The organism is Christiangramia crocea, assembly GCF_022410465.1.
Taxonomy (GTDB): Bacteria; Bacteroidota; Bacteroidia; order Flavobacteriales; family Flavobacteriaceae; genus Christiangramia; species Christiangramia crocea.
On record NZ_JAJSON010000020.1, the window covers coordinates 1 to 57,671 of the forward strand.

Sequence of the window (57,671 nt, forward strand, 5' to 3'; positions counted from 1 at the left end):
TCCCAAACCAATATTGCAACCCTCAATGAACAACGCTTTAACTCCAAAGCGGGTGCAAATATACATCCCTATTTTAATTACACAATAACTTTTTCAGGTTTTAGTTACTTTTATGTGAAATCTATCATTTCGATCAAAAACCAAAGAATTAAGCATATTTAATCAATGGGAATTCATTAAAAGTTTAAACCAAAACTTAATTAGGAGAGAATTCAGCAATAACGCCCTTCCTATTCTAAAGAAAAAGATCCCAAACAAGCCCAAACCGGACAAGAAAATCGGTGTATGGATAGCCCGGAGAAGAAAAATTATTATTTCCATCCAGCAAGGCATTTATATGTTGGAGCTTAAAGAATACCCTGGCTTTATCTACTTTTCCGTTAAAGAAAAAATCGACAACCGGATAGCCACCCAAATCCTGAGTGTTCTGCACATAGAATTCAGCCAGCACGGGATCATACCTATCCATCTGGTACTGACTAAAATATTTCAGCGTAAAACCGGTTTGTAAATAAAGAGCTTTATCAAACCAGTGATCCTTATAATAGACAGAATTACGGGTAACAAATTCCGGAAGATTCAAAACACCCACTCCCTGCAAAACATTTTGATACATCACTGTATTATAAGAACCAAAATAACCAAAGTCGAATTCCTTTTCTGCCTTCAATTTTAAATACCTTACCTGCTCCCCTGCCTGGAATGGTCTAACCATCCCATCTTCACCAGAAGAAAAATAGGTGTAATTCTCTATTTGTGATAGACTTCCAAAAAGGGCTCCAAATCTTCGAGATCTAAAATCAGCAAATAGCCTTTGAGACACTTCATTCTCAAAATCATTCTGCCAGTTATAATTCACATAGTCACTCTGATAAAGGAGAAAATTAAGGTTTGGACTCACACTATTCTGATTGACCCCAAAACGGATCCAGTTCTGTGAATCAAATTCATAAGACGCTGTCGCAGCCAGATAATTTCCAGGTAGTTCTTCTGAAAGATTCAGTTTAGCATCTGCTTCAACACTAAAACCTCCGATCTGTTTTTTATACGCACCGCCCACATGAAGTAAATTTCCATTTAAGCGGTTGCCAATTGTATCGCCAGGCTTTATATATACTGAATTATATCCGTAGTCATAATTGGTATGACCGGCTTTAAAGCTAAGCTCACCCAATAACCGATTGGAATAATTCACCGAAGCCTCATTAAAAAGCTTCTCCAGTCTTGTCTCATCCTTAAGCTGGGAGGATTCGAATGACTCGCCAAAAATATTATTCACAGCAGATTGCTGGCGGAATACAAATTTCTCGTAGCTGAAATCCAATGTATGCTCCAGACTTATCTTATGAATGGAATCGACCACATTAGTAAGCTCATATTCATGATTTAAAAAGAATCTCTTTCCAAATAAAACACTTTCAGCATTTTCAAAATTAACCTCCAAAACTGACCTATCCTCAAATTCCGGCTCCTTATTAGTGTACTGCTCTATAGCCTGTGCTGTAAGACCTCCATTTTCTTCATTCAGCAGGTCCTGAGATACAAAATGAGCTTTGGCATGATACTTTTCATTATCTGAATCATAACTAAATCCAAGTCTTAGATTTCCGGTGCTGGTTAGAATATGCTGGTATTTCCCCAAAGCTCTCGTACCCTTATAAGCAATGAACATATTCAGGTTCTTTGAAGTATTTATGGTAAAGAATGCATCTAATTGCTGACCCTGTTCTGGAACCGTTTTAAAATAGAATTGTGTCCATGGGGTAGGCACATGATAATAATCAATATCCTCGACTTCCATAAAATTAAAATGCCGGGCGCGAGCTCCGAAAAGCGGAAATGTCTTTTTATAGTCTTTTTGAAAGCCTAAACTGTTATATGTCTGGCCGGTATTTGAAAATGGAAGTAATTCAAAATTATCCTTTCTAAGGTAATTGAATTTATAATCCTTAAGAATAGTCAGGGTAGTATCCAGATAAGTAGTATCATTCTCAATAGAAATAATCTTATATAAATCAATCTCCGGAAGGGTATCCTTTTCTTTGACGCTTTTTTTTCCTGGTCCAAGTGGTGGCTGCTGCGCGAATGCCTGAATTGAAAAAAATACAATAAAACAAAGCAGGAGTTTTTTCATAAATACTACTATTCAGGCAAAAGTAAAATATTTCACGCAAGATAGCGGAAGATACTCAAAACAAAAAAACCACCCGCCATTGGTGGGCAGTATAGTCAAGAAAACAAAATTCTTAATTAGTTATTATTCCCTAATAAACAACATAATAAATTTCTTTAGAACTCAATAAAGCTATTTTATTTTTAATAGAATTTGAGCCAACCAAGCCGAAAATTATAATTTCTTAATATTTTTGTCTCCATGCTATCCTTCTATAACCTAAATCTTTCAATAGCCGGAACCGATGAAGCCGGTAGAGGATGCCTTGCCGGACCCGTAACGGCTGCAGCCATCATCCTGCCCAAAACGTTCGAAAATACATTGATCAATGATTCAAAGGTATTAAACCTGGCCACCAGAAACAGCCTCAAAAAATGCCTGGAAGAGGAGGCTGTTTGCTATGCAGTGGCTCATGTTTTTATGGAAGAGATTGACAAGATAAACATCCTGAATGCCTCTATTCTTGCGATGCACAGAGCTCTTGAAAAATTGAGCAAAACTCCTAAACATATAATAGTGGATGGCAACAGGTTTAAACCATTCAGGGATATCCCTTATGATTGCATCATCAAGGGCGACGGAAAATACATAAGTATAGCTGCAGCCTCCATTCTGGCGAAAACCCATCGTGATGCATATATGGAAAAGATCCACAAAGAACATCCAGAGTATAACTGGAAGAACAATAAAGGCTACCCAACCAAGGAACATAGGAACGCAATCGAGAAATACGGAACTACTAAATATCACAGAAAAAGTTTTAAACTACTTCCCGATCAATTGACGATTGACTTCTAAGTTGTTATTTTTGTCAAAAAGCAACCCCCTTTTCTATGAAAAAACTGATGATACTGGTTCTGGCTGTGTTTGTTATTGCATGTTCAGATAACAGAAAAAAAGAATTCAGTTTAATAGATCATATTCCCGAAGACACCGAACTTTTTTTTACTTCTCAGGATATCAAATCATTTATTCCGGAAATCGAAAACAATGATTTTATAAAAAGCAGTGAATTCCCATTAAAAGACCGCATTTCTTACCAGTTTAATTTTTTCAAATACCTGAACCTGAATCATGCCACGGGAATAAGCTTTTCGAATCTCTCGTCTAAAACCTTCACCTATACAATAAGCACAAGAAAGGATTCGGCTCTTGTCCAACTGGATTCCGTACAAAATAAAGCCATGGAGACCATCAAGGAAGGTAACACCAGTTTTCAAAAACTAGAACTAAATAACACCATGTTCTTTCTGCTTGAAAAGGCTAACATAGCAGTAATAAGCAACTCCCGTCAAAAAATCCTGGATATTGCCAGGAATGAAAAGCTATTAAAAGACAGCAGTTTTGAAAGAGCTTATAATGCTTCAGACCCCAATAAAGCATCGGTTTTTATAAGACATGGGGCTATAGATAAAATTTCAGATTTCTTTGGAAAATTTCATTTCCCAGGTTTCGAAAGTTTCGCCGAATGGACTGTACTTGATCTTGAGCTTACAAATTCAGAAATTAAGGCCAATGGCCTGAGTCTGACGAATAATTCAGAAAAATTTCTTCAGGCCTTCTCAGGAATCAATCCGAGGAACATTGAAAGTGTCAGGGTATGTCCTGAAGACTTTTTAAGTATGTACGCCCTAAGCTATTCATCTTTTAAAAAATTACATTCAAACCTTCAAAAAATAGAGAAAGACAGCAGCAGAAACAATTATCCAGGAGTACTGGACGAAACCCGTGAAATTGCATACATCCGGCTAAAAGAAGGTAACGCTACCATATTAAATGCTGTGGAAATAGAAGCTGCGAAAGAAGAGCTTGCCGGAATGGGAAATCCACTCGAAACTTACCGTGGCTCCCCCATAGTAGAATTAAGTGACAGTCCGGATTTTCAACAGACCTTTTCCAGCCTTATGAATATGGAAAAAAATAAGTTCTATACCATCATAGATCATTTTATCATTTTTTCCAATGAGACCGATGTTCTCAAAAAAATACTTACCGATTTCCAGAATTCGGATACCATATCTGGAAGATCTTACTTTAACCAACTCATGGCATCACTGTCTTCCGAATCATCCATGATATTTATATCCAGATTACCGGAGTTTATAAATTTCACAAAAGAGGGAGATGAATCCCACAAAATGAAGTTTCAAGAAAATAGCCTGGCAGCCTTGCAGATCATTAATGAAGGTGACTTTGCGCATATTCACGGAGTATTCTCAAATTCCAGGAATACCTCTACCACCAGCAAAGGCGCCGAGCAAATTGCTTCTTTTAAATTGGATAATCCTGTTGTCACTGATCCCGTATTTTTTAAGAATCACCGTACAGACCAGATGGATATTGCGGTTCAGGATGATAATAACAGACTTTACCTAATCTCAAATAAAGGAAATATCTTCTGGAAAGAACAGCTGGATAGCCAGATCACCAGTCCAATCTATCAGGTAGACCTGTTCAGGAACGGAAATCAGCAATTAGCCTTCTCTACCGGCTATAATATGGAAGTTTTAGACAGGGATGGCAATAAGGTGAAGGGATTTCCTATCAAATTTAATAGTTCACTAACCCAGCCTCTCTCCGTTTTTGATTATGACAAAAACCGGAATTACCGTTTCGTACTTACTCAAAATGATAGGATCTACATGGTAGGACCAAAGGGGAAAGCAATTAGAGGATTTGATTTTGATGGCACCAGGACCGGTATTATAAAAGCTCCAAAACATATACGCTTAGGCACCAGGGATTACATATTAATTGCAGAAGAATCAGGCAAACTGAATATCCTGAGCAGGCAGGGAAATATAAGAGTTCCGGTAACAGAGAATATTGAGTTTTCCGAAAATGAATGGTATGGCCATAATGGGAAGTTTGTTTCTACGGCTCCCAAAAATGTGCTGATCGAAATATCGCAACAAGGTCAGGTCTCTAAAGAAAATCTTCAACTGGCAGAAAACAACCGGATAGTTGCCAATGATGATCACCTGGTATACCTGAATGAAAATCAGCTTTCAATTGACGGGAAAAAATTGGAACTGGATTTTGGTCTATATACAGATCCGCAGATCTTTGAAATTACAAATAAAACCCTGATCGCTCTTACAGATACTCAAACACAGAAGGTTTATGTATTTGATGAAAATGCAAAACTGCTGGATGGTTTCCCGGTCTACGGAAATTCAAGAGTCGATATCGCAAATGCTGACCTGGATTCCAGACTGGAACTTGTTGTGAAAGGGGAAGATGATGAGATTCTGTTATACAAACTTTAATCCAATATATTAACAAAAAAAAGGCTGAGAATGATCCCAGCCTTTTAAGTAATTTAAGTCCTCTTATTTAAGAACCATAACCAGGATTTGGTACTAGTAATGGGTTTGCATCTATCTCTCTTTGAGGGATTGGAAATGACAACCTAGGTGAATCTGCAGGAATTTCCCCTACCGATCTTCCGGTTCTGGTATAATCGAATATTAGAAAACCTTCGAACATTAGTTCAAGTTCTCTTTCTCTTAAGATATCATCTAAAGTAACTTCAGAAAGAAGCCCTGCATTTGCACGTTCCCTCACCACATTTACATCTTCTAATGGAGTAGCCCCAACATCGGTTCCTAATCTTTCGTTAGCTTCAGCCCTGATAAGATACATTTCTGCAAGTCTTATTAAAGGAATATTCCCGAACTGGTTTGTATACTTACTAGTAAGGGTACCTCCATTTTGAGCACTTGTATAAAAGAAAGATCCTCTATCATCAGAATCGCCAAACATATTTAGATATTCCTCATTTACAGTTACATCACCGCCTCGACCTCCATTAGACTGGTCTGCATAATGAACAACCAGCAAATTCTCTCCATCTTGTGAAGTAACCTGGAAAGCGAATACATCTTCGCTGGAATCTTCATCATTATTGAATGCTTCCGAATACATTCCGGTCAATGAATGCCCGCTATTTTCAATCACTCCATCTGCAGCATCCCTGGCAGCTTCATAATTTCCAAGATGGAGTTGCACTCTTGCCAGTAAAGCCTGAGCTGAATACTGATCAGCAAAGATGCCGTTAGAAGCAGGCAAAAATTGAATTGCCTTTTCAAGATCTGACACCACCTGTGTATATACCTGATCTGCAGGAGCTCTTTCTATTTCCAGATTCTGTGAGTAATCCGTAATTCCATCTAGTGTTAAAGGTACTCCAAGGCTATTATCTGGAGAGGAAAAGAAGCGGTTAAGATCAAAATAATTCAAAGCACGAAGAAAATACGCCTCTCCCATTACTATCTCTCTTTCCTCTTCGTCTACAAGATCTGCATAATCAAGTACAAGATTCGCCTGATTAATGGCTTCATAACCATTCAACCATAAATCTCTCACGAAACTGTTATCAACAAAAATACTTTTATTAAAAACCTGTCTAGGCTGCTGGAAAGTACCGCCCCATGTAGCCTGGTCTGTAAACCCATAAAGATCTGCCATCAATTGAAGGTAACCTCCATAAGAATCATCCTGAGCGGTCTCGTTATAGACACCTATAAGGATATTTTTCACATTCTCTCCGGTAGATATTGCAGTCCCTGCCGAAATTTCCTGTCTTGGCTCTAAATCCAGCTTATCGTCACAACCTGTAAACAGTAACGTTAAAGCCAGTAACCAAATTGAATTATATATTTTTCTCATAATTTTTTTTTAGAAGTTAATATTAACACCTAATGACATCGTTTTTACAGCTGGTGCTGAATAGAAGCTAACTCCTACTCCCTGACCTGCATCACTTGTAGATTCAGGATCGTAACCGTCATAATCGGTTATCGTTAGCAAGTTAATACCTGTAAAATAGACTCTGAATTTTTCCAGACCCATCTGGTCTGTAAAATCTTTCGGAATTGTATATCCTAAAGTCAGGTTTCTTAAACGAATGAAATCTGATTCCTGAAGATATCTTGTAGAAGTTGCAGTACCGTTTCCTCCAAACAGTCTGGCCTGGGGCACATCAGTAATATCTCCCGGCTCCTGCCATCTATCTAACTGGTCTCTGCTTTGATTATCAAAGTAGTCAGCATTCGCAGACTGGTATATTCCACCACCATTATAAATGCTGGCACCCCATTCTCCAATAAAAGTAAAGGAAAGATCTATTCCTGAATAATTAACAGTGTTTGTAAGACCTGCAATCCAGTCAGCATAAGGTTTACCGGCAATAACACGATTAGCCTCATTAGGATCTGTAGTTGTTTCACTACCTACTCCATCTACATAGTACAGGGCATCCCCATTATCAGGATCCACACCGGCATATTCTATAAGATAAAAAGCAGATAGAGGCTCCCCTTCTCTTAAAATAGTCTCTCCGATTATCACATCAGCTCCATCTGGTAATTCCTTAACTTCATTATTATTCTTTGAAATATTGAAATTAGTTTTCCAGCTAAGATTATTGGTTTCGATGTTGGTAGTATTAAGAACAAATTCAAATCCTTCATTTTCCAGAAGACCTATGTTTCTGGTAATACTGGATTGACCTGAAGTTCCTGGTAGAGGCTGATCAAATATCAACCCGTCTGACTCTTTGATATAATAATCAATCTCACCAGAAATCCTGTTATTCAGGAATCCATATTCCAAACCTATATCAGTTTGTTTAACGCTTTCCCAGGTTAAAAGTGGATTAGCGGCCTGCACAGGAGCAATACCGGGTCTCTGATTATAAGAAATACCACTAAATAATCCCAAAGCAGCATAATCTCCAATATTCGCATTTCCTGTTTCACCATAACTGGCTCGAAGTTTAAGGAATGAAATAGCATTGGAACTGGAAAGGAAATCTTCCTCACTAATGATCCATCCTGCAGAAACTGCTGGAAAGGTACCATATCTCACGTCCTCACCAAACCTTGAAGACCCGTCTCGTCTAACACTTGCCTTGAATAAATATTTATCGAATAATGAATACTGAAGCCTTCCAAAATAAGAGAGAAAGCTGTTAGCTGATTCTTCTCCTGATCCCCCTGTAATCTCAGCGGCACTATTAATGGTCTGAAAATCATCTGTAGGAAACTGAATCCCTGTAACATCCTGAAAACGTCTGTTTGACTGGTTATATTCCATACCCGCCACAACTTCCACATCATGGATATCATTAAACACTTTCGAGAAAGTGAAATAGTTACTACTTACATAAGACTCCGTTCCAACACTAGAAGCATACGCCTCTCCATTGGTAGACTGAAATGGTGCAAGACGCCCTACATAGTTATCTTCAGTTTGATAATAAAGATCATATCCAAAATCTGAATTGAACCTTAAAAAATCAAAAAACTGATATTCACCAAAACCTCTTCCTGTTAGCCTTCTGATAACCGTATTATAGAAAGCATGTTTATCCTGAAGCAAAAAGTTAGGGTATAAGGTATTCGGGTTAGGATCCCCGTCCTCAAGATAAGCGGGAGAAATTGCAGGTTGTGCTATAGCCTGTAGAGGTGTTACAAAAGCATTATCATTTGCGATCCTGTCAATTTCTGTTCGGGAAAAGCTCATGTTCATCCCAGCTCTGAATTTTTCATTGAAATTATGAGTAACATTCACTCTTCCATTAATTCTTTCAAGCTCATTCCCTCTTACGATACCTTCAGTATCGTTATAAGCACCGGAAAAGAAATAAGTGGTTTTCTCATTCCCCCCAGACATAGATAGACTTGCATCCTGAACATGACCATCCTGTAATGCAAGATCCTGCCAGTCTGTATCTACCTCTCTATTTCTCCAGTCTGTCCCATCAGAAATATAATCAAAAATCCCTTCAATGTATGGGATGCCTTCATCTTCTCCCAAACCATTAATGGCGGCTTCGGTGAAAAGTTCAATATATTCATCTGCATTTAACCACTCCCTGGTATTGGTAGGCTCACTAATACCATAAGAATAGTTCATGGAAAAGCTTGCCGGCTTATTGGCTCCTTTTTTAGTAGTAATGATTACAACCCCATTAGCTCCCCTAGAACCATATACAGCAGCTGCAGAAGCATCCTTAAGAATATCTATAGACTGTATCTCATTGGCGCTTAATGTAAGCAACGGGTTAGTGGGTGATCCGTTATTAGATTCGTTGTTATTTATAAGCGGCACACCATCTAATACATATAATGGCTCTGAACCTGCCCCTATACTGGCAATACCTCGAATCCTAATATTTACTCCTCCTTCAACCTTTCCATTGGTTGCAGAAATTTGCACCCCAGCAGCTTTACCTGCAATGGTACTTTGGATACTAGGAACTGGAACCTCTTCAATATCTTCCGCAGTTAGCTTCGCCACATTATCGGTAAGATTTCGTTTACTTTGGGTTCCATAACCTACCACTACCACTTCGTCCAGTTGAGCCGCATCTTCCTGTAAAGTAATATTAATGGTGTTTTGAGTACCCACAGGTACCGTCTCAGTAGTATAACCTACATAGCTAAATAATAGCACTTCTCCCTCAGAAACATCAATTGAATAGTTCCCGTCAAAATCGGTTTGTGTCCCCCTGTTCGTATTCTGAATGATGACATTTACTCCTGGGAGAGGAAGACCATCAGTGTCATTTACCGTACCGGTTATTTCTCTGGCTTGAGAAAACCCAACCTGTGTGGCAAATGAAAAAAGCAGAACAAAAATGAATTGTAATTTTTTCTTCATATTAGAATTTTTAAAAAATTTGAAGCGAAATTCTGACTTTTTGTTCAAAAAAAGAAAAAAAACAAGTTTAAAAAGAGGGGAGTATTTACTAATTATTCAAGTAATTATTATATCACAGTTTTTTTATGAACCCTGCAATAGCAATCTTAATATTTTGAGGAATTAAGAATTTTTAAATCTAAGAAAACGCCAGTTCTGCCTCGAATAAATTCTCAAAATGATATAAAAGCCTTTTCTCTACCTCTTCCATATCAATTTCCTTCTTTCCAAGCTCTATATTTAAGGAAGTTACTGCTTTTCCTTCGATGCCACATGGAATGATATTGTCAAAATAGCCAAGATCGGCATTTACATTGAGGGCAAAGCCATGCATCGTCACCCATCGGCTCGCTCTCACTCCCATAGCGCAGATCTTCCTGGCGAACGGAGTTCCAACATCCAGCCACACCCCTGTTTCTCCGGGACTTCGTTCAGCTTTCAGCCCGTATTCAGCCAGCGTCAGGATCACCATTTCTTCAAGAAGCCGGAGATATTTATGAATATCTGTGAAGAAATTATCGAGATCCAGAATTGGATATCCAACTATCTGCCCTGGGCCATGATAGGTAATATCCCCTCCTCTATTGATCTTATAGAAAGTAGCATTCCTGGCCTCGAGTTCCTTTTCTGAAATTAGGAGGTTTTTAGCATCACCACTTTTACCTAAAGTATATACATGAGGATGCTCAACGAATAAGAAGTAGTTTCTGGTGGGAATATTTGTCTCCTCTCTCCTGTTCTTTATCTTGAGATTGAGCGTTTCCTGGAAAAGCTCTTCCTGATAATCCCAGGTTTCTTTATAATCCTTTACTCCTAAATACCTTACCTCAACTTCCTTATTCATGATTGAAATTTGGGGTTATTCAAAATAATTAGTGCAGCGATCACCCCTGGGACCCAGCCTAGAAGGGTAAGCAGTAATACGATTATAATTGATCCGCAGCCTTTATCGTAGACGGCCAGCGGTGGAAATAACACCGATAAGATTACTCTCCAAATACTCATTGAAGCAAATTTTGATGCAAAGATAGAATTATTATTTCGGCTTTTAATTGCATTGTATGGCAGGCTGATAGTCACTATATTTGCATCCGCATTTTGTTGGAGCCACTCCCTAAACCTCTCCCAGGGGGGAGAGGAGCTAAAAAATCCTGCTTTTAAAGGGATTTTAACTTAAAGGGAAGATTATTTAGAAATACATAGATATATGCAGCAGTTATCAGAACAGGAACAAATTAGACGAGAAAAATTATCAGCTATTAGAAAGGCCGGCATAAATCCATATCCCGCGGATCTGTTTCCGGTAGATCATACAACTACGGATATAAAGGAAAATTTCGAAGATGGCAAGAAAGTAGTGATCGCAGGAAGGCTGATGTCCAGAAGGATCCAGGGGAAAGCTTCTTTTGCTGAACTCCAGGATTCCAAAGGCAGGATCCAGGTTTATTTCAACAGAGATGAAATCTGTATCGGTGAAGACAAGTCTAAATACAATGATTTCTATAAGAAATGGCTGGATATAGGTGATTTTATAGGGATTGAAGGGGAACTTTTCAAGACCCAGGTAGGAGAAATGACGGTGATGGTAAAGGATTTTCATCTTTTGAGTAAATCTATCAGACCACTTCCGCTTCCTAAAACCGATAAAGAAGGAAATGTACATGACGGCTTTAATGATCCGGAACAAAGATACCGTCAGCGATATGCCGACCTTGCTGTAAACCCTAAAGTCAAGGAGATCTTTGTAAAGCGAACGAGGTTATTCAACGCGATGCGAAATTTCTTTAATGAAAAAGGATATTTCGAGGTTGAGACCCCAATCCTTCAGTCGATACCGGGAGGCGCTGCGGCAAGACCTTTTGTGACGCATCACAACGCCCTGGATATTCCATTGTATCTAAGGATCGCCAATGAACTTTACCTAAAGAGGTTGATCGTTGGTGGATTCGACGGGGTATACGAATTCTCCAAGAACTTCAGGAATGAAGGTATGGACAGAACTCATAATCCGGAATTCACGGCAATGGAGATCTACGTGGCCTATAAGGATTACAACTGGATGATGGAATTCACGGAAAAATTGCTTGAACATTGTGCCATTGCAGTTAACGGTACTACCGAAGCGACGTTTGGCGAACATAAAATCGACTTCAAAGCTCCTTATAAACGGCTAACCATGACCGATGCCATCAAGGAATATACTGGATTTGACATTACCGGAAAATCTGAAAAAGAACTCTATGATGCGGCGAAAGGAATGGGCATCGAGGTTGATGACACCATGGGTAAAGGAAAACTTATCGATGAGATCTTCGGTGAAAAATGTGAAGGTAACTTTATACAACCTACCTTCATTACTGATTATCCGAAAGAGATGAGTCCGCTTTGTAAAGAGCACAGGGAAAATCCTGAGCTTACCGAGCGTTTCGAACTGATGGTATGTGGAAAGGAGATCGCCAATGCATATTCTGAGCTTAACGATCCTATAGACCAGAGAGAGCGTTTTGAAGAGCAGTTAAAACTATCTGAAAAAGGAGATGATGAAGCGATGTTCATTGACAACGACTTCCTTCGTTCACTCGAATACGGAATGCCACCAACATCCGGACTAGGTATTGGAATGGATCGTCTTATCATGTTCCTTACCAACAAACAGTCTATTCAGGAAGTATTGTTCTTCCCACAGATGAAGCCTGAAAAGAAAGCGGTAGAATTAAATGAAGACGAAAAAGCAGTTTATAAGCTGTTAAAGGCTGATGAGATTTTCGAATTAAATGAGATAAAGGAAAAATCAGGTTTAAGTAATAAGAAATGGGATAAATCACTGAAAGGGCTTAGAAAACATAAGATGATCGAGGTCTTTAAGGAAGATGATGATATGAAAATCAAGATTTCTTAAAAATTCTTTAAACCATTTAGGATAGGAACAGTCCAAAGACTGCCGAAAGGCGGTCTTTTTTATTCTCCGATTCAAATTTCCGTCTTCACATCAAATCTGTATTAACTAAAACAACAATTTATGATCAAGAACCAGAGCCTGAAGCTTTTGCTTTTAGCCCTCTCATTATCGGTTTCCAGCTGTGCTGTTTTTCAGAAACAGGAAAAGGCCCCTCCTGCCGCCAGTAATGACTCCAAAAAAGATAAGAACGGAATTAATGCTTACGATAAGGTGATCACTAAAGATGCAAAAAGTGACGAGGGATTATTTACCGTTCATAAAGTTGAAGATAAATACTTCTACGAAATCCCGGACAGTCTTTTTAACCGGGAAATGCTCACCGTAACGCGTATAGCCAAGACCGCCAGTGGAATTGGTTTTGGTGGAGGTAAACAGAATACCCAGGTTCATCGCTGGCAAAAGAAAGGCGATAAAGTACTGCTCAGGGTAGTTTCATATGATATCTATGCCAATGATTCGCTTCCGGTTCATGAGGCTGTGGTAAACTCAAATTTTGAACCTATAATACAGTCTTTCGACATTAAGACAGTGGGTAAGGATTCCATTAGCAAAACCACCGTGATCGATGTGACGGACCTTTATACCAAAGATGTACAGCCCCTGGGGCTTCCAGATCGTACCAGAAAACAATATAAGGTTTCAAGACTTGACGAAAGCAGGTCTTATATAGATACGATTAGAAGTTATCCTGAAAACATTGAAATAAGACATGTAAAGACCTACAATGCCGGGGAGCCGCCATCTAACGAAAGTATGGGATCCATATCCATGGAATTCAGCAATTCCATGATCCTGCTTCCAAAGGTTCCTATGGAAAGAAGATATTATGATGAGCGTGTTGGCTGGTTCACTACTGAGCAAACCGATTATGGCCTGGCTGCTCAGAAAAGTAAAACTGTAGAGTTCATTGACCGGTGGAGACTTGAGGTGAAAGAGGAGGACATGGAGAAGTTCAAAAACGGAGAACTCGTGGAACCAAAAGAACCCATCGTTTACTATATAGACAGGGCCACTCCTGAAAAGTGGAGACCTTTCATTAAACAGGGAATCGAAGACTGGCAGGTTGCCTTTGAAGAGGCCGGTTTCAAAAATGCCATTATCGCAAAAGATGCACCTACAATTGAAGAGGATCCGGACTGGAGCCCGGAAGACGTAAGATATTCAGTAGTTAGATATCTGGCTTCTCCAATTCCTAATGCCAATGGTCCTCATGTAAGTGACCCCCGTTCCGGAGAAATTCTGGAATCAGACATCAACTGGTATCATAATGTGATGACCCTACTAAGAAACTGGTTCTTTGTTCAAACTGCAGCTATTAATGAAGAAGCACAGGATGTTGAATTTAAGGATGAAGTAATGGGAAGACTCATCAGGTTTGTTTCTTCTCACGAAGTTGGTCATACTTTAGGCTTACCACATAATATGGGCAGTAGTGTTGCTTATCCCGTGGAAAAATTAAGGGATGCTGAATTTACACAGAAATACGGAACAGCTCCTTCTATTATGGATTACGCCCGGTTCAATTATATCGCTCAGCCTGAAGACGGAGATGTGGCACTAATGCCAGATATTGGTCCTTATGACAAGTATGCTATAGAATGGGGTTACCGCCCAATTCCTGAAAAAGAAGGAAAAGAGGAAAAGCCGATCCTTGATGAATGGATCCTGGAACATGCCGGTGACCCTATGTATCGGTTCGGAAGACAACAGGGTGGCGGTGTGATAGATCCAAGTTCACAAACCGAAGATCTTGGTGACGATGCCATGCTTGCCAGCGAATATGGTATTAAAAACCTGAAACGAATTGTTCCTAAGCTTATAGAATGGACGGCTGAAGATGGTAAAGACTATGAAGACCTGGATGACTTATACCAACAGGTACTTTCGCAATATAATCGATATATGGGACACGTGGCTGCCAACATTGGAGGTGTGTATGAATATTACAAAACCTATGATCAGGAAGGCGCAGTTTACACTCATGTAGATAAGGAGACACAGGAAAGAGCAATGGATTTTCTTCAGAAGCAACTTTTTGAAACTCCTGAATGGCTTATCAATCAGGATATTTTCAATAAGATCGAATTCGATGGAAATATTGAGCGTATCAGAAATGTGCAGCAAAGAGCCCTTAATAATATCCTTGATTTCGGAAGAATGGCAAGATTGATGGAAAATGAAGAGATAAACGGAAAAGAGGCATATTCTTTACTTGATATGATGACCGAACTTCGAAAAGGGGTTTGGAGTGAGGTTTATTCGGGTAGAAAAATTGACCGCTACAGAAGGAATCTTCAAAGGGCTTACATCGAGAGAATGGAGCATTTGATGAATGAAGAGCAGGACGAGATTCCTGCCAGATGGAGAGATTGGGTCACAAGAAGTAATATCGATGTTTCTCAAAGTGACATAAGACCTGTTGTAAGAGGTGAATTAAACACCCTGGAGAGACAGATAAGAAACTCTCTGTACAGGTCTGGAGACACCCTAACACGATATCATCTTCAGGATGTGCTTAAGCGTATAGATCTTATCCTTAACCCTGTGGAATAGTAGCTTTTAACATATACAAATAAAAAAACTATCACTTTAACAGTGATAGTTTTTTTTATGTTAAAACATATCCTTCCAGGTTCTATATCCCTTAATTTTAAGTGTGTATAAACCAAAACTTTTTAAGTGATGAAGAATATTAGCTTATTATTAGTAATGCTATTCCTTTCTTTTGGGGCCTTTGCCCAGGTTGATAAAAATAAGGGAAAAGCAAAAGGCCATGAAAAACAGGCCATGATGATGAATGATCCTGAGCCTCATGCCATGATGTATGCCGATAAAATGGCAACACGGTTAAGCCTCAATGCAGAGCAAAAAGAAAATATAAAAAAAGCACAAATGAAGAGGCTGGAGGCTCAGAAAGAGCTCATGGCAGACCATATGGAGGATATGGCCGATGACCCCGAAGATATGGCCGATGAAAGAGCCAATATGAATAAACAAAAAATGAAAATTCAGGCCGATTTCAAAGAAGAAATGAAAGAGATCCTGAATGAAAGTCAGTATGCCAAATGGGAAGTGATGCATGAAAGAGAAATGAAAATGCAGGGAAAGAAAAAAGGCTACAAAAACGATAAAACCAAGAAAGATGATTCCAATTGGTAAAATTGGAATAAATGATTTAAGCGAACAGGGCTATAGCCCTGTTCTTCATTTTAAACCTTTCCTTATCTAAGGCGTCAAATAAACTCAATGTCAATAATTTATGATCATGAAAAATCTTATAACCCTAATGATCCTCATTTCCAGCATCACAAGCTTTGCCCAGGAAAAAGGAGAAAGAAGGTCAGAAATGTCTGATGTAGAAATGGCAAGCCTTCATGCTAAAAGACTGACCATGCAACTGGACCTGAATGAAGAACAGGAAGCAAAGCTTAAAGAACTTTACACCGAGCAAATTAAAGATCGCCGTGAGCTAATGCAGGAACGCCGTGAAGAAAGAGAAGAAATCCGGAAGGAAATGACCAAAGAGCGTTCTAAAATGAGGGAAGAACAAATGGAGATTTCCGAAAAACACAAAGCCAGGATGAAAGAAATTCTTACTGCCGAACAGTTCACAAAATGGGAACAGCTTCAGGAAAAAAGGCAAAAAGGAAGAAAAATCCATATGCAAAAAAAGAGAAATCAGTGATAAAACCCTTTTCCACATACTAATCTTAAGGGCCTTACGGCCCTTTTTTCATTCTATGAATTTATAGAGAACTTTATAATGAGACCTGCAGCCAGCCAGCCATGCATAATATATGAACGCAATGTATTTGAGTGTTTTCTCCAGAACCTGACTTTTGGGAGCCATTTCCTTCATAAACATCACATCCTTTCTTTTAAAGAATCCGAGGTAAAGCATATAGCCCGATATGGCCAGGAATATCATATTCAGCCAGAAAGTATAGTTGATCTTAAAGTATTCCGCATCCATGATCTTCACCGAAGAAGGGTCTGGATGAAGGTTGAGCAAATTAAAGCCGTAATGCAATGCCAGTGATGCTCCAATTAAAGAAGTAAACAGAAGAAAAAGGATAAAAAAGCTCATTTTCCAGCCATAATATTTGGCGTTGATCCTCAATATTGGAAAGACTACCAGGTCACTGAAGATGTTTTAGACTTCATCTTTCTTTTCCAGGATTTATCGGGATCGGCATCCTCATCATCTTCATTTTCCAGACCTTCGCGGGCTTTTTTGATGAGTTTTCTAAGATTTATAAGCTTAATCAGCAACCAGCTTATAAGTATAAGTGACTCCTCCAACATATTCCCCTACAACGAACTGCCACCCCAGGAAGATCGAAATAATGATTCCCAGTTCTATAACCAGGTTGGTCGAAGCGAGAAGAAAGGCAATGGAAGAAACAAAATTGGCGACCTTTTTAAAAAGGCTTTTGGCAGATGCGAGAGCCGCAAAACTACAGGAACTACTAATAAAGTCGAAAAAGGTTCCAAGCAATAGCCCTTTGGATTCTTACTTCCCATAGTTTTCTGCATTCGCTTTTCTGTCACAAATACCTGTATTCCGCTCCTTATAACATATCCCAGGGCAAAAGTCCATAGCGCCATCCAGAAAAATCCGGCAGTTGTATATGCTGCTTCTCCCCATTGACTTAAAAAATCCTGCATAAAGTGTTTGATTTTCCGAGTATGGTTAGACTGAACTTTTTACCCTCATAAAATCTTTGATCTCAGCCAGTTTAGGGTTCCTAAGACAAGTTCAGGATTATATTATCAAATAAAATGTCATTTCGAGGGAGTCCCGATAACTATCGGGACGATTGAGAAATCTCAAGAGATTTCTCACTTCGTTCGAAATGACATCATTAATCCAGCTTCGCACTTCTCAACCTAAGGGCATTTGTGATAACAGACACCGAGCTAAAGCTCATCGCAAGCGCTGCGATCATAGGAGAAAGTAAAATACCAAATACGGGATAAAGTACCCCTGCCGCTACGGGAACTCCAATTATGTTATAGATAAGTGCAAAGAATAGGTTCTCCTTGATGTTTCGCATCACCTTTTCACTAAGCTTTTTCGCTTTCAGGACTCCTTTTAGATCTCCTTTAACCAGGGTGATCTCGGCGCTTTCGATTGCAACATCGGTTCCGGTTCCCATGGCGATCCCAATATTAGCCTGTGCCAGAGCTGGTGCATCATTAATACCATCCCCAGCCATGGCAACTTTCTTTCCCTGCTGTTGTAATTTTTTGACCTCTTCCATCTTATTTTCAGGAACCATTCCGGCTTTAAAATCAGCAAGATCAAGGTGTTTTGCCACGGCTGCGGCGGTTTTGGCATTATCACCAGTAAGCATGATCACTTTAACCCCATGTTCCTGTAATTCTCTCAATGCTTCTTCACTTGTCTTTTTAATAGCATCAGTGATTGTAATATAGCCAACAATCTTTCCGTCCACTGCGAAATAAGATACCGTCTTCCCTTGCTCCTGCTCTGCAACCACGTTCTTTTCGACCTCTTTTGAGATCTCAGCATTTTCTGCAAGCATCAGCTTATCATTCCCAAGGGCAAGCCTTTTTCCGTTAAGGCTGGCATGAACGCCCTTTCCTGTAACGGCGTTGAATTCGGAAGCTTCATTAAATTCAACATTATGCTCACTGGCATAATTCACTGTCGCTACCGCCAGGGGATGTTCGCTTTGAGCATTTACTGAAGCTATTAATCTTATCATCTCCTTTTCCGAATAATCAGAGTCAACGGAAACTACTTTTTCAACTGAAGGTTTTCCCTCGGTAATGGTCCCGGTCTTATCAATAATAAGGGTATCCATTTCATTGAATTCTTCCAGGGCCCGGGCATTCTTGATAAGCACACCATTTTGTGCCCCTTTCCCTACTCCAACCATTACGGACATGGGAGTGGCCAGTCCCAGTGCACAGGGACATGCAATAATAAGTACAGCGATAGCATTCACCAGCGCGTAGACATAAGCCGGCTCAGGTCCGAATATCGCCCAGGCAATAAAGGTAATCACTGACACCAACACCACGATCGGAACAAAATAGGCCGAGATCCTGTCAGCAAGTTTTTGGATAGGTGCCTGAGAACGGCTGGCTTCATTTACCATCTTTATGATCTGTGCGAGCAGGGTTTCATCTCCCACTTTTTCGGCAGTCATAGTGAAACTCTGATTCCCGTTGATGGTCCCTGAACTTACTTTATCTCCTTCAGCTTTATCTACCGGAATTGGCTCTCCGGTGATCATGGATTCGTCAATACTGCTCTTTCCGGTTTTTATAATCCCGTCTACTGGGATCTTTTCACCAGGCTTCACACGTAAAACATCTCCTTTTTCGATCTTATCTACAGATATGGTTTCTTCCTTCCCATCCCTTACTCTAACCGCTGTATTGGGAGCCAGTTTCAGTAATTCCTTAATTGCGGAATTCGTTCGGCTGTGAGCTCTTGCTTCAAGTACCTGACCCAGCAAAACCAGTGTCAGGATAACGGTTGCTGCCTCGAAATATACATGCACCGTTCCCATTTCGGTCTTGAACTGAGGCGGGAAAAAATCGGGAAAGATAAGTCCGAATACACTAAAAACCCATGCAACACCTGCCCCAATCCCAATTAAAGTGAACATATTAAGGTTCCAGGTCTTTATAGATCTGTAGGCACGTTCAAAAAACATCCATGTTCCATAAAAAACCACAGGTAGTGAAAGTCCGAACTGAACCCAGTTCCATACCCTCATCCCGGCTACTTCATAAAGAGGATTTCCGGGGATCATTTCAGACATCGCAATAAGAAAGATAGGAAGCGTAAAGGCTACAGAGATCCAGAATTTACGAAGTAATTTTTTATATCCCTTTTCTTCAGCTGATGCTTCAGGTTCCATGGGTACGAGATCCATTCCACAAATAGGACAACTCCCTGGTTCATCCTTCACCACCTCGGGATGCATCGGGCAGGTATATTTTGTAGATGAAGTCTTAAGACTAACTTCTTCCACTAGATCCATCCCACATACAGGACAGTCACCCGGTTTATCGTATGTCTTATCACCTTCACAATGCATGGGACAGTACCAGCTGCCCGTACCCTTTCCTTCCTTTTTATTGCTTTCGGAATGAGAATGCTTATGGTGTGTCTTATCTTCATCACCCGGTAACATGATATGGTAGTTACCCCCGGCGTTTTCAAGAGCCTTTTCAAATTCCCCAATTTTAATATGCTCTCTCATGCTTATCCTGGCTTCTGCTTTCTCAAGATCAACAGAAACCTCCATGACACCATCGACATTTCTCAAAGCGGACTCCACATGGGAACGGCACCCCATACAGGTCATTCCGGTTATTTTGTAAGTATGTTGCATTGGTTTGGATGAAGCATCTTCCGGATCTTCCTTTGGAAGGATATGATAATTCCCCCCGGCTTCCTGAAGGGCCTTTTCAAATTCTTCAATTTTTATATGCTCCTTCATGCTAATTTCTGCCTCTCCTTTCTCAAGGTCTACAGAAGCCTCTGTGACGCCCTTAACATTTTTTAAGGTGGATTCCACATGTGAACGACACCCCATGCAGGTCATTCCCGTAATTTTATATGTATGATTCATAACTGCAGTAAATTGAAGCCTATGAAATTAAATGTAAATTCCTTATAGCTATGTTTTTCTATACGAAGTTAACATGAGTTTGCGATAAGCCTTTTCAAATAATGGGAAATTAATTTCATTTTTTTGCAAACCAGTTCTTTGCAATTTACTTCACGTACTTATCCCATAGACCATATTTCTCTTTGATTATGCCCCTTGGGAAAGAAAGTGCAATTATTAAAAGGCCTAAAACCGTTCCGGTAATGCTAAGACCTATTACACTGTCATTTACCAGCCATGGGGCCACGGCAAGGCCTAAACCAAGTATAATATTCAAGTACCGTCCCATACGCACGATCTCTCCCATACATATCACCGAAATCACAACAGTTAGGGAACCGCCCAGGTGAAACGCATGTGCTGCCATGGTTGTGATTTCCACTCCGAAAATTGCGGGCGCGAACATCGCCGCAAGCCCTAATACAGTAGATACTGCAAGCGTCCAGGGAACGCTCACCCCCCAGACTGAAGATTTAAATACTCCCATCGGCTTTTGAGGAAGATCGATCAGTTCTGTAGATCTCTTATCTTCATTTTCTTCAAAAGACTCTCCACCTTTCCAGAATACATGCCACATATTATCTCCTCTTCTTTTAGCCTGTACCATATGCTGTCCCATTGCGATGACCTCATCAAACTCCAGAGGGATCATTGGAAGCATAATTGCCGCAGCGAGAAGACAAAATGTACACCATTCCCCTACAAAAATGGGTTGGGAAATAACAAGAAAGATATGAACCAAACCTAAAGGGATCACCAGTATCCCGAAAAAGGTTACCATCCAGGGCATAGTACGCCATCTGGAAGGACTACCCATCCATCCCATCAGAAATTCGAAAGTGTAGGCCAGTGCTCCAAAAGCACCATCAGAAATTGGAAGGGAATGAGACATATTAGAATTAAGCACTTTCATGGTGCTCTCACCGAAAAAGGGGTCAAAAGCAAAATCTGTATAGCCCAGTTGAAAAGTTCCGAGGTAACGGGAAACGATCCAGCCAAAAAAGGCAAGAACGATCATGATCCAGCGTTGCGGCCAGCTGGAAGGGTTATAGGTCCAGCCGGGAGGGACCACCGATCCCATCTTCATATAGGTGATCATATTTGGCATTCCGGGAACCAGGATGGTCAGAGCTATAACCATTACCCCTACTATGGTATCATTATTATAAATATATGCGTTGGGAGCCCAGAAAACAACAGGAGCGAAGTTCAACCAGATCCCAATGAAACAGGCAATCCAAAGACTGATGGGCCGGTTAGGAGTTAAAGACCGCCATCCGAAAAACATTAGAAGGAGCCCACTGATGATATCACTCCACTTCATTACCAGTACTCTCATAGAGTCGGTTATCCATAAGTCCCTTCCACCAGAAGGCTGTACTATTTCCTTTCCATAATCGAAGGTAAAAGGAGAGATCACCAACCAGGCGCCCAGGATAATTAGCATCCAGTATACCCAGAGGGTTTGCTTATGGTGCATATGAAGCATTTTCATACGGTCCATCCCTCCATTATCGCCATCGTCATGAGAATGTCCTTTTACTTCCTTTTCGGCCATGGGCCTGGTTACTCCGCGGCTGGCCATTCCACTGCTGTGATTTTCTCCATCGTGATCTTTATGGTCTTCCATTTTGGAATTATTTGGTTATGGTTAGCTTTAAGAAAAGAAACTTGAAAAAGTCAAAAGAAAAAGTCTATTTAAAGAACCCTGATCAGGTTTTTGTAACTACAGGGTTCTCCAGACCTTATTTTCATTATGCCAAATAAGTCTCACATGCTTCTACACATTCACGGCAGGCCTTGGCACAATCTTTACAATGTTGAGCTTCATGCTTACCACATTCATCAGCACAAGCCTGGCATACTTTTTTACAATACTGAACCAGGTCTTTAACATTGGGATATTTAGTAGCAAGAACCTGACTTAATGCCGAACAAACCTCAGCACAAACCTTATCTGTTCTAATGCAGTTTGCCATCTTCTTTACATCATCTTCATCAAGGCAGGCATCGGCACAGTAATTACAGTGATTGATGCAATTCCCCAACGCCATAATCAGTTTCTCATTTCTCATAACTCGTTGATTTATATGGTTATACCATAAATATAGAGATGAGATAAAAGAGCTACTTATAAAATTATGCTAAGTTCTTTCGATTTTAAATGTTTTTAACCTGAAAGACCTAATTTTAGGATTTCATAAAGATTAAACCAGATCCCAGCTCCAGCCATCCTGTCTTACCAAGGTTTGAAATAATTTACGGGTATGGATAAGATCTTCATTTGCAGATATTTTAGACCTGTCTTCTACCATAAGCCCCTGTTTTCTGAGCTGGCTTGTCTCAGCCAGCGGGGGAGCCTTCTCAATCACCTTAATATGGGTAACTTCCGTGATTACTTCCCTGTAATTCTGAAATGCAATTTCAAGAGGCTTTAATTCCATTTCGGTTGATCTTATATCTTCCTTAATCTCATATTTGAGTAAATAAAGTGCTTCATGTAACCTTGCAAGCTGCAGGATCACCGCATTCTTTTCCTTCCAGTTGTGAAAATAATGGATCACAGGATAGGCACGGTGATTCTGACTGTGATGCACCAGTGATTCAGAAAGGTCGGTGATCATTTCTGAAAATCCCTTAAAATTTTTCCCGTTCCACGAGTTAATAAGAATTTCTTCAGGACTATTGCCCAGGTTGCTCAACCTGATTCCCAGTTTACGCTGTTCGATAATCGCTGATAGTACCGGAATAAAATAGGTGACCGACATGGTTAGGAGAATAAGTCCTGTAAAGGAGTAAATAGCTGATAGAATTCTCCACACATTGGCAGAGGCTATATAATCGCCCATTCCCAGGGTAGAAATGGTAAAACCTGCATAATATATCTTCTCAAAAATATCGGCCGCTTCCCTGGTAACACTATTAATAACAGATTCTTCGTATGCCGAAAGAAGAAGGACAAAACTTGACCAAAGTAAAAAGACCCAGATCAGGACTATTGAAATAAGCAGTATATATCCTGTATGGGATAATATCTTTTTTCGTCCATCCCTTCCGGAAAGTTTAAGAAATAACGTCCAGAAACCGTGGGAAAACCTGCTGGTTATCCAGCCTCCTCCCTGCATGGATAAAGTTGTTTGAACTATATCCAGAACCGTAAACAAATAGATACTAATTCCCGCGATGATAAGAACAATTTCCATATAGGTTTATTAAATCAGAGATTTCCCAATATGAAAGAACAAAATTATTAAGGAATCTTTCCTAAAATAGGCTTAAATCTTTGGAAACAGTCTAGACCGCATCCAAACTGTTCCTGTCTTTTAAATCCAGGGACTTATATTCTGATGGAGTGTATCCCGTAGCCTTTTTAAAGGAAGTAGACAGGTAAGCCGGGGTGGAATAACCAAGTAAATGCGCAATGGTTGCAAGGCTATACTGGTCATTATTTATCAGTTCTTTTACACGTTCTGTCCTAACGGCGTTAAAGAATTTCTGAATGCTCTGGCCTTCCATTTCAGTAAACAAATGGGTGATATGGCTGTAATCGTAATTAAGCTTTTGAGTAAGAATCTCTGAAAGCTTTTTGTTTGAAGGATCATCTGAATAGATTTCTTCAATAATAATAGACTTGATCTGGTTGATCATTTTCTCATTCTTATCCTGAACGAGCTCAAAACCCACTTTCTGAAATTGGTTCTGAAGCTGATGAATTTCAATACTACTAAGGTTTCTGGTAATAACAGCCTCTCCCAGACTAACCTGATGATATGGGATCTCCAGTTTTTGCAGGATATTTTCGACCGTCATAATGCAGCGCTGGCAGACAACATTCTTTATATGAATTCGAAATTCTTCCAAGTGCAGCGGTTTTTAGCTTTATAAAAGTAGTAATTAAAACAGGCTGAAAAATTTCAGCCTGTTTTAATTTATAATTTACATTATAGTTTCTTCCACCCTACCGCATTTAAGCATTTTATCTCCAAAATACGGGTTTCTGATCTGTTCAGAATCTGAATACCAGTAATCACCTTTACCTCCAAAAGCCATCGGGCAATACTGTTTATAGATCTTTCCATCAGAAATAGCTTCCTTAAGTACAGGCTCCAAAGCTTTAGTAAGGCTTGAAAAGATATCTCTTTGCTCATGAATATTAGACACATCAGAAAAACGTTTCGCCCTTAAAGCTATACCATTGTCTTTTGCAGCTTCACCATATGCCGCTACAATTTTATCTGCTGCTTCCTGAACTCCTACATGATCACTTTTTACTAAAGCATCCTTCATTGTAAGATATTGTTTATAAACTTCCTGTATAGTATCATTTTTGAATTCTACCATACTTTTTTCAGTTTCTTTGGCATGGTCCATATCCTCAGCCTCCTGATGCATTTCATGTTGCATTGGATCTGATGCATCATCCTTTTCTTTTTTGTTATCACCACAAGAGGTTAAGACCAAACTTCCTGCAAGCATGCTTAATACGATTGAACTTTTTAATTTACTTTTCATCATTTTAAATATTAACCTGTTACTATTTGTCATTTTTAATTATTCCTATTCTAACTTATCTTTCTTTTTCTTCTTCTTTTTTTTCTTTTTCTTCGGCTGAACTACTTTTCTCACCGTGGGTGAAGAAATATACCACAACAGGAATCCGCTTAATACCGTAATTAATCCAAGTAAAGAGAAACTACGTAATGCGAGATTATTAAAATCATCTCTTCCTTCATAATCCATGGTATGGGTCATCCATAAAAAGTCAAACCATCTCCAATCTCTGTGCCTTACTGTTCTAAAGCTTCCATTTGTTGCGCCAATATATGCTTTCAGGTTCTCGTCAGTATCATAAGAGATCACATAGGCTGGCAAAAGGTTTTCCCTGTATTCATGATGCTTTCCGGTTTTGGTGATTCTTTCCACACCGGACACTTCAAGCTCATCTTTCATATACCGGCTTGCAATGGATAAAGCATGCTCCTCACTGATCTCCTTCAGCTCTTCTCCTGTTCTGGCATTCATAAGAACTTCACCATTTATAAAATAATATGGTTCCCCAGAGATCTCCTGAAGATCAATTGAGGTGACTTTTAATTCAGGTGCAAGTTCTGAAGGACTTTTTAGATCGCTGAATGCTGATTGTTCAGGGTGATGCTTTTTAAAATGGTCACCATGTATCTCATCCAGATCGGTCCAGCTGAAATAAAGACCACTTACCGTCCACATGATAAACTGGATACCTATAAAAATACCCAGGTATCTGTGGACCTTCCGGATATTCATGGCTGTTTTTCTTTTTACGATCATTTAAAATTATTTGTAGGATATTTATAAATTATTTGGGTTTTTTTCGAATGGCAAAAATAGAATAATCCACTTTTGTTCATTGGATAAATGATATTTTTTTGGTTAATCAATGAGAATGGCTATCATCTTCGGATTCCAGATAATCACCTTGTGGACCAACCCCTTCCAGGTAAACCAGTTGCGCTCCATAATGACCTGCCTCTGACACAGAATAGGCTGCAAAGCCCAGGACAAGAAAAAGTGCTATTTCAAAAAGTCTATTTTTCCTGAGGAGGAAAAGACTTCCGAGTTTTAAAACCGCACCTAAGGCACTGGCATAAATGGTCCATTCGGCATAAATATCATGCTGTTCAAGTACTTTTTTAGCAGCCTCAGATAGATCGTGGGTATGAGGGTGAGCATATACCCCGGCAATATAGGCTCCAATAAAACCTGCGCCCACACATAAAAGAATAACCCAGTCCAGGTTGCGCTTTAACACAAAAATCTGGATAAGTTGCAGCAAGCCTCCAAGCAGTAATAACACTATAGGGAAATGGACTATCAGCGGGTGAAGGTTTGGAAATGAATCCAGATCTGCTTTTACGTTATCATCGTCATCAGGGAACTCCGGAGTAATTGCCTCATCGGCCTTATTCTTATCGCTATGGGTATCTTCCTGCTGCGATTCGGTCGCAGTAGTATCATGCTGATGTTCTTCATTTTCCTCATGGGTGTGCTGGCCAGAAGCAAACTGAATTGAGGAGCAAAGAAATATCAATAAGAGTATTCTTTTCATAATATTTGATTTTACTAATTAATCCTTTCTATTGCTGTTAGAATTTCTTCGATTTAATTCGATTCGCGTCCATTAGAATAATAAAGATAATCCTCCACCTACACCAAATCTGTTATCATAGCTACCCATCAACGAAAAGTTTTTAGTTAGAAAATACTCCAGCCCGGCACTCCAGGTTTCTTCTTTTTCAAAATTCTCACCTTCCGCAAGTTCATCTACCCAACCAAAATCAGCCTGAAATTCATATTCTCCAAATACCGCCAACCTGGAAAAGATCATGATCTCCCTGGCAAGACTAATTTGAGGTCTAAGCTTGTTATCCAACCTGAGATCCAGGGAAAACATATAAGGGGTAAAATATCTGATCCCCCCAATAGCTGTCGTACTAAGTTCTTCCATACTGTCCTCCACCTCATTCTCCACATTTACTCCGGCAAAAAGGCGGACCCAATCATTCAGATAATATTCATAACTAAATTCGGCTTCGAGATTCTCATTCCAGCCATATTCCCCGAGAACGGTAAACTGATTCCTTATGTCAGAACTCACTAAACTGAATTCGGTCATATGGGAAGCTGCGTCCAGCATTCCCCATGTATAAAATTTGTTTGTTTGGTTAACCAGCTTTTTCACAGGATGTGCCTCCATTCTTTCATCTCTGGCTGTATCATAACTAACTACTCTTGCCATTCCTGAATCCATATGATACAGAATGTGACAATGAAAAAACCAGTCGCCATATTCGTTGCCATAAAACTCTATGGTCACCTTTTGCATTGGAGGTACATTCACCGTATGTTTCAGGGGAGAATATTCACCATTTTCATTAATCACTCTAAAAAAATGACCATGCAAATGCATAGGATGGTGCATCATGGTAAGATTATTAAAGGTAATTCGGGTCACCTCATCACCTTTAATTTTTATTTTATCTGTTTCTGCCAGGGGCACGCCATTCATACTCCAAACATATCTGGACATGTTACCCGTTAAATTCAATAATATATCAGTCACCGGAATATCTTCATCATAACTGGTTTTTTCAGGCGATTCCAAATAATCATAATTATATTCAGAAAACATACCCATCCCAGGCATATCTGCCATTGCATGCCCTTTCCCAGATTGATCATTTTCATCCATCATATTTCCGTGATCCATGGTGCTATGATCAATTATGGTAGTATCATTCTCCTTCTCCATGTCGTCATGGTTCATCCGGGAATGATCCATATGATCACTTTTATCATCATCCGGCATATTCATAGCATTATGATCCATTTCTTCCATATGCATACCCCATTTATCCATCATTTCATAAGGGTCTACTTTCTTTGGATTAAACTTTAGGGCGGGTGCGCCCATCTTCATTTTCATATCTGCCATTTGCTGCATCATAGCAATCTTATCTGGCCTTGGGACACTGGGTGCAGATAAAACTTCTCCCTGCCCGAGATATGCCGAAGCCGTTCCGGATCCATCCTGAGCGGTGATCTTAAATTCCAGTTTTCGGTCCTCCGGAATTTCAACTATAAAATCATAGGTTTCTGCTACGGCAATAAAGGTTTTGTTTCTTTTAACCGGCACTATATCCACACCATCTGCTGACACCAGAGTGGGTGTCTCTCCCCCAAAAGTCATCCAAAAAGAAGTGGATGCAGATCCGTCGATGATCCTGAGCCTCACTTTTTCACCAGGTTTAAATTGAGGGTAAGTTACCTTCTCCTCGCCATTAATCAGAAATGCAGGATAATATATATCCGCAATGTCGGCGCCTTCCATACGTTGTCGCCAAAAATCGATTTGAGCTCCCAAAGCCCCTCGTTTTATGACCTGATTTAGCGGAGTGGCAGTACCTTTTTTAATATTATACCATTCGGTTCCTCTTTTTAAAAACCTAAGTACATCCTTTGGTTTTTCATTGGTCCAATCTGAAAGCAGCAGCACAAGGTCTTTATCATAATCAAGTTGCTTTTCTTTTGGATGAATCATCAAAGACCCATATACACCGCTTTGCTCCTGAAGCATTGTATGAGAATGATACCAGTAGGTTCCACTTTGTTTGATCTCGAATTCATATTTAAAGGTTGTTCCCGGTTCAATAGGCGGAGTAGTTAAATAGGGAACCCCATCAAAGTAATTAGGCAATAATATTCCATGCCAGTGTATGGAAGTTTCCACATTCATTTTATTCTCTACATAAATCACCGCATATTCACCTTCTGTAAATTCAAGCGTAGGACCTGGAATTCCGCCATTTACGGTCATCCCCATCACTTCCTTCCCGGCTTTGTTCACCTTTTGCTGCTCGATGGTGAGCTTATATTCTCTTACAGGAAGATTATTAACATTCCCCTCTACTGAGGCTTCAAGGTTTTTCTGAGCGTAACCTATGATTCCTATAAGCAAGGCAACTATTAGAGGATAATTTTTCATTTTCCTGTTTTGAAGAAGGCTTCTTCATATTTTAATTACTTCTCATTCTCCAAACGATAAATGATTTTCTTCATCTGTGCTATCTCCCTTTTCTGGGCCTCGATGATCTCTTCTGCCAGCTTTTTAGTTTCAGGATCCTTAATATCAGCTCTCTTACTGGTAAGAATGGCAATAGAATGGTGAGGGATCATGGCTTTCATATAAAGCACATCGCCAATTATAGGGCCCTGAGCTCTTACCAGTCCAAGCGCACTTATAAATAAAACCAGGCTCCCCACATAAATGGCTATATTCTTTTTCTTGTTTTTATACATATTAAGCATGAAAGACAGCATAATGACAGCCATTGCAGAAATTCCCAGGCAGGTCATATAAAAACGGGTGAGGCTGAAATAAACATGATCAAATTCGTAGGTATTCAGATACATTGTGATGTACATCGCGATAAATGACAATCCCAACATCATGAAAAATTTAACGTATTTGCCACCTTTCATTTTATTCTGGTTGTTTTCTTTAGAATCCATGGTCTATTTTTTAGGTTGATTATTTTTTGATAGTTTTCTCTACAGTCCCACAATCCAGCATCTTATCGCCAAAGTATGGATTTGTGATTTCCTCTACATCAGCATACCAGTAGGCTCCTTTATTATTAAAAGCCATAGGACAGAATTTTTTATAGATTGTTCCTTTGGAGAGAGCTTCTTCAAACATAGGCCCTGCCTTTTCGGTAAAATCAGCGAATAGTTGGCGTTGTTTTTCAATATCATCGGTCTCTGCCAATTGTTGAGCTATACTCTTCATTTCCTCCCTTTCAGAAGAAAACGAATCAGCCATTGACTTCGCTACATCTTTTGCCTTATCAGCATCATCACGGGTAAGGGCCATTTTTATCTCCAGATAGTTGTGCCATATCTTCCCCGTCATTCCATCGATAAAATCCTGATCTGCAACATCAGCGACTTTTTTCTCAGCTTTCTTAACCTCTTCAGGTGTATTCACCTCAACTGATTGATTTTCCTTTGCCTCCTTGCATGAGGTTAGAAAAATAACAGAAAAAACCATCAAGCTTAGTTTTAAAAATCTAGTTTTCATAATATTTAGGTTTGGTTAATTATAAAATTAAATGATTAATGCTAGTTCAATAATGATTTAACTTAGGTTTAAGTTTCACTAATACTCTTCGCAAGTTATCACTGGGTCCAGCCCAATGCATATAAGTATAATCCTCCCTGCTTTTAACTATAACCTTATACAGCGATCGTGAACTATTTAAAAACTTCTACCTATATGATGGCCGGGGAATTGCTACAGACTAACCTCAAAAGGAAGGCTAATTTGCACCTTTTCCCAGGCCAGACTGATCATTCCTTTATTTCCATTAATTTTATCAACTTTATATTCCAGTTCTTCCTGAATTTCCTGCAACTGCTCAGGTTTAACATTCAGGACCAGAACATTTTTGTTTTCATCATATTCATCCTTTCCATGCTGATCCCAGTTACTATTAAACATCACTTTCCAGCTTTCCCTTCCAGGAATAGTAAAAAAAGCATATTTCCCAGCTGGTAAGGTCTTACCATCAAACACCAAGTCATTGTTGGTCTCGATCCAGGTGGCCATATGCGCACCGGCCTGCCATACCCTGTCATATCCAACAAGCCCCCCAAAGATCACACGATCCCGCACTCTTGGAGAAGAATAATCTATATGCACATGAGCATCCCCGATCATGGCCATAGCACTGGTATGAGGACTCAAAGATTTTTTCTTCCCTTCCGTTGTTTCCTTGTTGGTCATTGAATGACCCTTATGGTCGTGGTCTTGTGCAAAACCTGAAAAACTTATTACTGCAATGACTATTGTGATTATTATCTTTTTCATTTTTTTAAATTTATTGTTCTGGTTTGTAATCTCTCGAAGAAGAATGGGTTTTAATAATTTTCCATTCTCCCTCTATTTTTTTCAACACCGAAGTCGCAACGCCTTTTTTCCGGATCGTACGGCTTTCTGAATTTTCCTGGTTCAGTACTATGGTATAGACGTAGGTTTCTGTAGTAAAGGCATATGGAAGGTCTACTTCCACGTCCAGGCTGTAATCTGAAAATTTGAAACTTTCAAAATGTCCCAGTTCAGGACCTAAATGGTGATCGATGTAATCCTTATAAGTGCCTTCAACCCCTCCCGATTCGTATACCTTTGAAGAATCTGCAAAGAGCTTAAAAGTTCCCTCGGTTGTAAGGTTCTCCAGAGCAGATTTGTAAGCCCTGATCACTCCTCTTACATTTTCCTCTTCTGCTTTTAGATCTGCACTTTCACTGGAGGTGATCTCATGGGAGGCTTCCTTCTTTGTAGTGCTCTTATCATCAGCACAGGAAGTAAATCCCAGCAGTACTGCTCCAAGCAAAAAACTAAATCTCAATTTTCTCATAATTATTGGTTATTTAAGGGTTTTTGAAACTTCTCCACAAGTGAGCATAGCTTCTCCATAGTATGGGTTTCTCACTTCTGAAGAAAGGCTTAGCCAGTCGGCTCCCTTATTGGAATCAGCCATGGGGCAATGCTGTATATAGATTTCTTTTCCCAGGCTGTCAATATTCGCGGTAAGGGCGATCATATTTTCTGACAGGATCACAAAATGTGCTCTTTGGTTTTCCAGATTCTCATTATTAGAGATCGCCTCCAGCATTTCTTTCACTTTTTTAAAATGAGCGGCTGCCATCCCTTCAAGATCAGCTTCAGGCATAGTTTTTAAAGAAGCCTTAGCAGCATTCATGGCCTGAGTAGGATTAGAATTCACAAGGGCATCCTTAAGTTCAAAGTATTTGCCCAGTGTTTTCACAAATTTCTTCTGAAAATCTTCCGGAAGATCCATTTTCATATTCATAGCCTGCTTCTGCTGGCTTTCAGGATTGTTCATCATCGATCTTTTTCCCTGAAGCTGGGCCGCAGCATCTACGGTAAAAGTTCCGTTAGTCACCACCTCATCTCCATCACTCAGACCTTCCAGCACTTCATAACTATTATCAAGTGCATCTCCCAGTTTCACTTCCTTCATCTGGAAGACCGGCTCATCAGGACTGGACTTTACATACACCAGTGATCGGGTACCGGTCCATAACACTGCTGATCTGGGGATCAGTATAGATCCTTCCTGAACACCTTCAGGTCTTTCTAGTTCAGCCTGTACGAACATGCCCGGTTTAAGCATATCATCTGTATTTTTAAGCTCTACCCTTACCTTTACCGTTCTGGAACTTTCATCCAGCAATGGATCGATAAAGGAAATTTTTCCGCTGAATTCCTTATCGGGGTATGCGTTAGCCGTAATTTTCATTTCCTGCCCTACATTCAGATTCGATATCTGGGACTCATAGGCATCAAAAATGGCCCACACCGTGTTAAGGTTAGCTATCTTATAAAGTGGCTGACCCTGTTTAACATAATCACCTTCCTGAACCAGTTTTTCAGTAACCGTTCCGGAAACCGTAGCATAAACCGGAAGGTTTTCCCTAACCTCTCCCGAAGCCTCAATCTTATCGATCTGGGCATCGTTTAGTTTCCAGTATTTCAGCTTATTCCTCACCGCCTTATAAAGAGCGGGCTGTGATTCCTTGAGCCTCGCGGCTGTAAGCAGTTCCTGTTGCGCCGCAACCAGATCTGGGGAATAGATGGTGGCTAGCACCTGCCCCCTGTTCACCTTTTCTCCGGTGTAGGTCACATACAGCTTTTCTATCCTACCACCCACATGGCTGGATTGTACCGCATTGGCCTCTTCATTCTCTTTTATTTTTCCTGAAAGACTGATCTTGCCCGGGGTTGCATCTGCATTTCCCACAACCGTAGTCTGAATATTGGCCAGGCTCATGGCATTTTCGGTCATTTTGAATTCATCGGCAGTCAAACCTTCTGCACCGGCTTCAGCTGGAATAAGTTCCATCCCACAAATTGGACAGTCCCCGGGTTCGGGTTGCATGATCTGCGGATGCATGGAACAGGTCCACATTTGTACTTCCTCCTCGGAATGCTCATGAGTTTCGGAAACTTGTGAACTTTCTTCTGAATTGCTATTAAAGATCAGATACCCCAGCAACAATCCTGCGAGCATCACAATTATATAGGTTATATATTTTTTCATTTTTAAATTTATTTATCTGTACCTAAAAAATATTCTATCATAGCCGTTTCCTGATAATAATCAACAACAGCATCAATAAGGTTCATCTGGATCTTTAACTGAAGTTCTTGTATATCAAGTACATCATCAAAATCCAGCCTCCCGGTTTCATAGGTCTTAATAAGAATTTCCTCTGCATTTCTCGCCTGCTCAAGGTTATCCAACTGAACCTTCCAGCTTACTATTGCGGAGGACCGGGCGTTCATAGCTGCTTCAAGACGACTTTGTAGCTGATTGAGCTTATCTTCCCTTTTTTGAGCAACTTCCTGTTGTCTTATTTCATTCTGCCGGGTTACCGAACGGTATTTATTACTGAAGATCGGGATCGACACAGAAACCATTGGCATAAGAATATCCTTGCCGTTATCTGACATTTCCATATCGGTTCTTTTGGCCACATTCACATAATCAAGACCAAGTCCCAGTTTAGGAAGCGCTTCTTTTTGATTTAAAGCTTCGGCCTGCAGTATGCTTTCAGAAAGACCGTCGAATTTTAGTATCTCAGGGTTCACTTCAATATTTCCCGAAAACGCTATCGTATCTGCCGCATCTATAGCCAAAGTATCCGGCAAGGCTACCTGCAGGGTAACTTCACGGTTAAGGACCTTATTGAATTCAACTTTCTTCGAGTTGTATTTAAAACCAAGGATCTCTTGCTGTTCTTTTAATTCGTTTTGCCTCATTTTCAGCCTAAGCACCTCAATAGCTGAAGCATTTCCTGCTTCTACTGAATTAAGAGCCAGCTGATGATAGAGTTCCAGCAGATCGATATTCTCCTGAAGGACTTCCTGTTTTTCCTGAAGGGCATAAAGCTGGTAATAGTTCTGACTCACAGCAAGGGCGACCTTTCTCCTCGCAATATCGGCTTCTATATCTTCTACCTCCACCATGGCTCCCGCGGCTTTCTCTCTAGCATCAATAGTTCCAAACCAGGGCAGCATCTGCCTTACGGAAAATCTCGCGGTTTGCGGACCGGTTCTGGTTTCAGGCTCACTCACAAAGATACCTGCACTCAATTCGGTATCGGGCAGGGAATTAACTTCCTCCACCTTTTCTCTAGCCAACTTAAACCGGGATTCATAAGCCTTAATCTCAGGATTATTAGCCTCCGCCTCCAGTATATAACTTTGCAGCTGCTGGGAATTCGCCGTCGAGAGGAATCCAAATATTGTGAGCAGGATAAGCCCCAAACGAAGATTTATATTATTTTTCATATGCTTTCAAATTTTTACTGTTCAACTTCCTCTTTGCCTTAGCCTCTTTTCTCCAGCTGAACAACACCGGCACCACGAACAGAGTAATAAGAGCTATAAGCATTCCCCCGAAACTAGGGATAGCCATAGGTATCATAATATCACTTCCTCTTCCGGTAGAAGTAAGTACGGGCAATAATGCCAGAATAGTCGTTGCCGTGGTCATCAAACATGGACGAATCCTTTTTTCACCAGCTTCCACGACCGAAGCCCTGATCTCTGCTCTATCCTCCGGATCATTCCTGTCGAAGGTCTGGGTTAAATAGGTGGCCATTACTACTCCATCATCGGTAGCAATTCCGAATAAGGCTATAAAACCTACCCATACCGCCACACTCAGGTTGATATTTTTCATCTGAAAGAGATCTCTTAGATTTTCTCCAAAGAAATTGAAATTCAGGAACCAGTCCTGTCCGTAAGCCCACATCATCATAAAACCGCCACCAAAAGCAACGGCTATTCCGGCAAATACCATCAAAGAAGTAGAAACCGACTTAAACTGGAAATAAAGGATCAGAAAAATGATGAGCAGCGAAAGCGGCACTACAAAAGATAATGTCTTTTCAGCTCTGATCTGGTTCTCATAAGTACCGGTGAATTTATAGCTGATCCCACCAGGCATTTCCAGCTCTCCGCTGTCGATTTTATCCTGAATAAGTTTTTGGGCGTTTTCAACCACCTCCACTTCGGCATAGCCATCCTGTTTATCAAACAGCACATAGCCCACGAGAAAGGTATCTTCACTTTTAATGACCTGTGGCCCCTGTTCATATCTAATATCCACCAATTCTTCAAGGGGTACAGGATTTCCTTTTTCAACAGGAATGTAAATGTTCTTAAGATCCTGTGGAGTATTACGGAGCTCACGCGGATACCTCACTCTTATACCATAGCGCTCTCGGCCTTCAACCGTCTGACTAAGACTCATTCCTCCTACAGCAACTTCAAGTACCTGTTGCACATCATTTATACTAATTCCATATCGGGCGAGTCTTTCTCTTTTTATATCCACAAGCAGGTATGGCTTACCTACGATCCTGTCCGCAAATACAGCTTCATCCTTAACACCTTCAGCCTCTTTCAGAATATCTTCCAGTTTCATCCCGAAAGCTTCTATCTGTTTCAGATCCTGACCTTTGACTTTAATTCCCATAGGCGCACGCATCCCGGTCTGGAGCATCACCAAACGGGTCTCGATTGGCTGAAGTTTAGGCGCCGAAGTCACCCCGGGCAATTTTGTTGCTTTCACGATCTCATTCCAGATATCATCGGGCGATTTTATATCAGGTCGCCAGTTTCTGAAATATTCTCCATCCTCATCGGGGATCAGATCCTGTCTTTTAAGTAATAAAGGATTTTTAACCAGGGAGTCGGCATAATTTGCTTCATTATCAACTTCCAGGTTGGGGTTAGCAGCAAGTTTCCCGTTCTTCAACACAAAGAAATTGTCTTCATTCACCCTGTACCGCTGCTGTTTTCCCCTCTCATTCTCCATATATTCAGATTTATACTGAATTACATTCTCATACATGGAGAGAGGTGCGGGATCCAGGGCCGATTCAGTACGTCCCGATTTTCCCACCACGGTTTCAATTTCAGGAATATTAGCTACCGCCATATCGAGCTGCTGCAATACCCTCTTATTCTCTTCAACACCTGAATGAGGTAGCGATGTTGGCATTAAAAGAAAGGAACCTTCATTCAGGGAAGGCATAAATTCCTTTCCTGTATTCTGCATAATCACACCCCCCATGATCACAATAACTAAAGGTATTGAAAGGAAAAGTAATTTGTTCCCCAGGGCCCACTTCAGTATCTGTACATAGTATTTTCTGAAAAGCCAGAAGAAGGCCAGAAGGCCAAAACTTATAAATCCAACAAATAACAGGTTCCAGAAAATATTCTTATCCAGTCCCAGTGGTCGCCAGTACTGCGCAAGCAGAAAGACAATCACCAGAGCCGAGATAATCACATTGATTTTGTTGGTGAAGGTTTTATCTATACGACCTCTGCTCTCCAGTATTCCTCCAATTCCGAAGGCGATAAGGGCCAGACCAAGCAGAATACTAAAGAACAAACCAAAGATTCCGAGTAAAATCAGGAAACCATATATAAACGGAACCAATTTGTCTTTGACCTTATCCCTTTGGAAAATAAATGCGGCAAAAGGCGGGATAAGGAATAAAGCCACAAGTACGGCCGATACAAGTGCCATGGTCTTGGTAAAGGCCAGCGGCCGGAATAGTTTTCCTTCAGCTCCTACCATTGTAAATACCGGCAGAAAACTGATAATCGTTGTAAGAACTGCAGTAAGAATGGCTCCTGAAACCTCAGAAGTTGCATTATATACTATCTGATTGATGGATAATTTTTCAGTCCGTTCATTGTTATGTCTTATGATATTCTCAGTGAGAATAACTCCAAGGTCCACCATAGTTCCTATCGCGATTGCTATACCCGAAAGAGCTACAATATTGGCAGGAACACCAAAGAATTTCATGGAAATGAATACCATGAGTACGGCTACTGGTAGTAATCCAGAGATAAGAAGTGAAGCCCTAAGGTTGAAAACCATAACAACGATCACCAGGATGGTGATAAGAATCTCAAGAATAAGGGCTTCATTAAGTGTTCCCAGCGTTTCTTCAATCAACTCTGTCCTGTCATAGAAAGGAACAATGGTCACCTGAGAAGTTCTGCCATCTTTCAATTCCTTTGAAGGCAGACCACCGCTTATTTCATTGATCTTGTCTTTTACATTATTGATCACTTCCATAGGATTGGCGCCATAACGGGCCACCACTACTCCACCAACAACTTCAGCACCCTCCTTATCCAGAATACCACGTCGTTCTGCCGGCCCAAGAGACACATTCGCCAGGTCTTTCACTCTTAGTGAGGTATAATCTTCAGAAGCCACTACTGCATTTTCAATATCCTCCACAGATTTCACATAGCCAAGACCTCTTACCAGATACTCGGCCCTGTTGATCTCTAAGGTTTGAGCGCCTATTTCACGGTTACTTTCCTTAACGGCTTTTACGATCTCACCTAAAGAGATATCATACTGCCGCATAAGTTCAGGTTTCACATCAATCTGATATTCCTGAACGTAGCCTCCAATAGAAGCTACTTCAGAAACTCCGCTGGCTCCGGAAAGAGCATATTTCACGTAATAATCCTGAATACTCCTAAGTTCCTGAAGATCCCATCCGCCAGTCACATTCCCATCTTTATCCCGGCCTTCCAGGGTATACCAGAAAATCTGTCCAAGGCCGGTTGCATCCGGTCCCAAAGAAGGATTTACCCCTTCAGGCAATAACCCGGCGGGTAGTGAATTCAGCTTTTCAAGGATTCGGCTTCTGCTCCAGTAGAACTCAACATCCTCTTCGAAGATCACATAGATACTTGAAAAACCGAACATAGAAGAACTCCTGATAGTTTTCACCCCAGGTACCCCAAGCAGGGAAGTTGTTAACGGATAAGTTATCTGATCCTCGATATCCTGGGGAGATCTTCCCGCCCACTTCGTAAAGACGATCTGCTGGTTTTCACCCAGATCGGGAATGGCATCCACGGCCACCGGATCACTGGGAGCAAAACCAATGTCCCAATTAAAAGGAGCAGTAGTGACTCCCCAGCCAATGATCACGGTAAGTAATATTACCGCAACAAGTTTATTTTCTATTAAAAATTTGATGCTTTTGTTCAGCATATATAAAGATGATTAAACATTAAAATTAGAATGATCAAAAACCAATGATTTCCCTAAAAACCCTTTCGGTTTATGGGGTAAATCCAATTTATGTTTAATATCAAATGAGGAAGACCTGGTCTACCAGCTGAATGTCCCGGACCAGTATGGGAGGAGAATAATCTTCGTAAGGAATGATCTGTTTAGGCAGGCTTTCAAACAGTTCAAAATAAGTATAAGTTAATGTGGTTATGAAAACCTGTTGATGAAGATCAAAAGAATCAAATGATATCTTTAATTCATCCTGACCTTCTACAGAAACTTTTTCGTTAGTACAGCAATGATTTTCTGAATCAGCAGGCATTTGTACACCGCAGGTTTCTGCTTTGGAAAAAACCGCTTTATCTACAAGATAGTCTCCACAGAAATGCTTATCAACTGTAAAAGAGAAAGTTGAAAACAGGACTATTACAGCCATCAAAAGAGAACCAATATGTCTCAAAGCGTTTTTCATCGACTACAAAAATACATTTTTTTTCAATATCAGCGTTTTAGGCAAGAAAATCTCAAAAATTTAAACCAAAATTACACAGGATATACGAACTCTTATTTCAACATTTGGGAATTATCTTTCAATTTTATACCCAGAAAGATTTAAAGGATCTTACTGAAAATGACATCCCTCATATTTCCCCGAATTTCAGCTTACTAACTTTGATAAAATAAGAACCCAATGGAGTTCTTTCAATTTTAACTTTTAAAATAAAAATTATGCATTACACTGATGGGCACTTCTGGGGTATGCATTTTTTCTGGTGGATATTCTGGATAGTAATTCTAATCTGGGTCTTCATTCTACCTTACGGAATTCCCCCAGGAAAAAGGAAAAAGGAAAAGCCTCTGGAGATCCTAAAGAACCGATACGCGAAAGGCGAAATATCTAAAAAGGAATACGAAGAGGCCAAAAGAACACTTAAATCAAAAAGTTAAAAAATCCGTACTTGCCAAAGGACTTTCTGAAGATCCTCTCCCCCCTGGTTGTATGGATGTAATTATTACAACCGGGACTAAAGCCGTGGTATATACTGCCGATACATTTATAAGGTATCCCAGAATAAGTAAAACCTGAGAAATAATCATAAAAACAACTACCTATGCAAATCCAAAAGATCGCCCTACTATTTCTTCTTACCTTCATGTTATTCATTTCTTGTGATAAAAAGGAGTTTGGCGCAGAGGCACTGTTACAAGGAAGTTACGTGGGAACACTTACTCCCGTTAACAGCGAGATACAAACCATTCAACCGGCCGTGGCCGATGTTAAAGTAGTAGGAGACCATTTATTAGAGATTCATTGTTACAGCGAAGAATTTGATACTATTATTAGGTTGAACTATTATCACCATAACGAACAATATATGGTATGCGCTACGGGACAAGATTTTGAAAACATGTATGGTCATGCCTTGTCTGGCCAACATATGTCGCAGGGAAGGATGATGAATGAATCTGAATGGATGTACCATCTGCGGCGGGAACATTCTGAATCTGATGAACATTTCGGGCAGTTTGGAGGAATGGACCATTCTTTTGAATATATTTTTATGTTGGAAAATGATGAACTTCCTTATAATCTAAAATTCCGCGGAATAAAAAAATGAGATGTCTTCCACTGAAAAAATAAAGAAGAGGTACGATCGAATAGCATCCTGTTATGACTGGCTCGAAGGCGTAATGGCAGGTAGCAGATTTGAAAAGTGGATGCAACCGATCCTCAGAAAGGCTAAAGGGAAAACACTGGAAGCAGGAATAGGAACAGGCAGAAGTATCCCTTACTACCCTAAAGGGGTTCAACTTACAGCGATCGATTTTAGCCCAAAAATGCTGAAAAAAGCGGAGAAAAAATTTGCAGAAAGTCCAATTCCTGTAAAATTTATGGAAATGGATGTTCAGCACCTGGAATTTCCGGACAATAGCTTTGACACTGTTGTTACCAGCTGTGTATTTTGCTCGGTTCCTGATCCTGTGAAAGGATTAAAGGAAATCAGAAGGGTTCTTAAACCAGGTGGCCAACTCTTAATGCTGGAACATATGAGAAGTCATAAGAAGTTCCTCGGGAAATTGATGGACTGGTTAAATTTTATTCCCCTGAATATCTGGGGAGCGAACATAAACCGCGAAACACTCGATAACTTAAAAAAAGCAGGATTCAGCAATCCTGAAGTTAAAGACCTTTGGATGGATATTGTAAAACAGATCCGGGTTACTAAGTATTAAGAATACAATGAAGTTTTAAACTGATTTATCCCGGTTAAAAGCCAATTCTCCATCAAAATTCCTAATCAATCTTCAGCCTAACAAAAAAATTGATACTTGAAATTAAATTGATTATATGTAACTTTATGTATATCAAAAACTTAAAAGAACATATCAACCATGGAAAATGAAAAAATTATTGCTGTCGTAGGTGCTACCGGATCTCAGGGAGGTGGATTAGTTCGTGCAATTTTAAATGACCCGGATGGTGGATTCAAAGCCAGGGCAATTACACGAAATCCATCGTCAGACAAGGCTAAAGAACTAAAAGAACTGGGAGCTGAATTAGTTGAAGCAGATATTGACAACAAAGAAAGCGTTATTAAGGCGTTCAAAGGGGCTTATGGTGCTTTTTGTATGACCAACTTTTGGGAACATTTCTCTCCTGAAAAAGAACTGGAACAGGCCAAAAACATGGCTGAAGCTGGTAAAGAAGTAGGCCTGAAGCATGTGATCTGGTCTACACTGGAAGACACCAGAAAATGGATTCCGTTAGACGATGACCGCATGCCCACTTTGATGGAAAAATACAAGGTTCCACATTTTGATGCTAAAGGTGAGGCCGATGAATATTTCACTGCCAGTAAGGTTCCATATACATTATTATTTACTTCATTTTTCTGGGATAACTTTATAAATTTCGGGATGGGGCCGAAAAAAGGAGAGGATGGAGAGTTAGCAATCACTTTACCTATGGATAACAAAGAACTTCCAGGAATAGCAGCTGAGGATATTGGGAAATGTGTTTATGCAATTTTTAAAGCAGGAGATACCTATAAAAATAAAATTGTTGCAATTGCAGGAGAACATCTTACAGGTAAGGAAATGGCCGATATCTTCACGGAGGTTTATGGCAAAAAAGTGAAATATAATGCCGTTGAACCAGAAGTCTACAGGAATTTTGATTTTCCCGGAGCCGATGATCTTGGGAATATGTTTCAATTCAAGGTGGAACAGGAAGAGTATTTCTGTACCATTAGAGATGTGAATGCCACGCGAAAACTTAATCCTGAGCTACTCAATTTTAGGCAGTGGCTGGAGAAGAACAAAAAAAAGCTGGATGTTTAAAGCTGTTTTATTTATAATTCCTTAATCTATAATAATAAAAGGCCGGTAAAAGAATGAGAAGGAATAATGGATGAATCAGAAACCTTCTCACATAAAACAAGGCCAGGTAATGTTCGTGTTCAATATTTAATACAAGAAAAATAAATACCGAAGTGGCGACCACATATAAAACCCCATATAGGATCACTGAAAACTTGAGAATGCCCATATCTCTGAAACAGAAATAAATTATAGCCAGAGAAATGATTGAATTCAGCGCATATCTCAAGCTGAGATTGATCATTAATTTCGCCATATCCATAGGTGGAATAATCCCTAGCAGGTAATCTGATTTGAAGAACATTATCAAAGGATCATAAAAAATATCCTCCTCAAAAAATCTTATAGCGGCCAGCAATAGGATCAGGATTCCTATTTCAATTATCCGGTATCTTCTTTTTATCCTTTTTTCCATACCGAATAAATTCTAACCCAGATTAGCCAGAGAATAAAAACCGTTCCATAGATGGCAAGCGGAAAAAACACCGAATGCATAAACCCCGAATACTGGGGATATTCATAAATACCAACGGCAAGGATCACTATCCTTAAAATATTCGCCACATAGATAATCACCGAACCGGCAAAAATATACATAAAGGTGGCAAGTGGCCGCCCGAAAAAAGCCAGTACAAAGGAAACAAAGAGAATTATGATACTCGCTGAATTACAGCCTTCAACAATACCCGCAAGAAAGATATCCTCTACCATTAATTTCATGGACAGGCCGGTGTAATGCATCACAACCTCCACATTATATCCCAGACTTTCCATGAGAGTTCCACTTTGCCTCGCTACCAGCCGCGTTAACGGATCGGGTACGGGCTGCTCCGTATCATACAGGATAAGATAGCCGTTATACAAACTTGAAAATAGAAAATAGCTACCCAGAAAGATGAAAATAAATCGCAGAACGAGGCGGTATTTACGGAATAAACTGAGCAAATTACAGTATGGTTTTTAACAAATTTATAGAAATCAAAGGCTTACTTTACACTATAAATTGAATACTTTTGCACTAAACATTGTTAATATGCCATTTCAGAAACTTAGACCCCAGATAGAAGACATCCTTCAGAACAAAGAAAAGTCGGTAGACGACAAACTTTCAGAGGTGTGTGAATTATTACAAACGGGCATTCCTTATTATGACTGGGTGGGGTTTTATTTCAGGAATGGTGATAAAGAAGAATTAAAGTTAAGATCTTATGCCGGTGAGCCTACAGAACATGAAATCATTCCATTTGGAAAGGGTATTTGTGGTCAGGTTGCGGTTTCCAATAAGAAATTTGTGGTGCCAGATGTAAAGGCACAGAACAATTATATTGCGTGCAGCATTCATGTTAAAGCCGAGATCGTTATTCCTCTTTTTGTAAATGGGGAGAATATAGGGCAAATAGATATTGACAGTCATACAGAAGACCCTTTTTCTCATGAAGACGAGATCTTCCTGGAATGGGTCAATAAAAAAGTTGCTGAAATACTTTAAACAGACGTCTTAAATTAAAAGCATATAAAAACCCTCATTTATAAATGAGGGTTTTTTGATATTAACTAAACCATTTAAATTTTAGTATTTATAATAATACTGCCAGAATAATAAATAACAGGACAAAGAATCCTATTAATTGTAAAACAGAGTCCACATATTCTTTTTCAATTTCACTTCCCATCTCATTCTCAATTTGAATCAAATATAACGAAGCTAAATACTGAATATTAATCATTTAACGAACTTTAAAATTTTTTAAAATAAATTAAGGAAACATATGTAGGAGAGAAGAAAGATTTTAACGAGGTCTTTAATTTTATCGATATTTTCAGCCTTTAAAAAACCAGGACCATCAGGCTATTTTCATCTTAAAAGAATTATCTGCCAGTCTGGGATCCTGAGCGGTTTCCTGCCTCACAATACTACTGATTGTGATCGAAACATAATCGAAACTGCAGGAAACCATACCCCTGCATAAATAGATTCCTTTGCTTCTAACAGGATATTTTTCTGAAGTATCCGGGAACTGCACGGTATCAAAAACATCTCCTTCCTTATCGTAAAAAGTTCCAAAACGCATGATCTTATTATTTACTGTTCCCGTGGTGCGCGAAGTGATAAGATTCCCATAAATTTCGATCTCTTTTCCCAGGTATGCTTTCAGGTCTTTTGCCCTTACACACTTTTTCATTGGATATTTTAATAGTTGAAACTGACTGCAAAGCGGAAATCCCAAAAGTTCAATCTGGTCATAAGCCTCCACCAGACGGGAGATCTCAAATTGAGGAAGGTCAAAATGCCGGTATTGAGGTTTGAACAATAAAGGCTGATTTATCCGGGATTTGGTTTTACTTACTTTAAAATGGGCTTTCCAAAGCAGGTGATACTTATCAAATCCCGTAAACCTGAAAGCATTTATCTTTAAAAGAATAGTGAGTTGCTCTATAGAGATTGAAATCCGGTCCAGAAATTCTTCAAAATTCTTAAACTCCCCAAAAAACTGCCGGTTTTCAAGGATCTGCTGTATAACCTTATTTTCAAGGTCCTTGATATAACCGAAGCCCAGGTATACATCCCTGCCATAAATAACATTAGGATGATCACTTTTATTGATACAGGGAGCATGTATCCTCCCTCCCCATCTTCTTATTTCCTGAATATAGGTTTGGATATTATAAAAACCACCACCATTGTTCAATGCAGCCACCATAAATTCCAGCGGAAAATAACGTTTCAGGTAAAGACTCTGGTAGCTTTCTACAGCGTATGAAGCTGAATGCCCTTTTGGAAAAGCATAGCCGGCAAAAGAAGATATCTGTTCCCAGACTTCCCGGGTAAGTTCTAAGGAGTAACCTTTTTCCAGGCACTTATCGTAATAAGTCTGTTCCACTCGTTCAAGATCGGCCTTCGCCACTTTCTTGCCACTCATCCCCCGTCGTAATACATCTGCATCCTCAAAACTGAGCCCGGCAAACTTATGAGCTACCTTCATCACATCTTCCTGGTAGACCATCACTCCGTAAGTTTCGTCCATGATCTCCAACATCACAGGATGCGCCTGTTTTCGTCTTTCAGGGTCACGGTGGCGTTTGATAAATTCTTCCTTCATTCCCGCGCTGGATACTCCCGGCCTGATAACCGAACTGGCCGCCACCAGGTTCATATAATTATCTGTCTTCAGTTTTGTGAGTAAACCACGCATAGCAGGAGATTCCACATAGAAAACCCCCATACAATCTCCCTCTTTCAATAATTCATTGATATTAGGATCCCGTGTAAAAGCCTTATAATTCTCAATATCTTTCAGTTCTGCTTCTGGCTGATTCTTTTTAATAATCTCTATGGCATCGGTGATCTTTGAAAGTCCGCGCTGAGCCAAAATATCGAACTTATGGATTCCCACATCTTCGCTGATATTCATATCTATCTGCACCGTTTCAAAACCTTTAGGCGGTAAAAATGTCGCACAATAATTATATACTGGCTCCTGCAGGATCAGAATTCCACCCGAATGAACACTCAGATAATTGGGAAAACCTTCGATCAAACGGCTATACCTCAACACCAGTTTTTCGAGATGGTCCAGTTCCCGGTAATCAAAAAAACCATCTGAAAGCTTGTCTATATTCTCCCTGGGAAGTCCAAAGACCTTTCCCAGCTCCCGGGCCACGGCCTTTCTTTTAAAGGTTACATAAGTTCCCATAAGGGCTGTGTTCTGATATCTTTCAAAAATGTAGCGTGTTATATCTTCTCTGTCCCTCCATGAAAAATCGATATCAAAATCGGGCGGAGAAGCCCTGCTTTCATTGATAAAGCGTTCAAAATACAGATCCAGCTCTATCGGGTCTACATTGGTGATCCCAATGATATAGGCGACTATGGAATTCGCCCCGCTTCCCCTGCCCACGAAAGGGTAATTCTTTAAACGGGCATAACTAACAATATCATGATTGATAAGAAAATAAGAGACAAATTTCAGTTTGATGATCGAAGCAAGCTCCCTCTCCAATCTGTCTCTAACCTTTCCGTCTGTCTCCGGATATCTTTTATATAAATTCCGGTCGCATAATTCCCGTAGCCGCCCAATATCTTCCTCTTCACTATTCCCATACACCTTTAAATTCCGGTTCTGTCCCCTGTTAAAACTGAATTCCACCTGGCACCCAGAGATTAAATTCTTCGTATTCTCCAGGATATGGGGAAAATCCTCAAACTCTGCCAGAATGGTTTTTGAAGGAACAAACCGATGTGAAAATGATGCCTGTTCGGTTACCGGAAGTTTACTTAAAAGCTCGTTGTTATCTATTGCTCTTAATAAGCGATGTGCGTTATAATCCCTTTTATTTTCAAAACTCACCGTTTGAAACAACACCAGCTTTTCCCGATTGCTTTTATATTTTGAAAATTTAAGCTTTCGCAGGTTCTCTATGGAAACCCCTATGAATTCATTGTTTCCAAAATCTGTTTTGTCCCTCTCTGCTATCTTTTCATAAGGATAAATAATCAGGCAATCAGGCAAAGACGGAGCATCGAATTCAAATTCCTTTTGAACATGTATATGTTTTGAAAGATGCTCATTCAACTGCCTGAAACCTTTATTATTCCTGGCAATTCCTACATATTGCTGATCTACTCCATTTCTAAAATCGACACCAACCAAAGCTTGAAAATCCCTTTCGTTCGCCATCTTAAGAAAGCTAAGACAAGCCGAAGTATTATTGATATCTGTTAGCACCAGATATTCTACCTTATTCTTTTCAGCCAGATCGCAGAGTCGCTCTACGGAAAAGGTTCCGTACCTAAGCGAATACCAGGTATGACAATTCAAATAGATCATTGTTTACGATGCGCCAGCACAATTGGCGGCTGGCCGTTAAAGGGATTTCCCATCCGGCCGATGGTCTTTACTTCCATTCCCACAGCCCTTTTTACACTATGCTCTCCAAACCGCTGCCTGATCTTATCCAGTGAATTATACAGGCTGAGTATCTCTTCTGAATCTTCAAAAAGATTTATCTGGTAGTGACCAGCCACCAGCCCGCTGAAACGCACTCCAATAAGCCGGATCAACAGGCGTCTCGTATAAAGTTTATCGAACAGCTCTTCCACCTTGGGAATAAGGATATGATCGGCACTGGTATAGGGAATTTTCGCCTGTTTGCTTTGCGTTTGAAAATCGGAATACCTGATCTTCACTGTAACCACAGAGGCCAGCTTGTTGCCTTTTCGAAGTTGATAGGCCAGACTTTCGGCCATGGCGACCAAGGTTGCATGTAGTCTCACCATGTCTATGGTATCCCGGTTAAAGGTGCGTTCAGTAGAAATGGATTTTCGTTCATGAAATGGAACAATTGGCGGATCATCTATACCATGGGCACGTTTCCAGATCACCCGGCCATTCTTCCCAAGTACGCTTTCCAGCATTTCCACAGGCATTTCCTGGATGGTCTTTATCTTTCGCACACCAAGATTCAGCAAGGCCTGAAAGGTCTTGCTCCCGATCATGGGAATCTTATTGACTTCCAGTGGAGCCAGAAAGCCCTTTTCTTCCCCTGCTTCAATATATTTTTCAGCATTGGGCTTGGCTTCCCCGGTAGCGATCTTGGAGACTATCTTATTTCTCGAAAGGCCGAAAGAAATAGGGAGTCCGCTTTCCCTGATGATGGTCTCGCGCAGTTCATGGGCGAATTTCTTTACCCCAAAAAAACGATCCATGCCGGTAAGGTCGGCATAAAACTCATCGACACTCGCTTTTTCAAATGTGGGCACCTGACTTTTAATAATATCAGTCACCACTTCAGAATGCCGTATATAAATGGATGCATCTCCCCTAATATAGGTCGCATGCGGGCATAGTCTTTTAGCCACTTTCATAGCCATACCCGAGTGCACGCCAAATTTCCGGGTCTCATAACTACATGCGGCCACCACTCCACGATCGCCGAGACCACCTACAATAAGAGGCCGGTCTTTCAAGCGGGAATCTTTCAGACGTTCCACAGAAACAAAAAATGCATCTAAATCGAGATGTAATATTGACTTAGTTTTATTGTTCATTTTGGATTATTTCCATTTTATAGGATTTTTTCCAAATTTATAAAATCGGTAGTTAATTTTCAGAAATTGAATGTTAAAAATGAATGGGAGTTTAGGAATTACATTCCTGTTCGAATCGCTTCCACAGGGTCCAGCTTAGAAGCTGAAATAGCCGGGATAATTCCGGAGATAAGACCTATAACCGCTGAAACAAGGGTACCTATCAGGATATTAAATGGAGAGAGTACAAACTCAAAATCGCCGGTGAACTGGGAGGCTATGATTGATACAAGCCAGACGACAAACAGTCCAACCATTCCGCCAATTACTGAAAGTATAATCGCTTCAAACAGGAACTGGGAAAGAATGAATTTATTTTTTGCTCCAAGGGATTTCTGAATTCCAATAAGACTGGTACGCTCTTTCACACTCACGAACATGATATTCGCGATTCCAAAACCACCTACCAGCAAAGAAAATCCGCTGATCACGATTCCAATAATATTAAGCTGACCGGTGATATTATCTATAAAATCAGCGAAGCCCTGTAATTGATTAATGAAGAAAGTATTGATCTCTCCTGGTTTGATCGCTCTCATACTCCTTAACTGCTGCTCCAGCATAGCGATGAATTCATCATTGTCCACCCCGTCTTCAGGTTTTAGGACGATCTGCGGAAAGACGGTACCTTTTGTAGTTCCATACACCCTACGCGCAAAATTAGCGGGTACAAATACCTGACTATCCCTTGAACCACCAAATAAGGACTGTCCCTGTTTTTCAAGCACACCTATCACCGTGGCCCTGCGTCCAAAAATCCGGATTTCCTTACCTATGGGATCCATCTCTCCAAAAAGATTGGTGGCGATCTCATGTCCCAGCACGATCACTCCTGCCCCGGCTACAGCTTCGGGTTCATTAAAGAACCTCCCCTTTTCAAATTCAAAAGCTTCAATATCGTAATATTCGTGAGTGACAGCTCCAACATCCACTCCCGTACTGGTAACGTCGCGATATTTCAGGGAAGCACCACCGGGAACACCAAGGGCAAAACTGATCGCCTCTATATCCGGGAGGTTTTTCTTCAAATTCTGATACTCTTCATAAGTAACATCAGGGAACTGTTCTCTCTTCCATCGCGGAACATCTGAAGGTCCAAAATTGAACCTCATCACCACCACCGTACTGTTATCCAAGGCACTCAGACTGCCGGTAATATCCTTTTTAAGGGAATCTACAGCGGCCAGAACCGCAATGATCGAAAATATACCAATGGTAACGCCAAGCAGGGAAAGAAATGTTCTTAGCCGGTTGTTCCTAAGAGCACTTATCGCAAAATTGAAACTTTCCTTAAGTACACGTAAATAGATTAGCATAATATTGCCCTGCTGGTTATGAAATTCAAGAATAGGACGCCTACACCTTCAAAGTGTTACAATTTTTCCAGTAATTCCTCAGCAGGATTATAAATTTATAAAGAATTTTATTTGAGGATATCTGTGCCCAGCAATTTATCATTTGAATTATAAAACCATTTTCTGCTTTTAGGCATTTTTATTCCTCCAACTTCTTCGAGACCATCCAGAAGAATGTATTCTCCGCTATCGGGTATTATTTCACCTGAGGTTTTATCGGTTTTAAAGAATTGGTATACTTCCAGCGCATATGTCTCCGGATTAAAATAAAAGTTCCAGATATCACTTCCCACCTCCTTATCATAAGTAACTTTTACTTTTAAATATTTCTTATCCATAAATGTTACTTTTTCCATACTTTTTAAATTGGTTCCCGGATCCAGAAGTTTCATCGGCAAGCCATACAGATATTCGTAGTAGTCTTTATATAAATAAGCCCTATCACAGTTCAAATCGTGTTTTTTGGCCTCCTCAGAAGAAATTTCCTTACTCCCGTTCAATTTTAAAATACATTCTTTTTTATCTATTATAAAAGTCTTTGTAAGTGTATCCCTGATAGCTTCTAATGAGAAATAATCCCCTGGCCGATCTATAACCACGGTACTAAATCTAATTGGTGCGTCTGGTGCAACTAACTCAATATTTAAAGTATCATTAAAGCTTTGCCATTGATTTGAAGGATCATGGTATGCAATGGATTTCGAAATTATATCTTCTGGTTTTAACTCTTCAGGGTTGCAGCCAGGTACAGTTAAAACAATAGTAACGATTAGTACAATTACTTTTAATTTCATGATCTACTTTATTTCATTGCAAGTTAGAAATTTATTAAAAAGTGCCTCCACCAAATTGTCTCATAAATTTTACTGATAATTCACCTTTTACATCTTTATAGATTTAGCTTAAATAATTACTTTTGCAGCTTTAACAAACACAACACAATGAGCGAATTAAAACAAGCAAAATCTGCTTTAATTTCAGTTTTTAGTAAAGACGGGCTTGAGCCGATAGTAAAAAAGCTTGACCAACTTGGTGTAACCATCTATTCTACAGGAGGCACCGAAAAATTTATCAAAGACCTCGGGATCGAGGTTATTCCAGTTGAAGATGTCACTTCCTATCCATCGATTTTAGGTGGAAGGGTAAAGACGCTTCACCCGAAAGTCTTCGGAGGAATTCTTAATCGTCAGGAAAATCAGGGTGATGTAAAAGAACTGGAACAATATGAAATTCCGCAGATAGACATTGTGATTGTGGACCTTTATCCTTTTAAAAAAACAGTGGCATCCGGTGCTGCCGAGCAGGATATCATCGAAAAGATCGATATTGGAGGAATTTCACTTATCCGCGCAGCTGCAAAGAACTTCAAAGATGTTACCTGTGTTTCTTCGGTTGACGATTATGAAGAATTTTTGAATTTACTGAACGAAAAAAACGGAGGAACTAGCCTTGCAGATAGAAAGCGATTCGCAACCAAGGCATTCAATATTTCTTCACACTACGATTCGGCTATCTTCAATTATTTCAATAAGGAAGGCGAAGTAAATTCGTTCAAGCAAAGTGAGCTAAAAGGGAAAGAGCTTAGGTACGGGGAAAACCCTCACCAAAAAGGTACTTTTTATGGAGATTTTGAAGCGATGTTCAACAAGCTTCATGGAAAGGAACTTTCTTATAACAACCTCCTGGATGTTGATGCGGCTGTAAACCTGATGAACGAATTCAGGGGAGAAGCTCCAACATTTGCTATTTTGAAGCACAATAATGCCTGCGGACTTGCCCAGCGCGATACCATCCATCAAGCCTATGTAGATGCCCTGGCTGGTGACCCGGTTTCAGCTTTTGGCGGGATTTTGATCAGCAATGTGGAAATTGACGCCAAAACTGCTGAAGAAATCCACAAACTTTTCTGTGAAGTGGTGATCGCTCCGTCATTTTCAGAAGAAGCACTTGAAATTCTAAAAGGAAAGAAGAATAGAATCCTTTTAGTTCAAAAAGATGTTGAACTTCCAGGCGACCAGGTAAGAACCTGTCTCAATGGAGTTTTGGTTCAGGATAAAGATCTTAAAACAGATGCGATGGAAGATCTTAAACTGGCGACCAGCAATAAAGCTTCAGATGATGAGTTATCTGACATGATATTTGCTTCCAAGATCTGCAAACACACTAAATCCAACACTATCGTTTTAGCCAAGAACAAACAACTTTGTGCCAGCGGAACAGGGCAGACGTCAAGGGTTGATGCTCTAAAGCAAAGTATAGAGAAGGCACATTCCTTCAATTTTGATCTTAAGGGCGCAGTGATGGCCAGCGATGCATTTTTCCCGTTTCCTGACTGTGTGGAAATTGCAGGAAATGCAGGCATTACTGCTGTAATTCAACCCGGTGGATCAATAAAAGATCAGTTAAGTATCGATTATTGCAACGAAAATAATATCGCAATGGTGATGACAGGAACACGCCATTTTAAACATTAATTTTAGTACATTTACCCAAACCTCAATACTTATACTACACTATGGGATTTTTTGACTTTCTCATTGAAGAAATTGCGATAGACTTAGGTACAGCCAACACCCTGATAATTCATAACGATAAAGTTGTTGTAGACAGCCCTTCAATAGTAGCCCGCGACAGGACTTCCGGCAAGATCACCGCCGTTGGCAAAGAAGCGGCTATGATGCAGGGAAAAACTCATGAGAATATCAAAACTATCCGCCCTCTGAAGGATGGTGTAATAGCCGATTTTGATGCCAGCGAGAAGATGCTCACCATGTTCATCAAAGAAATTCCCGCTCTTAAAAAGAAACTCTTTACTCCAGCTTTAAGAATGGTTATCTGTATCCCTTCGGGAATTACCGAAGTGGAGATGAGGGCCGTTAAAGAAAGTGCGGAAAGAGTGAATGGTAAAGAGGTTTATCTTATCCATGAACCCATGGCCGCTGCAATTGGTATTGGGGTAGACATCATGCAACCAAAAGGAAATATGATCGTGGATATAGGGGGCGGTACTACTGAAATTGCGGTAATTGCACTGGGTGGTATTGTTTGCGACAAATCGATTAAGATTGCCGGAGACGTTTTCACGAATGATATAGTTTATTATATGCGTACCCAGCATAATCTCTATGTGGGGGAAAGAACTGCGGAAAAAATAAAGATCCAGATAGGTGCGGCAACCGAAGATCTTGAAGTTCCGCCAGAAGAGATGAGTGTACAGGGTAGAGACCTGTTAACAGGTAAACCTAAACAGGTAAATATCTCTTACCGTGAAATCGCTAAGGCGCTTGATAAATCTATCCTGAGAATTGAGGATGCCGTAATGGAAACCCTTTCTCAAACTCCGCCGGAACTTGCTGCCGATATCTACAATACCGGTATCTATCTAGCTGGGGGTGGTTCAATGTTAAGAGGCCTGGACAAACGTTTATCACAAAAGACCGATCTGCCCGTTTATATTGCAGAAGATCCATTACGTGCAGTAGTACGCGGTACAGGTATAACCTTAAAAAGTTTGAACAGATATAAAGGGATTTTGATCAAGTAGGAGAAGTTTTAGTTTATGCAGCAGATTTTCAATTTTCTTATAAAGAATAAGAATTCCATTCTATTCTTATTTCTGCTTGCGATATCCATCTTTCTTACCATTCAGAATCATGCCTTTCACAAAAGCAGGTTTATAAGTTCTGCTAATTTCGTCACAGGAGGTATCTACTCCTGGTCCAACAGCATCAACACCTATTTACATCTTGACGAATATAACGAGAGACTTCTGGAAGAGAACAATAAACTTCGGAATATCATCTCTAATATCAATGACAGTATTTCAGTAGAAAAACAGCTTGACAGCACCTCTTTTGAAGGTGATTATCTATTCAGAACGGCACGTGTGATAAACAATAACTTCTCTAAACCCAATAATTATCTTACACTAAACCGTGGAGAAAAATCCGGGATACAGGCCGAATATGGTGTAATTACGAGCCAGGGAATCGTTGGGATCGTAGACAGGGTAAATGAAAATTATTCCAGGGTCATTTCAATCCTGAACAGTAATTCAAGGATCAATGCTCAGTTAAAGAACACTAACCATTTTGGAAGTCTGGTATGGAATGGGGACAATCCTAATATTGTACAGTTAATTGATGTTCCCAGGCAAGCACCTCTTCAAAAAGGAGATACAATAATCACCGGAGGCAGATCGTTGATCTTTCCGAAGGGATTACCTATTGGAAGTATAACCGATTTTAGCCTGGATCAGACCCAGAGCTATTACACTATCAACATCCAGTTATTCAATGACATGACCAATATTGGCTATGTCTATGTGATAGAGAACGTAAATAAGAAAGAAATCAAAGCCCTGGAAAAAAGTGAACAGTAGCCTGATATCAAATACACTAAGGTTTATTTTACTGGTATTACTACAGGTGCTGGTATTGAACAACATCAACTTTGCCGGATACGTCAATCCATATCTTTATGTATTGTTTATCCTGTTATATCCTTTTACCGGAAATCAAAGCCTGTTTTTACTTCTGTCTTTCCTCCTTGGTATAAGTATTGATATTTTTGAGGATAGTGGAGGGATAAATGCAGCGGCATGTCTGGTTGCCGCATTTGTGCGGCCAAATTTACTCAGGTTCTCCTTTGGAATAAGTTATGATCACCAGAACATAAGACTTTCAGCAACACCATTTGGAGCAAAACTGAGCTATGTTTTTTTAATGGTATTAATACATCATTTCGTATTATTTTCCTTGGAAATGTTTAGCTTAACTCATATACTGATCATACTGAAAAAGACATTATTTTCAAGTATATTCACTGTGATCCTAATCCTTCTTAGTCTCACACTTTTCAGCAGGAAATACAGATGAGAAAAGTATTACTTTACATAACTATATTAACCACAGGACTGATTTTTATCGGCAGGCTGTTCTATCTACAGGTAGTAGACACCTCGCTTGCAATAAGGTCCAGGGATAATGCTATTAAAGTAATTTACGATTATCCTCAGCGCGGATATATTTACGACCGTAACGGTGAACTGATGGTTTCTAACCAGCCCTCTTATGATGTAATGGTAATCCCCAGGAACCTAAAGCCATTTGACACTACCGAATTCTGTAACATCCTAAGCATCGAACGGGAAGACCTGGAAAAAAAACTGGATAAGGCCCGCATCTACTCACCTATGTTACCATCTGTAGTGATTCCTCAGCTTACCAAAAGCGAATATGCCATCCTTCAGGAAAAAATGAGGAAATATGAAGGTTTTTATATTCAGAAGAGATCTCTAAGGGACTATCAGGTAGATCATAGCGCAAATGTTCTGGGGTATATAGCTGAAGTAAATCAAAGTAAAATAAATAACGATCCTTACTACCTTTCCGGAGACCTTATTGGCCGGGCCGGGGTTGAAGCTTATTATGAAGACCTGCTCCGCGGGGTAAAGGGCGTAAAATACATTCAAAAGGACCGCTTTAACCGTGACATTGGCCCCTATAAAGAGGGAATCTATGATACGCTTCCCGAAAAAGGCAAGGACATTAGTCTTACCATAGATGCTGAACTTCAGGCTTACGGTACCAAATTAATGGAAAACAAAAGAGGTGGTATTGTTGCTCTTGAACCAGAAAGTGGAGAGATCCTGGCACTGATAACCGCACCCACTTATGATCCTGCAAAACTTGTTGGGCGTAAACGATCTCCCAATTTCACCGAATTATATTATGACACCATTGCTAAACCGCTATATGACCGCGGACTCCTCGCCGAATATCCGCCCGGCTCCCCTTTCAAGACCCTGAATGCCCTGATAGGCCTGCAGGAAGGAGTGGTGGACACTGACGATAAATTCTCGTGCAATCATGGTTATGTCTATGGAAGAGGAAGAAAACTTGGCTGTCATGCCCATAGAAGCCCCCTGGATATGATCCCGGGGATTGCTAATTCCTGCAATGCTTACTTTGCCAATGTTTATCGCCGTATTATAGAGAAGTACCCAAGTCCGCAACAGGGAATGGATGCCTGGCACGATCACCTGGCCAGTTTCGGTCTGGGCGATTATTTAGGTTCGGACCTAACCACAGGAAGACCTGGTAAGATTCCTACATCCGAATATTATAACCAGATCTATAACTACCCTACCTATAAATGGTACGCCACCGCCACCATTTCCAATGCCATAGGTCAGGGGGAAGTATTAATGACTCCCATGCAGCTTGCTAATATGGCCGCCATTATTGGAAATAAAGGATGGTATTACACCCCTCATATCCTTAAAGAAGTAGAAGGTAAGCCGATCAAAGATGAAAATTTCACAAAAAAGAATTTCACTACGATTGAGGAAAGACATTATGAACCGGTAGTAGAAGGCATGCATGAAGTTTACAAAAGCGGAACGGCTTCTACCCTAAGGATTCCTGGAATTGAAATCGCCGGAAAGACGGGAACTGCCGAAAATTTTACCAAAATTGACGGAAAAAGAGTGCAATTGACAGACCATTCCATCTTTGTTGCTTTTGCACCGGTGGATAATCCAAAAATAGCGATTGCTGTATTTGTAGAAAACGGATATTGGGGAAGTAGATATGCAGGGCGTATGGCAAGCCTTATGATCGAAAAATATCTGAAAGGCACTATCACAAGGACCGATATGGAAGAATGGATTTTAAGCCACAGCCTGAAAGAGGAATATGCAAAACCGCTTAGTGGCGAACCTTTCAAAATTAACCAGTAAATGAGCAGGAACAGCGCAGGATTTGACTGGATAAGCATTTTTATTTATTTAATTTTAATCTGTTTTGGCTGGGCCAATATATACTCTGCCTCCCTGGGAACCAGCACAGGCTCCTTTTTTGACCTGAGTCAGCCTTATGGGAAACAGGCGCTTTTCATCATTCTGAGTATTTTCCTTATCATTATCGTCCTCTCGGTGGAAGCTAAGTTCTACCAGAGGTTTTCCAGTATTATTTATCTGATCTCACTATTATCCCTGGCAGGACTATTTGTCTTTGGAAAAACAATTTCTGGGGCCACCTCCTGGTATTCTTTCGGAAGTTTTGGTATTCAACCCTCTGAATTTGCCAAGTTTGCAACAGCCCTTGCGCTGGCCAAATATCTAAGCGATATACAAACCAACATCAGAAAACTCAGCCACCAGGTAAAAGCATTTATAATAATAGCAATCCCGGCACTTCTTATAATTCCACAACCGGATCCCGGAAGCGCCCTGGTCTATGCAGCTTTTTTCTTCCCGCTTTACCGGGAAGGATTATCGGGCTTTTACCTTGTTACCGGATTATCTGCGGTCGCCGTCTTTATTCTTACCCTCCTGGTGGGCCCTATGTGGGTGAGCGCGGCAGTGCTATTCATAGGCCTTCTTTTATTCTTCAGAAAGAGAAAACAACGTCCTGGCAGGATCCTGATCACACTTTTCGCCATTATTTCAATTAGCCTTAGTTTTTCGGTAAACTATATTTTCGAAAATGTATTTGAGCAGCGGCACCGCGACCGCTTTAATATTGTTTTAGGAAAGGAAGTGGATTCCCGCGGAATCGGCTATAATACCAACCAGAGTGAGATAGCCATAGGCAGCGGTGGCTGGCTGGGAAAAGGGTGGACCGAAGGCACCCAGACAAAAGGCCATTTTGTGCCTGAACAGCATACTGACTACATTTTTAGTACCGTAGGGGAAGAATGGGGATTCTTGGGAAGCGCGCTGGTAGTACTTCTATTTGTACTTCTGCTTATAAGGCTGCTTCAGCTGGCTGAAAGACAACGAAATCAGTTTACCAGAATCTACGGTTATTCGGTGATAGGGATTCTTTTTTTACACTTTCTCGTAAATATCGGGATGGTAATAGGCATCTTCCCTACCGTAGGTATTCCTTTGCCTTTCTTTAGTTATGGCGGATCCGGATTATGGGGATTCACCATTCTACTATTTATCTTTATCAAACTTGACTCAGATAGATTATCATATTGAGCGCATTTATCAACCATCAGCAGGATTGCCGCCACTAGTAAAATAATTACTGGATAGATATATTTCCTTTTCATCTAAATAAAACATAAAAAAACCCGGAAGCTTAATTCCGGGTTTTGAATGATTAAAATATATTAGTTTTTCACTTTGCCTTTTCGATCAATATCAGCAAGTTTACTGCGAGTGATGTTATTCATTTTCATATCTGAAAGCAGATTAATGGCCTCTTCTATATAAACATCCTTACTAAGACTCTCGTGCCATCTTTCCCTCTTTTCTTTAAGAATAGTATCTGTAGCAAATAATTCTTCTTCATAAGGAAGTGATTTATAGGTAAGGTCAGTCTTATAATCTTTTATAGCATCAAACTCCTTAGCCCTCTGTTTTTCCTGCTGAGCTTCTTCGGCATATGCTTCGTAGCTTAGAGGATAACTGGAGTCTTCACTTTGAGTTTTCACCCACTTCGCATTCTCTTCAATAAGCTTCAATTGCTCATTTTCGCTCATTCGCTTTTTACTGGCTTCAATTGCTTCATCATAGCCCACATAGCCATTCCATATCTCATAATCAGCTGCATCTATCTTATCCCATGGTAATGGATTTTCCTGATCTTTTTCACCAATATCCACAAAACTGTAACGATCTGGCACCACCACATCACTCTTCACTCCTTCAA

46 protein-coding genes and 1 pseudogene (1 of these 47 running past the window's edge) are annotated in these 57,671 nt (G+C 40.1%); 17 read left to right on the forward strand and 30 right to left on the reverse strand.

The features are described 5' to 3' along the window. Nucleotides 1–235: 235 nt before the first annotated feature. Nucleotides 236–2,134 (reverse strand): putative porin, encoded by a 1,899-nt coding sequence (locus LU635_RS09130; RefSeq protein ID WP_240098390.1) that lies wholly within the window; start codon nucleotides 2,132–2,134, stop codon nucleotides 236–238. 240 nt (nucleotides 2,135–2,374) lie between these two features. On the opposite strand from LU635_RS09130, the gene LU635_RS09135 reads away from it, so the two are divergent. Together LU635_RS09135 and LU635_RS09140 are read left to right on the forward strand one after the other, a co-directional pair. Beyond that, on the forward strand, nucleotides 2,375–2,971 hold the full coding sequence (locus LU635_RS09135; RefSeq protein ID WP_240098392.1) for a ribonuclease HII: 597 nt from the start codon (nucleotides 2,375–2,377) through the stop codon (nucleotides 2,969–2,971). Between the two features lie 35 nt (nucleotides 2,972–3,006). After that, nucleotides 3,007–5,442, forward strand: coding sequence for a hypothetical protein (locus LU635_RS09140; protein ID WP_240098394.1), 2,436 nt, complete (start codon nucleotides 3,007–3,009; stop codon nucleotides 5,440–5,442). A 67-nt stretch (nucleotides 5,443–5,509) separates the two neighbouring features. Here the strand turns inward: LU635_RS09140 and LU635_RS09145 are convergent, their stop codons facing one another. The 4 genes from LU635_RS09145 to LU635_RS09160 all read right to left on the reverse strand — a co-directional run bounded on the left by LU635_RS09145 (nucleotide 5,510) and on the right by LU635_RS09160 (nucleotide 10,885). Beyond that, nucleotides 5,510–6,844 carry a RagB/SusD family nutrient uptake outer membrane protein gene (locus LU635_RS09145; RefSeq protein ID WP_240098396.1) on the reverse strand — a complete coding sequence of 445 codons (1,335 nt, stop codon included), beginning with the start codon at nucleotides 6,842–6,844 and terminating at the stop codon, nucleotides 5,510–5,512. Between the two features lie 9 nt (nucleotides 6,845–6,853). Continuing rightward, nucleotides 6,854–9,841: a SusC/RagA family TonB-linked outer membrane protein gene (locus tag LU635_RS09150; RefSeq protein WP_240098398.1), complete on the reverse strand. Its 2,988-nt coding sequence runs from the start codon at nucleotides 9,839–9,841 to the stop codon at nucleotides 6,854–6,856. 178 nt (nucleotides 9,842–10,019) lie between these two features. Continuing rightward, complete coding sequence (gene lipB / locus LU635_RS09155) at nucleotides 10,020–10,724, reverse strand: lipoyl(octanoyl) transferase LipB (protein ID WP_240098400.1); 705 nt, start codon at nucleotides 10,722–10,724, stop codon at nucleotides 10,020–10,022. Then, nucleotides 10,721–10,885: a YqaE/Pmp3 family membrane protein gene (locus LU635_RS09160; RefSeq protein WP_240098401.1), complete on the reverse strand. Its 165-nt coding sequence runs from the start codon at nucleotides 10,883–10,885 to the stop codon at nucleotides 10,721–10,723. Before LU635_RS09160 ends, lipB begins: the two co-directional genes overlap by 4 nt. 202 nt (nucleotides 10,886–11,087) lie before the next feature. Between LU635_RS09160 and lysS the strand changes: the two genes are divergently transcribed. From lysS to LU635_RS09180, 4 genes are all read left to right on the forward strand, one after another. Continuing rightward, nucleotides 11,088–12,779: a lysine--tRNA ligase gene (lysS, locus tag LU635_RS09165; protein WP_240098404.1), complete on the forward strand. Its 1,692-nt coding sequence runs from the start codon at nucleotides 11,088–11,090 to the stop codon at nucleotides 12,777–12,779. A gap of 120 nt (nucleotides 12,780–12,899) precedes the next feature. After that, nucleotides 12,900–15,392, forward strand: coding sequence for a zinc-dependent metalloprotease (locus tag LU635_RS09170; RefSeq protein ID WP_240098406.1), 2,493 nt, complete (start codon nucleotides 12,900–12,902; stop codon nucleotides 15,390–15,392). 129 nt (nucleotides 15,393–15,521) lie between these two features. Continuing rightward, a complete protein-coding gene (locus LU635_RS09175) occupies nucleotides 15,522–15,998 on the forward strand; it encodes a hypothetical protein (protein ID WP_240098408.1) in 477 nt (158 codons plus the stop codon). Nucleotides 15,999–16,104: 106 nt separating this feature from the next. Beyond that, complete coding sequence (locus tag LU635_RS09180) at nucleotides 16,105–16,524, forward strand: hypothetical protein (protein WP_240098410.1); 420 nt, start codon at nucleotides 16,105–16,107, stop codon at nucleotides 16,522–16,524. A gap of 48 nt (nucleotides 16,525–16,572) precedes the next feature. On the opposite strand, the pseudogene LU635_RS09185 reads toward LU635_RS09180, so the two are convergent. The 18 genes and pseudogenes from LU635_RS09185 to LU635_RS09270 all read right to left on the reverse strand — a co-directional run bounded on the left by LU635_RS09185 (nucleotide 16,573) and on the right by LU635_RS09270 (nucleotide 38,653). After that, a pseudogene (locus LU635_RS09185) lies at nucleotides 16,573–17,507 on the reverse strand (permease). A gap of 197 nt (nucleotides 17,508–17,704) precedes the next feature. After that, nucleotides 17,705–20,455, reverse strand: coding sequence for a heavy metal translocating P-type ATPase (locus LU635_RS09190; RefSeq protein ID WP_240098412.1), 2,751 nt, complete (start codon nucleotides 20,453–20,455; stop codon nucleotides 17,705–17,707). Between the two features lie 145 nt (nucleotides 20,456–20,600). Further along, nucleotides 20,601–22,124 (reverse strand): vitamin K epoxide reductase family protein, encoded by a 1,524-nt coding sequence (locus LU635_RS09195; RefSeq protein WP_240098414.1) that lies wholly within the window; start codon nucleotides 22,122–22,124, stop codon nucleotides 20,601–20,603. A gap of 124 nt (nucleotides 22,125–22,248) precedes the next feature. Beyond that, nucleotides 22,249–22,569 (reverse strand): four-helix bundle copper-binding protein, encoded by a 321-nt coding sequence (locus LU635_RS09200; RefSeq protein WP_240098416.1) that lies wholly within the window; start codon nucleotides 22,567–22,569, stop codon nucleotides 22,249–22,251. A gap of 132 nt (nucleotides 22,570–22,701) precedes the next feature. Continuing rightward, on the reverse strand, nucleotides 22,702–23,697 hold the full coding sequence (locus tag LU635_RS09205; protein WP_240098418.1) for a potassium channel family protein: 996 nt from the start codon (nucleotides 23,695–23,697) through the stop codon (nucleotides 22,702–22,704). A 91-nt stretch (nucleotides 23,698–23,788) separates the two neighbouring features. Next, a complete protein-coding gene (locus LU635_RS09210) occupies nucleotides 23,789–24,355 on the reverse strand; it encodes a helix-turn-helix domain-containing protein (RefSeq protein ID WP_240098420.1) in 567 nt (188 codons plus the stop codon). 75 nt (nucleotides 24,356–24,430) lie between these two features. Continuing rightward, nucleotides 24,431–25,009: a DUF3347 domain-containing protein gene (locus LU635_RS09215; RefSeq protein ID WP_240098422.1), complete on the reverse strand. Its 579-nt coding sequence runs from the start codon at nucleotides 25,007–25,009 to the stop codon at nucleotides 24,431–24,433. 42 nt (nucleotides 25,010–25,051) lie between these two features. Further along, nucleotides 25,052–25,798 (reverse strand): PepSY domain-containing protein, encoded by a 747-nt coding sequence (locus LU635_RS09220; protein WP_240098735.1) that lies wholly within the window; start codon nucleotides 25,796–25,798, stop codon nucleotides 25,052–25,054. Between the two features lie 109 nt (nucleotides 25,799–25,907). Continuing rightward, on the reverse strand, nucleotides 25,908–26,579 hold the full coding sequence (locus LU635_RS09225) for a DUF2231 domain-containing protein (protein WP_240098424.1): 672 nt from the start codon (nucleotides 26,577–26,579) through the stop codon (nucleotides 25,908–25,910). Between the two features lie 72 nt (nucleotides 26,580–26,651). Continuing rightward, nucleotides 26,652–29,015 carry a multicopper oxidase domain-containing protein gene (locus LU635_RS09230; RefSeq protein ID WP_240098426.1) on the reverse strand — a complete coding sequence of 788 codons (2,364 nt, stop codon included), beginning with the start codon at nucleotides 29,013–29,015 and terminating at the stop codon, nucleotides 26,652–26,654. 35 nt (nucleotides 29,016–29,050) lie between these two features. Continuing rightward, a complete protein-coding gene (locus LU635_RS09235; protein ID WP_240098428.1) occupies nucleotides 29,051–29,542 on the reverse strand; it encodes a DUF305 domain-containing protein in 492 nt (163 codons plus the stop codon). Nucleotides 29,543–29,561: 19 nt separating this feature from the next. After that, nucleotides 29,562–30,110, reverse strand: a complete 549-nt coding sequence (locus LU635_RS09240; RefSeq protein WP_240098430.1) for a DUF3347 domain-containing protein — start codon at nucleotides 30,108–30,110, stop codon at nucleotides 29,562–29,564. A 213-nt stretch (nucleotides 30,111–30,323) separates the two neighbouring features. Further along, complete coding sequence (locus tag LU635_RS09245) at nucleotides 30,324–30,899, reverse strand: DUF2911 domain-containing protein (RefSeq protein WP_240098432.1); 576 nt, start codon at nucleotides 30,897–30,899, stop codon at nucleotides 30,324–30,326. 10 nt (nucleotides 30,900–30,909) lie between these two features. Next, nucleotides 30,910–31,446 carry a nuclear transport factor 2 family protein gene (locus LU635_RS09250; RefSeq protein WP_240098434.1) on the reverse strand — a complete coding sequence of 179 codons (537 nt, stop codon included), beginning with the start codon at nucleotides 31,444–31,446 and terminating at the stop codon, nucleotides 30,910–30,912. A 9-nt stretch (nucleotides 31,447–31,455) separates the two neighbouring features. After that, on the reverse strand, nucleotides 31,456–33,153 hold the full coding sequence (locus LU635_RS09255; protein ID WP_240098436.1) for an efflux RND transporter periplasmic adaptor subunit: 1,698 nt from the start codon (nucleotides 33,151–33,153) through the stop codon (nucleotides 31,456–31,458). An 8-nt stretch (nucleotides 33,154–33,161) separates the two neighbouring features. Then, nucleotides 33,162–34,406 (reverse strand): TolC family protein, encoded by a 1,245-nt coding sequence (locus LU635_RS09260; RefSeq protein ID WP_240098438.1) that lies wholly within the window; start codon nucleotides 34,404–34,406, stop codon nucleotides 33,162–33,164. Further along, nucleotides 34,396–38,160 (reverse strand): efflux RND transporter permease subunit, encoded by a 3,765-nt coding sequence (locus LU635_RS09265; protein ID WP_240098440.1) that lies wholly within the window; start codon nucleotides 38,158–38,160, stop codon nucleotides 34,396–34,398. The genes LU635_RS09260 and LU635_RS09265 overlap by 11 nt, the downstream gene beginning before the upstream one ends. A gap of 100 nt (nucleotides 38,161–38,260) precedes the next feature. After that, nucleotides 38,261–38,653 (reverse strand): HYC_CC_PP family protein, encoded by a 393-nt coding sequence (locus LU635_RS09270; RefSeq protein ID WP_240098442.1) that lies wholly within the window; start codon nucleotides 38,651–38,653, stop codon nucleotides 38,261–38,263. A 257-nt stretch (nucleotides 38,654–38,910) separates the two neighbouring features. Here LU635_RS09270 and LU635_RS09275 point away from each other — a divergent pair, with 257 nt between their 5' ends. The 4 genes from LU635_RS09275 (at nucleotide 38,911) to LU635_RS09290 (ending at nucleotide 41,523) form a co-directional block, all read left to right on the forward strand. Then, the gene (locus LU635_RS09275; protein ID WP_240098444.1) at nucleotides 38,911–39,129 is read left to right on the forward strand and encodes an SHOCT domain-containing protein; all 219 of its coding nucleotides are present in this window, start codon (nucleotides 38,911–38,913) and stop codon (nucleotides 39,127–39,129) included. Between the two features lie 164 nt (nucleotides 39,130–39,293). Beyond that, nucleotides 39,294–39,800, forward strand: coding sequence for a hypothetical protein (locus tag LU635_RS09280; RefSeq protein WP_240098446.1), 507 nt, complete (start codon nucleotides 39,294–39,296; stop codon nucleotides 39,798–39,800). Between the two features lies 1 nt (nucleotide 39,801). Beyond that, nucleotides 39,802–40,416, forward strand: coding sequence for a class I SAM-dependent methyltransferase (locus tag LU635_RS09285; RefSeq protein WP_240098448.1), 615 nt, complete (start codon nucleotides 39,802–39,804; stop codon nucleotides 40,414–40,416). A gap of 159 nt (nucleotides 40,417–40,575) precedes the next feature. Beyond that, a complete protein-coding gene (locus LU635_RS09290) occupies nucleotides 40,576–41,523 on the forward strand; it encodes an NmrA/HSCARG family protein (protein WP_240098450.1) in 948 nt (315 codons plus the stop codon). 7 nt (nucleotides 41,524–41,530) lie between these two features. On the opposite strand, the gene LU635_RS09295 is transcribed toward LU635_RS09290, so the two are convergent. Beyond that, entirely contained in the window at nucleotides 41,531–41,965 is a 435-nt protein-coding gene (locus LU635_RS09295) for an exosortase F system-associated membrane protein (RefSeq protein ID WP_423738489.1), read from the reverse strand. Then, nucleotides 41,962–42,507 carry an exosortase family protein XrtF gene (xrtF, locus tag LU635_RS09300; RefSeq protein ID WP_240098454.1) on the reverse strand — a complete coding sequence of 182 codons (546 nt, stop codon included), beginning with the start codon at nucleotides 42,505–42,507 and terminating at the stop codon, nucleotides 41,962–41,964. The genes LU635_RS09295 and xrtF overlap by 4 nt, the downstream gene beginning before the upstream one ends. 88 nt (nucleotides 42,508–42,595) lie before the next feature. Between xrtF and LU635_RS09305 the strand changes: the two genes are divergently transcribed. Then, the gene (locus LU635_RS09305) at nucleotides 42,596–43,051 is read left to right on the forward strand and encodes a GAF domain-containing protein (RefSeq protein WP_240098456.1); all 456 of its coding nucleotides are present in this window, start codon (nucleotides 42,596–42,598) and stop codon (nucleotides 43,049–43,051) included. Between the two features lie 355 nt (nucleotides 43,052–43,406). Here the strand turns inward: LU635_RS09305 and LU635_RS09310 are convergent, their stop codons facing one another. The 4 genes from LU635_RS09310 to LU635_RS09325 all read right to left on the reverse strand — a co-directional run bounded on the left by LU635_RS09310 (nucleotide 43,407) and on the right by LU635_RS09325 (nucleotide 49,799). Then, nucleotides 43,407–46,391: a DNA polymerase III subunit alpha gene (locus LU635_RS09310; RefSeq protein WP_240098458.1), complete on the reverse strand. Its 2,985-nt coding sequence runs from the start codon at nucleotides 46,389–46,391 to the stop codon at nucleotides 43,407–43,409. Beyond that, the gene (dinB, locus tag LU635_RS09315; protein WP_240098460.1) at nucleotides 46,388–47,611 is read right to left on the reverse strand and encodes a DNA polymerase IV; all 1,224 of its coding nucleotides are present in this window, start codon (nucleotides 47,609–47,611) and stop codon (nucleotides 46,388–46,390) included. The genes LU635_RS09310 and dinB overlap by 4 nt, the downstream gene beginning before the upstream one ends. A 98-nt stretch (nucleotides 47,612–47,709) precedes the next feature. Continuing rightward, nucleotides 47,710–48,966, reverse strand: a complete 1,257-nt coding sequence (locus LU635_RS09320; protein ID WP_240098462.1) for an ABC transporter permease — start codon at nucleotides 48,964–48,966, stop codon at nucleotides 47,710–47,712. Nucleotides 48,967–49,073: 107 nt separating this feature from the next. Beyond that, a complete protein-coding gene (locus tag LU635_RS09325) occupies nucleotides 49,074–49,799 on the reverse strand; it encodes a DUF6503 family protein (RefSeq protein ID WP_240098464.1) in 726 nt (241 codons plus the stop codon). Nucleotides 49,800–49,946: 147 nt separating this feature from the next. Here LU635_RS09325 and purH point away from each other — a divergent pair, with 147 nt between their 5' ends. Genes purH through rodA form a run of 6 tightly spaced genes read left to right on the forward strand, consistent with a single transcriptional unit; the run spans nucleotide 49,947 to nucleotide 56,995 of the window. Then, nucleotides 49,947–51,479 carry a bifunctional phosphoribosylaminoimidazolecarboxamide formyltransferase/IMP cyclohydrolase gene (purH, locus tag LU635_RS09330; RefSeq protein ID WP_240098465.1) on the forward strand — a complete coding sequence of 511 codons (1,533 nt, stop codon included), beginning with the start codon at nucleotides 49,947–49,949 and terminating at the stop codon, nucleotides 51,477–51,479. Between the two features lie 41 nt (nucleotides 51,480–51,520). Further along, nucleotides 51,521–52,549, forward strand: a complete 1,029-nt coding sequence (locus LU635_RS09335) for a rod shape-determining protein (protein ID WP_240098466.1) — start codon at nucleotides 51,521–51,523, stop codon at nucleotides 52,547–52,549. A 15-nt stretch (nucleotides 52,550–52,564) separates the two neighbouring features. After that, nucleotides 52,565–53,386: a rod shape-determining protein MreC gene (gene mreC / locus LU635_RS09340; RefSeq protein WP_240098467.1), complete on the forward strand. Its 822-nt coding sequence runs from the start codon at nucleotides 52,565–52,567 to the stop codon at nucleotides 53,384–53,386. Continuing rightward, the gene (locus LU635_RS09345; RefSeq protein ID WP_240098468.1) at nucleotides 53,376–53,882 is read left to right on the forward strand and encodes a rod shape-determining protein MreD; all 507 of its coding nucleotides are present in this window, start codon (nucleotides 53,376–53,378) and stop codon (nucleotides 53,880–53,882) included. The genes mreC and LU635_RS09345 overlap by 11 nt, the downstream gene beginning before the upstream one ends. Further along, nucleotides 53,879–55,747: a penicillin-binding protein 2 gene (mrdA, locus tag LU635_RS09350; RefSeq protein WP_240098469.1), complete on the forward strand. Its 1,869-nt coding sequence runs from the start codon at nucleotides 53,879–53,881 to the stop codon at nucleotides 55,745–55,747. Before LU635_RS09345 ends, mrdA begins: the two co-directional genes overlap by 4 nt. Further along, nucleotides 55,748–56,995, forward strand: a complete 1,248-nt coding sequence (gene rodA / locus LU635_RS09355; protein ID WP_240098470.1) for a rod shape-determining protein RodA — start codon at nucleotides 55,748–55,750, stop codon at nucleotides 56,993–56,995. Between the two features lie 134 nt (nucleotides 56,996–57,129). Here the strand turns inward: rodA and LU635_RS09360 are convergent, their stop codons facing one another. Next, nucleotides 57,130–57,671, reverse strand: the 3' portion of a protein-coding gene (locus LU635_RS09360; RefSeq protein WP_240098471.1) for a carboxy terminal-processing peptidase. 1,612 nt of this gene lie beyond the right edge of the window; the window shows 542 of its 2,154 coding nt (coding positions 1,613–2,154); its start codon lies off the right edge, out of view; it ends in the stop codon at nucleotides 57,130–57,132.

Excerpts from the sequence above, each read along its gene's own strand:
- LU635_RS09325 (WP_240098464.1), bottom strand. The coding sequence starts at position 49,799 with ATGAAATTAAAAGTAATTGTACTAATCGTTACTATTGTTTTAACTGTA.
- LU635_RS09225 (WP_240098424.1), bottom strand. The coding sequence starts at position 26,579 with ATGAAAAGAATACTCTTATTGATATTTCTTTGCTCCTCAATTCAGTTT.
- LU635_RS09245 (WP_240098432.1), bottom strand. The coding sequence starts at position 30,899 with ATGAAAAAGATAATAATCACAATAGTCATTGCAGTAATAAGTTTTTCA.
- LU635_RS09175 (WP_240098408.1), top strand. The coding sequence starts at position 15,522 with ATGAAGAATATTAGCTTATTATTAGTAATGCTATTCCTTTCTTTTGGG.
- LU635_RS09230 (WP_240098426.1), bottom strand. The coding sequence starts at position 29,015 with ATGAAAAATTATCCTCTAATAGTTGCCTTGCTTATAGGAATCATAGGT.
- LU635_RS09250 (WP_240098434.1), bottom strand. The coding sequence starts at position 31,446 with ATGAGAAAATTGAGATTTAGTTTTTTGCTTGGAGCAGTACTGCTGGGA.
- LU635_RS09280 (WP_240098446.1), top strand. The coding sequence starts at position 39,294 with ATGCAAATCCAAAAGATCGCCCTACTATTTCTTCTTACCTTCATGTTA.
- LU635_RS09195 (WP_240098414.1), bottom strand. The coding sequence starts at position 22,124 with ATGGAAGACCATAAAGATCACGATGGAGAAAATCACAGCAGTGGAATG.
- LU635_RS09215 (WP_240098422.1), bottom strand. The coding sequence starts at position 25,009 with ATGATGAAAAGTAAATTAAAAAGTTCAATCGTATTAAGCATGCTTGCA.
- LU635_RS09140 (WP_240098394.1), top strand. The coding sequence starts at position 3,007 with ATGAAAAAACTGATGATACTGGTTCTGGCTGTGTTTGTTATTGCATGT.
- LU635_RS09275 (WP_240098444.1), top strand. The coding sequence starts at position 38,911 with ATGCATTACACTGATGGGCACTTCTGGGGTATGCATTTTTTCTGGTGG.
- LU635_RS09320 (WP_240098462.1), bottom strand. The coding sequence starts at position 48,966 with ATGCTAATCTATTTACGTGTACTTAAGGAAAGTTTCAATTTTGCGATA.
- rodA (WP_240098470.1), top strand. The coding sequence starts at position 55,748 with ATGAGCAGGAACAGCGCAGGATTTGACTGGATAAGCATTTTTATTTAT.
- LU635_RS09260 (WP_240098438.1), bottom strand. The coding sequence starts at position 34,406 with ATGAAAAATAATATAAATCTTCGTTTGGGGCTTATCCTGCTCACAATA.
- lysS (WP_240098404.1), top strand. The coding sequence starts at position 11,088 with ATGCAGCAGTTATCAGAACAGGAACAAATTAGACGAGAAAAATTATCA.
- LU635_RS09180 (WP_240098410.1), top strand. The coding sequence starts at position 16,105 with ATGAAAAATCTTATAACCCTAATGATCCTCATTTCCAGCATCACAAGC.
- LU635_RS09160 (WP_240098401.1), bottom strand. The coding sequence starts at position 10,885 with ATGAGTATTTGGAGAGTAATCTTATCGGTGTTATTTCCACCGCTGGCC.
- mrdA (WP_240098469.1), top strand. The coding sequence starts at position 53,879 with ATGAGAAAAGTATTACTTTACATAACTATATTAACCACAGGACTGATT.
- LU635_RS09200 (WP_240098416.1), bottom strand. The coding sequence starts at position 22,569 with ATGAGAAATGAGAAACTGATTATGGCGTTGGGGAATTGCATCAATCAC.
- LU635_RS09270 (WP_240098442.1), bottom strand. The coding sequence starts at position 38,653 with ATGAAAAACGCTTTGAGACATATTGGTTCTCTTTTGATGGCTGTAATA.
- LU635_RS09235 (WP_240098428.1), bottom strand. The coding sequence starts at position 29,542 with ATGGATTCTAAAGAAAACAACCAGAATAAAATGAAAGGTGGCAAATAC.
- LU635_RS09145 (WP_240098396.1), bottom strand. The coding sequence starts at position 6,844 with ATGAGAAAAATATATAATTCAATTTGGTTACTGGCTTTAACGTTACTG.
- LU635_RS09170 (WP_240098406.1), top strand. The coding sequence starts at position 12,900 with ATGATCAAGAACCAGAGCCTGAAGCTTTTGCTTTTAGCCCTCTCATTA.
- LU635_RS09205 (WP_240098418.1), bottom strand. The coding sequence starts at position 23,697 with ATGGAAATTGTTCTTATCATCGCGGGAATTAGTATCTATTTGTTTACG.
- LU635_RS09310 (WP_240098458.1), bottom strand. The coding sequence starts at position 46,391 with ATGATCTATTTGAATTGTCATACCTGGTATTCGCTTAGGTACGGAACC.
- LU635_RS09290 (WP_240098450.1), top strand. The coding sequence starts at position 40,576 with ATGGAAAATGAAAAAATTATTGCTGTCGTAGGTGCTACCGGATCTCAG.
- LU635_RS09255 (WP_240098436.1), bottom strand. The coding sequence starts at position 33,153 with ATGAAAAAATATATAACCTATATAATTGTGATGCTCGCAGGATTGTTG.
- LU635_RS09135 (WP_240098392.1), top strand. The coding sequence starts at position 2,375 with ATGCTATCCTTCTATAACCTAAATCTTTCAATAGCCGGAACCGATGAA.
- LU635_RS09305 (WP_240098456.1), top strand. The coding sequence starts at position 42,596 with ATGCCATTTCAGAAACTTAGACCCCAGATAGAAGACATCCTTCAGAAC.
- lipB (WP_240098400.1), bottom strand. The coding sequence starts at position 10,724 with ATGAATAAGGAAGTTGAGGTAAGGTATTTAGGAGTAAAGGATTATAAA.
- purH (WP_240098465.1), top strand. The coding sequence starts at position 49,947 with ATGAGCGAATTAAAACAAGCAAAATCTGCTTTAATTTCAGTTTTTAGT.
- LU635_RS09150 (WP_240098398.1), bottom strand. The coding sequence starts at position 9,841 with ATGAAGAAAAAATTACAATTCATTTTTGTTCTGCTTTTTTCATTTGCC.
- LU635_RS09130 (WP_240098390.1), bottom strand. The coding sequence starts at position 2,134 with ATGAAAAAACTCCTGCTTTGTTTTATTGTATTTTTTTCAATTCAGGCA.
- LU635_RS09190 (WP_240098412.1), bottom strand. The coding sequence starts at position 20,455 with ATGAATCATACATATAAAATTACGGGAATGACCTGCATGGGGTGTCGT.
- dinB (WP_240098460.1), bottom strand. The coding sequence starts at position 47,611 with ATGAACAATAAAACTAAGTCAATATTACATCTCGATTTAGATGCATTT.
- LU635_RS09240 (WP_240098430.1), bottom strand. The coding sequence starts at position 30,110 with ATGAAAACTAGATTTTTAAAACTAAGCTTGATGGTTTTTTCTGTTATT.
- LU635_RS09335 (WP_240098466.1), top strand. The coding sequence starts at position 51,521 with ATGGGATTTTTTGACTTTCTCATTGAAGAAATTGCGATAGACTTAGGT.
- LU635_RS09265 (WP_240098440.1), bottom strand. The coding sequence starts at position 38,160 with ATGCTGAACAAAAGCATCAAATTTTTAATAGAAAATAAACTTGTTGCG.
- LU635_RS09285 (WP_240098448.1), top strand. The coding sequence starts at position 39,802 with ATGTCTTCCACTGAAAAAATAAAGAAGAGGTACGATCGAATAGCATCC.
- mreC (WP_240098467.1), top strand. The coding sequence starts at position 52,565 with ATGCAGCAGATTTTCAATTTTCTTATAAAGAATAAGAATTCCATTCTA.